The sequence below is a fragment of the Shewanella sp. 1CM18E genome (assembly GCF_023161665.1).
Taxonomy (GTDB): domain Bacteria; phylum Pseudomonadota; class Gammaproteobacteria; order Enterobacterales; family Shewanellaceae; genus Shewanella.
On sequence record NZ_JALNTW010000007.1, the window covers coordinates 189,358 to 241,073 of the forward strand.

General features: G+C 41.5%; 47 protein-coding genes (1 of these 47 running past the window's edge). 24 read left to right on the forward strand and 23 right to left on the reverse strand.

Going from position 1 to position 51,716, the window contains the following annotated elements:
* Nucleotides 1-86 carry the 3' end of a methionine--tRNA ligase gene (gene metG / locus MSG37_RS11660; RefSeq protein ID WP_248470829.1) on the forward strand. The gene continues 1,954 nt to the left of window position 1, outside the view, so only the last 86 of its 2,040 coding nucleotides appear in the window; its start codon lies beyond the left edge, outside the window; it ends in the stop codon at nucleotides 84-86.
* An 89-nt stretch (nucleotides 87-175) separates the two neighbouring features.
* Here the strand turns inward: metG and MSG37_RS11665 are convergent, their stop codons facing one another.
* A complete protein-coding gene (locus tag MSG37_RS11665) occupies nucleotides 176-928 on the reverse strand; it encodes a Nif3-like dinuclear metal center hexameric protein (RefSeq protein WP_248470830.1) in 753 nt (250 codons plus the stop codon).
* 248 nt (nucleotides 929-1,176) lie between these two features.
* On the opposite strand from MSG37_RS11665, the gene MSG37_RS11670 reads away from it, so the two are divergent.
* The gene (locus MSG37_RS11670; RefSeq protein WP_248470831.1) at nucleotides 1,177-1,530 is read left to right on the forward strand and encodes a hypothetical protein; all 354 of its coding nucleotides are present in this window, start codon (nucleotides 1,177-1,179) and stop codon (nucleotides 1,528-1,530) included.
* Nucleotides 1,531-1,767: 237 nt separating this feature from the next.
* Here the strand turns inward: MSG37_RS11670 and MSG37_RS11675 are convergent, their stop codons facing one another.
* Entirely contained in the window at nucleotides 1,768-3,639 is a 1,872-nt protein-coding gene (locus MSG37_RS11675; RefSeq protein ID WP_248470832.1) for a choice-of-anchor I family protein, read from the reverse strand.
* A 471-nt stretch (nucleotides 3,640-4,110) separates the two neighbouring features.
* Between MSG37_RS11675 and MSG37_RS11680 the strand changes: the two genes are divergently transcribed.
* The 3 genes from MSG37_RS11680 (at nucleotide 4,111) to ilvN (ending at nucleotide 8,116) form a co-directional block, all read left to right on the forward strand.
* On the forward strand, nucleotides 4,111-5,343 hold the full coding sequence (locus MSG37_RS11680; RefSeq protein ID WP_248470833.1) for a multidrug effflux MFS transporter: 1,233 nt from the start codon (nucleotides 4,111-4,113) through the stop codon (nucleotides 5,341-5,343).
* A gap of 557 nt (nucleotides 5,344-5,900) precedes the next feature.
* The gene (locus tag MSG37_RS11685) at nucleotides 5,901-7,622 is read left to right on the forward strand and encodes an acetolactate synthase 3 large subunit (protein WP_248470834.1); all 1,722 of its coding nucleotides are present in this window, start codon (nucleotides 5,901-5,903) and stop codon (nucleotides 7,620-7,622) included.
* Entirely contained in the window at nucleotides 7,622-8,116 is a 495-nt protein-coding gene (ilvN, locus tag MSG37_RS11690) for an acetolactate synthase small subunit (protein ID WP_248470835.1), read from the forward strand. Before MSG37_RS11685 ends, ilvN begins: the two co-directional genes overlap by 1 nt.
* A 97-nt stretch (nucleotides 8,117-8,213) precedes the next feature.
* Here ilvN and MSG37_RS11695 read toward each other — a convergent pair whose 3' ends face one another.
* From MSG37_RS11695 to MSG37_RS11720, 6 genes are all read right to left on the reverse strand, one after another.
* Nucleotides 8,214-8,654 (reverse strand): Hsp20 family protein, encoded by a 441-nt coding sequence (locus MSG37_RS11695; RefSeq protein ID WP_248470836.1) that lies wholly within the window; start codon nucleotides 8,652-8,654, stop codon nucleotides 8,214-8,216.
* A gap of 357 nt (nucleotides 8,655-9,011) precedes the next feature.
* Complete coding sequence (gene ushA / locus MSG37_RS11700; protein WP_248470837.1) at nucleotides 9,012-10,805, reverse strand: bifunctional UDP-sugar hydrolase/5'-nucleotidase UshA; 1,794 nt, start codon at nucleotides 10,803-10,805, stop codon at nucleotides 9,012-9,014.
* A 366-nt stretch (nucleotides 10,806-11,171) separates the two neighbouring features.
* The gene (locus tag MSG37_RS11705; RefSeq protein WP_248470838.1) at nucleotides 11,172-11,852 is read right to left on the reverse strand and encodes an alpha/beta hydrolase fold domain-containing protein; all 681 of its coding nucleotides are present in this window, start codon (nucleotides 11,850-11,852) and stop codon (nucleotides 11,172-11,174) included.
* A 104-nt stretch (nucleotides 11,853-11,956) separates the two neighbouring features.
* The gene (locus MSG37_RS11710; RefSeq protein ID WP_248470839.1) at nucleotides 11,957-12,175 is read right to left on the reverse strand and encodes a DUF3389 family protein; all 219 of its coding nucleotides are present in this window, start codon (nucleotides 12,173-12,175) and stop codon (nucleotides 11,957-11,959) included.
* A gap of 71 nt (nucleotides 12,176-12,246) precedes the next feature.
* Nucleotides 12,247-12,729 carry a peptidylprolyl isomerase gene (locus tag MSG37_RS11715; protein WP_248470840.1) on the reverse strand — a complete coding sequence of 161 codons (483 nt, stop codon included), beginning with the start codon at nucleotides 12,727-12,729 and terminating at the stop codon, nucleotides 12,247-12,249.
* A 250-nt stretch (nucleotides 12,730-12,979) separates the two neighbouring features.
* A complete protein-coding gene (locus MSG37_RS11720) occupies nucleotides 12,980-14,167 on the reverse strand; it encodes a lytic murein transglycosylase (RefSeq protein ID WP_248470841.1) in 1,188 nt (395 codons plus the stop codon).
* A 373-nt stretch (nucleotides 14,168-14,540) separates the two neighbouring features.
* On the opposite strand from MSG37_RS11720, the gene MSG37_RS11725 reads away from it, so the two are divergent.
* Together MSG37_RS11725 and MSG37_RS11730 are read left to right on the forward strand one after the other, a co-directional pair.
* Nucleotides 14,541-14,900 (forward strand): DUF2750 domain-containing protein, encoded by a 360-nt coding sequence (locus tag MSG37_RS11725; RefSeq protein WP_248470842.1) that lies wholly within the window; start codon nucleotides 14,541-14,543, stop codon nucleotides 14,898-14,900.
* Nucleotides 14,901-15,010: 110 nt separating this feature from the next.
* On the forward strand, nucleotides 15,011-15,655 hold the full coding sequence (locus tag MSG37_RS11730; RefSeq protein WP_248470843.1) for a hypothetical protein: 645 nt from the start codon (nucleotides 15,011-15,013) through the stop codon (nucleotides 15,653-15,655).
* Nucleotides 15,656-15,770: 115 nt separating this feature from the next.
* Here the strand turns inward: MSG37_RS11730 and MSG37_RS11735 are convergent, their stop codons facing one another.
* A complete protein-coding gene (locus MSG37_RS11735) occupies nucleotides 15,771-16,721 on the reverse strand; it encodes a chemotaxis protein CheV (protein ID WP_248470844.1) in 951 nt (316 codons plus the stop codon).
* A gap of 350 nt (nucleotides 16,722-17,071) precedes the next feature.
* Between MSG37_RS11735 and MSG37_RS11740 the strand changes: the two genes are divergently transcribed.
* From MSG37_RS11740 to MSG37_RS11750, 3 genes are all read left to right on the forward strand, one after another.
* The gene (locus MSG37_RS11740) at nucleotides 17,072-17,623 is read left to right on the forward strand and encodes an LON peptidase substrate-binding domain-containing protein (RefSeq protein WP_248470845.1); all 552 of its coding nucleotides are present in this window, start codon (nucleotides 17,072-17,074) and stop codon (nucleotides 17,621-17,623) included.
* Between the two features lie 342 nt (nucleotides 17,624-17,965).
* The gene (locus tag MSG37_RS11745) at nucleotides 17,966-18,610 is read left to right on the forward strand and encodes a sigma-70 family RNA polymerase sigma factor (RefSeq protein WP_248470846.1); all 645 of its coding nucleotides are present in this window, start codon (nucleotides 17,966-17,968) and stop codon (nucleotides 18,608-18,610) included.
* Nucleotides 18,603-19,328 carry a ChrR family anti-sigma-E factor gene (locus tag MSG37_RS11750; RefSeq protein WP_248470847.1) on the forward strand — a complete coding sequence of 242 codons (726 nt, stop codon included), beginning with the start codon at nucleotides 18,603-18,605 and terminating at the stop codon, nucleotides 19,326-19,328. Before MSG37_RS11745 ends, MSG37_RS11750 begins: the two co-directional genes overlap by 8 nt.
* Before the next feature lie 80 nt (nucleotides 19,329-19,408).
* On the opposite strand, the gene MSG37_RS11755 is transcribed toward MSG37_RS11750, so the two are convergent.
* The gene (locus MSG37_RS11755) at nucleotides 19,409-21,019 is read right to left on the reverse strand and encodes a mechanosensitive ion channel family protein (RefSeq protein ID WP_248470848.1); all 1,611 of its coding nucleotides are present in this window, start codon (nucleotides 21,017-21,019) and stop codon (nucleotides 19,409-19,411) included.
* A gap of 508 nt (nucleotides 21,020-21,527) precedes the next feature.
* On the opposite strand from MSG37_RS11755, the gene MSG37_RS11760 reads away from it, so the two are divergent.
* Entirely contained in the window at nucleotides 21,528-21,701 is a 174-nt protein-coding gene (locus tag MSG37_RS11760) for a hypothetical protein (RefSeq protein ID WP_156925668.1), read from the forward strand.
* A 249-nt stretch (nucleotides 21,702-21,950) separates the two neighbouring features.
* On the opposite strand, the gene MSG37_RS11765 is transcribed toward MSG37_RS11760, so the two are convergent.
* A complete protein-coding gene (locus tag MSG37_RS11765; protein WP_248470849.1) occupies nucleotides 21,951-22,892 on the reverse strand; it encodes a pyridoxal-phosphate dependent enzyme in 942 nt (313 codons plus the stop codon).
* Nucleotides 22,893-23,540: 648 nt separating this feature from the next.
* Between MSG37_RS11765 and MSG37_RS11770 the strand changes: the two genes are divergently transcribed.
* Entirely contained in the window at nucleotides 23,541-23,948 is a 408-nt protein-coding gene (locus MSG37_RS11770; protein WP_248470850.1) for a YccF domain-containing protein, read from the forward strand.
* Between the two features lie 260 nt (nucleotides 23,949-24,208).
* Here MSG37_RS11770 and MSG37_RS11775 read toward each other — a convergent pair whose 3' ends face one another.
* From MSG37_RS11775 to MSG37_RS11785, 3 genes are all read right to left on the reverse strand, one after another.
* Complete coding sequence (locus tag MSG37_RS11775) at nucleotides 24,209-25,105, reverse strand: alpha/beta hydrolase (protein WP_248470851.1); 897 nt, start codon at nucleotides 25,103-25,105, stop codon at nucleotides 24,209-24,211.
* 42 nt (nucleotides 25,106-25,147) lie between these two features.
* Nucleotides 25,148-26,143 carry a M14 family zinc carboxypeptidase gene (locus MSG37_RS11780; protein WP_248470852.1) on the reverse strand — a complete coding sequence of 332 codons (996 nt, stop codon included), beginning with the start codon at nucleotides 26,141-26,143 and terminating at the stop codon, nucleotides 25,148-25,150.
* 77 nt (nucleotides 26,144-26,220) lie between these two features.
* Nucleotides 26,221-26,922, reverse strand: coding sequence for an ABC transporter substrate-binding protein (locus MSG37_RS11785; protein WP_248470853.1), 702 nt, complete (start codon nucleotides 26,920-26,922; stop codon nucleotides 26,221-26,223).
* 383 nt (nucleotides 26,923-27,305) lie between these two features.
* On the opposite strand from MSG37_RS11785, the gene MSG37_RS11790 reads away from it, so the two are divergent.
* Complete coding sequence (locus MSG37_RS11790; protein WP_248470854.1) at nucleotides 27,306-27,536, forward strand: PGPGW domain-containing protein; 231 nt, start codon at nucleotides 27,306-27,308, stop codon at nucleotides 27,534-27,536.
* Nucleotides 27,537-27,822: 286 nt separating this feature from the next.
* Complete coding sequence (locus tag MSG37_RS11795; RefSeq protein WP_248470855.1) at nucleotides 27,823-28,815, forward strand: cytochrome-c peroxidase; 993 nt, start codon at nucleotides 27,823-27,825, stop codon at nucleotides 28,813-28,815.
* A gap of 146 nt (nucleotides 28,816-28,961) precedes the next feature.
* Here the strand turns inward: MSG37_RS11795 and MSG37_RS11800 are convergent, their stop codons facing one another.
* Both MSG37_RS11800 and MSG37_RS11805 read right to left on the reverse strand, forming a co-directional pair.
* A complete protein-coding gene (locus MSG37_RS11800) occupies nucleotides 28,962-29,321 on the reverse strand; it encodes a DUF6508 domain-containing protein (RefSeq protein WP_248470856.1) in 360 nt (119 codons plus the stop codon).
* Nucleotides 29,322-29,726: 405 nt separating this feature from the next.
* Entirely contained in the window at nucleotides 29,727-30,620 is an 894-nt protein-coding gene (locus MSG37_RS11805; protein ID WP_248470857.1) for a LysR family transcriptional regulator, read from the reverse strand.
* Between the two features lie 155 nt (nucleotides 30,621-30,775).
* Between MSG37_RS11805 and MSG37_RS11810 the strand changes: the two genes are divergently transcribed.
* The 4 genes from MSG37_RS11810 to MSG37_RS11825 all read left to right on the forward strand — a co-directional run bounded on the left by MSG37_RS11810 (nucleotide 30,776) and on the right by MSG37_RS11825 (nucleotide 34,346).
* Entirely contained in the window at nucleotides 30,776-31,936 is a 1,161-nt protein-coding gene (locus tag MSG37_RS11810; protein ID WP_248470858.1) for a homogentisate 1,2-dioxygenase, read from the forward strand.
* A gap of 74 nt (nucleotides 31,937-32,010) precedes the next feature.
* Nucleotides 32,011-33,051, forward strand: coding sequence for a 4-hydroxyphenylpyruvate dioxygenase (gene hppD, locus MSG37_RS11815; protein ID WP_248470859.1), 1,041 nt, complete (start codon nucleotides 32,011-32,013; stop codon nucleotides 33,049-33,051).
* A gap of 246 nt (nucleotides 33,052-33,297) precedes the next feature.
* A complete protein-coding gene (locus tag MSG37_RS11820) occupies nucleotides 33,298-33,918 on the forward strand; it encodes a LysE family translocator (protein WP_248470860.1) in 621 nt (206 codons plus the stop codon).
* Between the two features lie 41 nt (nucleotides 33,919-33,959).
* Nucleotides 33,960-34,346, forward strand: coding sequence for a hypothetical protein (locus tag MSG37_RS11825; RefSeq protein WP_248470861.1), 387 nt, complete (start codon nucleotides 33,960-33,962; stop codon nucleotides 34,344-34,346).
* Between the two features lie 94 nt (nucleotides 34,347-34,440).
* Here MSG37_RS11825 and MSG37_RS11830 read toward each other — a convergent pair whose 3' ends face one another.
* Nucleotides 34,441-35,727, reverse strand: coding sequence for a GNAT family N-acetyltransferase (locus MSG37_RS11830; protein WP_282446643.1), 1,287 nt, complete (start codon nucleotides 35,725-35,727; stop codon nucleotides 34,441-34,443).
* A gap of 334 nt (nucleotides 35,728-36,061) precedes the next feature.
* Here MSG37_RS11830 and ggt point away from each other — a divergent pair, with 334 nt between their 5' ends.
* From ggt to MSG37_RS11850, 4 genes are all read left to right on the forward strand, one after another.
* Nucleotides 36,062-37,771, forward strand: a complete 1,710-nt coding sequence (ggt, locus tag MSG37_RS11835; RefSeq protein ID WP_248470878.1) for a gamma-glutamyltransferase — start codon at nucleotides 36,062-36,064, stop codon at nucleotides 37,769-37,771.
* 185 nt (nucleotides 37,772-37,956) lie between these two features.
* The gene (rihA, locus tag MSG37_RS11840; protein ID WP_248470862.1) at nucleotides 37,957-38,916 is read left to right on the forward strand and encodes a pyrimidine-specific ribonucleoside hydrolase RihA; all 960 of its coding nucleotides are present in this window, start codon (nucleotides 37,957-37,959) and stop codon (nucleotides 38,914-38,916) included.
* A gap of 420 nt (nucleotides 38,917-39,336) precedes the next feature.
* A complete protein-coding gene (locus MSG37_RS11845) occupies nucleotides 39,337-40,359 on the forward strand; it encodes a catalase family peroxidase (protein ID WP_248470879.1) in 1,023 nt (340 codons plus the stop codon).
* A 398-nt stretch (nucleotides 40,360-40,757) separates the two neighbouring features.
* On the forward strand, nucleotides 40,758-42,965 hold the full coding sequence (locus tag MSG37_RS11850) for a TonB-dependent receptor (protein WP_248470863.1): 2,208 nt from the start codon (nucleotides 40,758-40,760) through the stop codon (nucleotides 42,963-42,965).
* Between the two features lie 115 nt (nucleotides 42,966-43,080).
* On the opposite strand, the gene MSG37_RS11855 is transcribed toward MSG37_RS11850, so the two are convergent.
* Together MSG37_RS11855 and MSG37_RS11860 are read right to left on the reverse strand one after the other, a co-directional pair.
* Nucleotides 43,081-44,655, reverse strand: coding sequence for a PAS domain-containing methyl-accepting chemotaxis protein (locus tag MSG37_RS11855; protein ID WP_248470864.1), 1,575 nt, complete (start codon nucleotides 44,653-44,655; stop codon nucleotides 43,081-43,083).
* 232 nt (nucleotides 44,656-44,887) lie between these two features.
* Nucleotides 44,888-46,414: a dipeptidase gene (locus MSG37_RS11860; RefSeq protein WP_248470865.1), complete on the reverse strand. Its 1,527-nt coding sequence runs from the start codon at nucleotides 46,412-46,414 to the stop codon at nucleotides 44,888-44,890.
* Nucleotides 46,415-46,625: 211 nt separating this feature from the next.
* Here MSG37_RS11860 and MSG37_RS11865 point away from each other — a divergent pair, with 211 nt between their 5' ends.
* On the forward strand, nucleotides 46,626-48,803 hold the full coding sequence (locus MSG37_RS11865; RefSeq protein WP_248470866.1) for a M3 family metallopeptidase: 2,178 nt from the start codon (nucleotides 46,626-46,628) through the stop codon (nucleotides 48,801-48,803).
* A gap of 67 nt (nucleotides 48,804-48,870) precedes the next feature.
* On the opposite strand, the gene MSG37_RS11870 is transcribed toward MSG37_RS11865, so the two are convergent.
* The 3 genes from MSG37_RS11870 to MSG37_RS11880 all read right to left on the reverse strand — a co-directional run bounded on the left by MSG37_RS11870 (nucleotide 48,871) and on the right by MSG37_RS11880 (nucleotide 49,921).
* Nucleotides 48,871-49,053 carry a hypothetical protein gene (locus MSG37_RS11870; RefSeq protein WP_248470867.1) on the reverse strand — a complete coding sequence of 61 codons (183 nt, stop codon included), beginning with the start codon at nucleotides 49,051-49,053 and terminating at the stop codon, nucleotides 48,871-48,873.
* A 147-nt stretch (nucleotides 49,054-49,200) separates the two neighbouring features.
* Nucleotides 49,201-49,506, reverse strand: a complete 306-nt coding sequence (locus MSG37_RS11875) for a Fis family transcriptional regulator (RefSeq protein WP_248470868.1) — start codon at nucleotides 49,504-49,506, stop codon at nucleotides 49,201-49,203.
* A gap of 49 nt (nucleotides 49,507-49,555) precedes the next feature.
* On the reverse strand, nucleotides 49,556-49,921 hold the full coding sequence (locus MSG37_RS11880; protein WP_248470869.1) for a hypothetical protein: 366 nt from the start codon (nucleotides 49,919-49,921) through the stop codon (nucleotides 49,556-49,558).
* 236 nt (nucleotides 49,922-50,157) lie between these two features.
* Between MSG37_RS11880 and MSG37_RS11885 the strand changes: the two genes are divergently transcribed.
* Entirely contained in the window at nucleotides 50,158-50,772 is a 615-nt protein-coding gene (locus tag MSG37_RS11885) for a DUF938 domain-containing protein (RefSeq protein WP_248470870.1), read from the forward strand.
* Between the two features lie 16 nt (nucleotides 50,773-50,788).
* Here the strand turns inward: MSG37_RS11885 and yjjG are convergent, their stop codons facing one another.
* A complete protein-coding gene (gene yjjG, locus MSG37_RS11890) occupies nucleotides 50,789-51,475 on the reverse strand; it encodes a pyrimidine 5'-nucleotidase (protein WP_248470871.1) in 687 nt (228 codons plus the stop codon).
* Between the last annotated feature and the right edge of the window lie 241 nt (nucleotides 51,476-51,716).

Here is a 51,716-nt window from a genome sequence, read left to right on the forward strand (position 1 = left end):
TGGTGCTAGCTGCAGGCCCTGGCGGAAAAGATCTTTGGATCATGGAGCCACATGAAGGCGCTCAGCCTGGTATGAAAGTTAAATAAGCTTTTATACTTAACCCCTTAACCCAAAAAGCCGCTGAATTAGCGGCTTTTTTATTGGGTAAACCTATTTGGTAATATCAAACAAATCCCTAAACTGGATTCACGATATCAACAAAGTGATGCGTTAAGCCAAATTTATCAGCCAAGTGCTCGCCTAATGCTTGAATACCATATAGCTCAGTGGCGTGATGGCCTGCTGCGTAATATTGGATCCCTTGCTCTACCGCTAAATGATAAGTGCGCTCTGACACCTCACCGCTAATAAAGGCGTCAATCCCCATGCTCGCTGCAATATCAATATAATCTTGCGCTCCACCTGTGCACCAAGCAACAGTCGACACCATAGCGTTGTCGTCACCTAAATGCTGACAACGACGATTTAGTTTTTGCGAAATATGCTCATTAAACCCTTTTGCCGTTAATGGCTGAGCCAATTTCCCTTGCCATATCAAACCTTGCGCCACACCTTCAATCACCTCAGGTTCAACAATTTCAAGCACTTTAGCAAGCTGTGCATTGTTGCCGACGATAGGGTGCGCATCTAGCGGTAAATGATAACCCATCAAATTAATGTCATTAACTAATAACGCTTTAATGCGCTTTTGTTTCATTCCCACAATGATTTCAGGCTCACTTTTCCAGAAAAAACCATGGTGAACTAAAATCGCATCTGCGTTAAGTTCAATCGCTGCATCAATTAATGCCTGACATGCAGTAACGCCTGTCACTATAGTGTTAATGTCAGCTTTACCCTCAACTTGCAGCCCATTTGGTGCATAGTCTTTAAAATTTGAGACTTGTAAATAATCTGCCAAATATTGGCTCAGTTCAATGCGCGTCATAAATCCGCCAAAAATAGCAAAAAATTCATTTTAACCTATTGTTAGTATAAATAAACAGTTAAGCCTTAAGTCGATCTTAGTTTACTGAGCCTAATGAATTGAGCGTTTTTAATGCTGTTTTTAACAAAAAATGCTTAAAACATCATAGAAATACAGCCAAATACGGCTAAAATTGGACTTTACGGTACTTTAAACGATAAAATCAGTACAAACCTTCAAGTACACACAAAAATAAACAGGTTATTATTATGTCTAAACTGACCAAAGAAGAAGTTATCAGCACACTTGAGGCTGCGCTTACTGCGCGTGATGGCCAAGCTGTTAAAATTGAACAGAAAGGTAGCTGGTACAAAATCGATGGCGGTAAATCTTTACGCTTTAGTGATTTAGAAGCGATGTTAGCCGAAGTTGGCGGTGCAAATGCGCCTGTTGAAGCTAAAACTGAAAAGAAAGCAGCAGCTAAACCTGCAGCGAAGAAAACTCCTGCTAAAAAAGCAGTAAAAACAGCAGACAAGCCAGCAGCTAAAAACGGCGGTAAAACCCCTAAAGAGCTATGGCGTGAAAAACTAGCAGGTAAAGGCCAATTACCTCGCGGTTTCTAAGCTCTATTAATGGTGCTTTGTTAAATAGTCTACGCTAAACAAAAGCTCATAAATGTAATCAATAAAAAACTCCGTTACTAACATAACGGAGTTTTTTATTTTTAACCTAGGCTTCCCATTCTAGTAGCCACATATCAAGCTAACGAGTTATACCAATCAGTATAAACATTTAGTCATTCAGCGAGAATTTAGCGCCTCTGGGGCAAGACAATGAGCGGAAACTAAAATGCATAATAGTTAAAGCGCTAAGCCATAAATACTGGTTGTGCCGCTCACTTCATTACCAATGATCAAAATTGGTTCGCCTGTAGGGCTATCCTGCCCTGCAACAAACTTCATTCCCTCAGGGCCTAAATCGCCCGCTAAGCTTGCATCACCAGTGACTCCTCCAGTATCAGTGTTTATTTCAAAATCGGCGCTAAAATCACGATTTACAATGTAATCGACAAAACTCACCGCAAAAGGGTTACTTATATCGTAAATCATAAAGCCACCGTTGCGTTCAAGCCCAATAAACGCATAAGTCACATCACCGATTTTGCCAATAGCTAGCGCCTCTGGTTCACCCGCTTTATCATCACTGCGACTATCACCTTTGTTCTCATCGTTACTATTGTTGAAATCATTACCTAAAATAGCAGCGGTAATGCGTGAAAAGTCAGAAGCCGAATCAAATACTTGATTGCCCTGCCCATCCCATATTGAAAACGAGCGTGCACCGTAGCTAACAATCTGATCAAAATCACCGTCATTGTCAGTATCGCCTAGACTTGTTGTCACCTTTAATCTGCCTAGTTGAGTTTTATCTTGTGCAGCAGCTATTTGAGGGTGCATTGGGTCTAAGGTTAAATCATCAGCACGTGCTTCTTCAGAAAAGCCATCATAATCTCTCGCATCACCTTCGTTAGCAGTAACGATAAAGTTAGCGCCCTGCCACTGATAGCTTTGAATTGTATCTGGTTGATACATGCCATAAACATCGTGATAAGCAACAAAGTTTACCCTGTCGTCTTTATCGCTCGCATCAATTTTATTGTGCTCTAAACCGTAATTTTTAAGCCCAAGTGGCAATAGGGATTCAATATTCTTATCAACTAAATTTATCACTGCGATAGCATTGTTTTCCTGCAGTGACACATACGCTTTAGTGTTATCTTCACTGACAGCTATGTACTCCGGCTCAAGATCTTGCGCCACAGTGGCGCCCGGCCCATTAAGCTTTATCATTGAACTCACTTCATCTTGACGTGCCCCCCCCAGATTGAAGTCCTTAAAATCGAGAGACATTGCCTGCGTCGCTGGGCTCCCATTAGCAATTTCAATAAGGGAAATACTTCCCTCAGGGTCAACATCATAAGCAGAGTTTGGCTCACCTTCATTTGCCACCAATAGCAGAGAACCGTCACGGTTAAACACCACATTATCGGGCAAGACACCCACTTCTACTTGCTGCTCAAGCGTGGCTTCTCCGCTAACATCTAATCGATAAAACGCAATATAACCCGCCCCCTGTTTACTATTACCAGCAGTGTCACCTCGTTCAACAGCAACAGCTAGTAGGTCATCATAGATGCTTAAGCTATTTACGCCGCCTAATCTTTCAAGGGCGAGATCACCGCTAACATCTAGCTCGCTAAGTTTACTCACATTATTTAATGCTAATGCGCCAGCACCTGATACGCCATCATCCACATTTAAACTTGAGCCATCTAATACATCAACTTTTCCGCTTTGAGCATTCACGACAAATATACGCTTTGACTGGCTATGAAAATCGACAATCTCGGCAGCACTCAAGCCATAAATTTCACTTTGAAAACGGCCAATGAGTTCAGCAGTTAGCTTGTTGCTAGATTGATTACAAAAATATTGGATTTGCTCACTATCAATTTCATTATCATCCAAGCTACCGTTGCCATTAATATCTAACCCAGTGGTGACCATTTGACCGCCTAATGGACACTGTTCATCTCCTATAGAAAGCGCTGAAATAGAGACAAGTGAATTACTCCCGTCTTGACCTGCAGCACCATTTTCACCATCGTCAGAGCACGCAGTTAACCAACACGCGCCTACCAACAGAGGAACTACTTTTAATTGCTTTTTCATCGTTATTCCTTTATTCAATGCGGGATTAATATTTTTATCGGCTAAACAGCTACATGTAGGAAGTCAGCCATTTGAGCGCCAACCAACCTATTGCGAATTAACGACATTAAGATGACAGCAACAAGACATTTAGGTGACAAGGGGAGCATGATAAAAGCGCAAAACCAGTTTTAAGCTTTTGCTTACAAATTGGCTAAGATTTGCAGATAAATAAAGCAGATTTGAGATTGAATTTTTTGTTTAAAACGCTACTATAAATGCATCTGACACGCTTATTTGCACTACATTTTGCGTGCTCCTTTCATTGACTAAAATCATTTAGCCTACAATGTAAGCACCACCAGTTCTAACACTGTTAAGCGCCTATTTAGATTTCCCTGCAAGTTCCATTGCTATAAGTCAAAATGCTTCGCTGATAAACATTGAATAACACCTGTACAGCTCCAGTTTAAGAATTATATTGAGGTACCGTTGAACAACTCACCTGTGAACCAAAGCAATCAAAAATATCCATTTGGCGCTAGCTTAGCTTTGCTGATCCCTATGCTATCAGCAATTATTGCGATTACCCCGCTGGCTATTGATATGTACTTGCCAGCAATGGCAACGCTAGCGACAAGCTTTAATACCGATATCACTTTAGTGCAGCAATCTTTAAGCTTGTACTTGGGTGGCTACGCTTTAGGTATGCTCACCTTTGGCCCACTCGCCGATAGGTTTGGCCGTAAAAAACTGGTATTGGTTGGCCTCACAGGTTTTATGTTCTCAAGTCTAGGCCTTGCGTTTGTAACCAGTATTGAAAGCTTTTTAGCTTTACGTTTTATTCAGGCGTTTATCGGCGCTGCTGCAACTGTGGTTGTGCCTGGTTACATAAAAGAGCTTTATGGTAAAAATACCGCAAAAGGCATGTCTTATGTCAGTTTAATCATGATGTTAGCGCCCTTAATTGCGCCAAGTATTGGTAGTTTGATCTTAGAGTTAGGTGATTGGCACTTAATCTTCTTTATTTTGGCTTTTTATGCTTTTGTTTTATTACTTTTGGTCAGCCTTAAACTCAAGATGCCAAGTGATAAAGACAACAGCAACCGCAGCACTCAGTCATTTTTTGGCGCTTATGCCACAGTATTTACCAAGAAAGGCGTCAAACTCAACATTGCCAGCGGTGTATTAACCTCGTTTGCTTTCTTTTGTTATCTTACCGCTTCACCATTTGTATACATGGAAGTGTTCCAATTAGATAAGTCTTTGTTTGCAATACTATTTAGTGCCAACGTTGGTGCATTAATGGCGGCAAATGTGGTCAACAGCCGCATTGTTGGCCGTTATGGTTCAAAGCGTATGCTGAAAGTAGCGACATTTTTTGCAGCGATTTCTGGCGTTGCATTATTAGCGGTTAACCTACTTGAGCTTAACTACGTGTTTACAGTAATGATGTTATTGCCCTTAATGGCTTGTTTAGGTGTTATGTCAGTCAATGCTGATGCAATCGTATTAATGAAGTTTCAAAAAGAAACCGGCACTGCAACCGCTGTAATTGGTACATTACGCTTTGGATTTGGTGCTTTGGCCGGTCCGTTATTAGCACTATTTTATACTGGCACCGCAGTGCCCTTTTCAGCCTTAATGTTATCAGCAGTTCTTCTTGTTGGTTTATGCCAATTTTTGAGTCGTCATGAGCCTGCTGTTACTAACGATGATGAATAACAAATAAAACCTGAAGATTGCCATTAAGCGCGGCAATCTCAGTCTTTTTATTTTGCTTTTACCTATACTGTTATTTAATTCTGAGCTTTGTGTTAATGCTAAATCGGATACAATAGATCCGCAGCACTTAATGCCTGCCGCTACATTGTGTTCCCAAGCTTTCTCCAAGTTAATAACCTCTATAAATACAAAGCCTAACGTTATAGAGCAAGGACGTTAGGCTTCAAGTTTAATTCACTTTCCACTACTGCAAATTTTACACATTTATCAGTCTCTGTTGGTTGCTGCATTCAAAGACTATTTGCTACCCGATAATGAAAATTCTTCATTCAGAACAGTTTTTGTCCTAAATCGCTTGAAATAAGTTTTGGGTTTTATATGATGAAAATACATTCAGTTTGAGTGTTTGCCGAACAATATTTTGTTAAAGATATCTTTTCCTAAGATTATTCTGGCATTTCGTGAGCAAAGATTACCGTCTGAGCTTAATTATTAGAGCGATTACCGTCGCTGTAGCAAGATACTGCATACGTCGCGGTAACTTATGAGGAAATACTATGGAGAAGCTATCAGGCGCCAGTATGGTCGTCCGTTCTCTTATTGATGAAGGTGTAAAACATATTTTCGGTTATCCAGGCGGATCCGTACTGGATATTTATGATGCCCTACATGAAAAATCCAATATTGAACACATTCTAGTTCGCCACGAACAGGCTGCTGTGCACATGGCTGACGGTTATGCCCGCGCAACAGGCGAAGTTGGTGTGGTATTGGTAACCTCAGGCCCAGGAGCCACCAATACCATTACAGGTATTGCAACGGCATATATGGACTCAATCCCGCTAGTTGTTATCTCAGGCCAAGTACCAAGTAATCTTATCGGCAACGATGCCTTTCAAGAGTGCGATATGATTGGTATTTCTCGCCCGGTAGTTAAACACAGCTTCTTGGTGACAGATCCTAAAGATATTCCTGCAATCCTTAAAAAAGCATTTTATATCGCTGCAAGTGGTCGTCCCGGACCAGTGGTAATTGATATTCCTAAAGATTGCATGAACCCTGCTATTTTACATGAATATCAATATCCTGAAGATATCAGTATGCGCTCATATAACCCAACAACCTCTGGCCATAAAGGTCAGATCCGCCGCGGTTTACAAGCGCTATTAAACGCTAAAAAGGCTGTGCTTTATGTTGGTGGTGGCGCAGTGATTTCTGGCTGTGACGCGCAAATTTTAGCGTTGTCAGAAAAGTTACAAATTCCAGTCGTTAGCACGCTAATGGGCCTTGGGGCATTTCCCGGTACTCATAAAAACAGTGTTGGCATGCTAGGTATGCATGGTTGTTATGAAGCCAATATGGCAATGCACAACAGCGATTTAATTTTCGGTATTGGCGTTCGCTTTGATGATCGCACCACCAACAATGTCGAAAAGTACTGTCCAAACGCAAAAATTCTGCATATCGATATTGACCCATCGTCTATTTCTAAAACCATCAGGGTTGATATCCCAATCGTTGGTTCAGCTGAAAAAATTCTCGATGATATGCTCGCGCAAATCGAAGCTAATGATTATGCGATTACCGATCCGGCTGCAAACGATCAATGGTGGAGCGATATTGCCACTTGGCGAGCGGTAGATAGTCTTAAGTACTCAACCAATGATAAGAAAATCAAACCACAACAGGTTATTGAGGCGGTTCATAAACTTACCAATGGCGACGCCTACGTTGCCTCTGATGTAGGCCAGCACCAAATGTTCGCAGCGCTTTATTACCCGTTTAATAAACCGCGCCGCTGGATAAACTCCGGTGGCCTTGGCACCATGGGCTTTGGTTTACCAGCTGCCTTAGGTGTAAAACTTGCCATGCCTGAAGAGACTGTTATTTGTGTAACCGGTGATGGCTCAATTCAAATGAATATTCAGGAGCTTTCAACCGCACTGCAATATGATATCCCGGTGATTATTATCAACCTTAACAATCACTTCTTAGGCATGGTTAAGCAATGGCAAGATATGATTTATGCAGGTCGCCACTCACAATCTTATATGGATTCAGTGCCCGACTTTGCCAAAATATCTGAAGCTTACGGCCATATTGGCATGACGATCAGCAATCCAGCAGAGCTAGAAGAAGGTCTTAAAAAAGCCCTAAGTATGAAAGATAGACTGGTGTTTATGGATATTCATGTTGACGAAACAGAGCATGTTCACCCAATGCAGATCCGCGGCGGTGCAATGAATGAAATGTGGCTGAGCAAAACGGAGAAAAGCTGATGCGTCGTATTATATCGGTATTACTTGAGAACCAACCCGGCGCACTTTCACGAGTTGTAGGCCTATTTTCACAGCGTGGCTATAACATTGAAACGCTAACGGTTGCGCCAACTGAAGATAAGACTCTGTCTCGCTTAACCATTACGGTTAATGCAGACGAATATGTGTTAGAACAAATAGAGAAGCAATTACATAAGCTCATTGATGTACTTAAAGTGTCTAACATTACCGAGTCTGCTCACGTTGAGCGCGAATTAGCACTGATAAAAGTAAAAGCGCAAGGTGAAAACCGTGAAGAGGTAAAACGCTTGGCAGACATCTTCCGCGGTCAAATTGTTGATGTCACCCAAAAGCTCTATACAGTTCAGCTTATTGGTACCAGCGATAAACTCGATGCTTGTATTGCAGCGCTCGCTGATTTTACTAAAGTGGTTGAGATCTCACGCTCTGGTGTAGTCGGCCTTGCCCGCGGTGAGAAATCTATGAAAGCTTAATCTTATTAATAGATTAGCTAAAGTAAAAGGGAGCCATTAGGCTCCCTTTTCAATTCTTATCTATTAATAATTGAATATATTATTAATGATGATGACGTTATTCACCATCAATTAAGCGCGCACTACCAATTTCAATTTTTCTTGGTTTCATCGCCTCAGGGATCTCACGTTTAAGATCGATATTCAATAAACCATTTTCTAGATTAGCGCCGATAACGGTAACATAGTCAGCTAGCTGGAAAGTACGTTCGAAGCCTCGCTCAGCAATACCTTGGTAAAGATATTTACGTTCTTCTTTCTCTTCCGCTTTTGTGCCCTTCACTAATAGCTTATCGCCTTCGCTGGTAATATCGAGCTCTTCCATTGAAAAGCCTGCAACAGCCATCGTAATACGGTAACGATGTTCATTAATTAATTCGATATTGTACGGTGGGTAACCAGAGTTACCTTTATTAGACGCCGCATGTTCTGCAAGTTGTGCTAAACGGTCAAAACCAATTGCGCTGCGGTATAGTGGAGTTAAGTCGTAGTTTCTCATGGGTATATCCTTGTATTAAGCAATATATTAAATGTATTTGGCCGACACACGTCGCACCGATAATGAAGCGTCACTTAACGCTCCGCTCTAAACATTGCCCCGTAGGCGCAGTGATTAGATCTTTTGTTAGGCCCTCATTGAGCGACCTTACTTAATATATGTGGATGGGATAATTGCTTTTCAAGGGATTAAATAAAAAATTATTAAATTTTTTAAAAAAGATTACGTTTGTAGGCTTAGACACAAATAAAAATCCAGTACTTACAAAAGGAAGTACTGGATTTATCGAACTTTATAGTCTTGCTGGCAATTTACTCTTTAAAATAAAGCTAAGCCTTTCAAGATTGTTCAGTATGACTAATCAGCTGCCTTTGCACAGCTCTTAACTTCTGAACCACCGCGGAAGAACTTCGGATGACCGCCATTAGTAGTAGCATAATCCGCCACTTTAATGCTTGGGTTTTTCTCGAAGTATTCGCGCAGTACTGACGCGTCACTGCGCTGTGTATCAATGTAGTTAGCGTGTGCAGTCACTACAGGATAATCATCGCCGCCTTTTGCACTGAAGTTAATCAATGAGAACGTGTAGTTATCATCAAGTTTAAACTCGCGGCCACCAAGTGATGCAATTTGAACTACATCAGCAGATCTAGCATCAGGATTGATTTCAACTGCATCACAAGTCACGTTCATTTCCATTGGATATAACTGAGGCATACCACCACCAGTTTTAACCGCAACGTTTGCTAAATAATCTTGAACTTCAGCACCTGTCATAGTTACAAATGCTACATCGTTCGCAAATGGCTGTACAGTTAATACGTCACGGTAAGAAATTGTACCTTCAGCGATAGAGTCACGAATACCACCTGAGTTCATCACACCAAAGTCAACTGTCGGCTCAAAGTTGGCTGTAACCCAATCAGCATAAGCGCGAGTTAATAACTGACCTAGGTTTGTTTGCTCTGCACGCACTACAGCACGGTCACCTTCAAGCTTACCGTCGGTGCTTGAAATATCCACATCAAGTAGCTCTTGACCTAGATCTTGGTAGTGCTGCAAAGCATCAACAACTAGCTGGTCTTGTTCAATTTCTTCAGTGATGAAAACAAGCTCTTCATTTTCATTTTCTTCTTTAAGGTTGATTGGGATTAACTTATAGCTCGCTAACGATAGCTCACCATTGATGTACTCAAAGTCAGCACGGCCTACATACTTACCCCATTCATGAGCTTGCATGATAAAGGTACCGTTTTGCTCGTCTGGCTTACAATCATCACCTGGTTTGAAGTCTGCATAGCCGTCACCTTCCATACACACTGGATTTTGTGAGTGACCACCGATAATAGCTTGTAACTTACCATCAAACTTTGTTCCCTCTAACGAGCGAGCTAGTTTCACATCACCAGGTGCCTCAGTCCCATGCTGACCATTTGCATAGTGACCCATATGAGTCAGTGCAAACACCATATCAACTTGTTCATTGGCTTCAATTTCAGCCATTACATTTTGCAGTTCAACTTGCGGATCAGTAAAGTGCAAGCTTGCTACGTTGTCAGGGCTCACAACCTTTGGTGTGTCAACAGTCGTAAAGCCAATGATAGCAACCTGTAGGCCATTAATTTCGAACACTCGGTATGGCTCAAAATAGCGCTCTTCAGTCGGATTACCTTCACTGTCTTTTTTATAGATGTTCGCCGCTAACATTGGGAATTTAGCAATATTAGCTTGCATATCAAGCACAGTTAACGGATTGTCAAACTCATGGTTACCTACAGCCATTGCATCATAACCAAGTAGACCCATACCAATAAAATCTGGCACAGCATCTTGCATATCTGATTCTGGAACACCGGTGTTGATATCACCGCCAGAAAGTAGAATAGAGTCACCACCAGCACGCTCTACTTCATCACGAATCGTATCAATTGCGGTTTTACGCGCAGCCATACCATATTCGCCATCTTTATTCTGCCAGAAGCGACCGTGGTTATCGTTGGTATGAATAACAGTGAAGATAGTACAGGCTTCACCTGCATCGGCACAGACTTTAGAAACGTAACTATGGTTATCGTCATTATCACTACCACAGGCCGTTAGTGCGCCCATAACAGCTGTAGCAACGAGTCCTTTCAGTAAAATCTTTTTCATTACAATCAACCCCTTGATTATTTATTTTTGTATTTGTAGTTATCTAACTCAAGCTTGAAAGCTTTAAGCCAACCGACATACTAGCAAAGCTTAGGAGTAAATTGTGTCACATTTATTACATCGCGTGATCTAACCGACTCTTTTATAAACAATTTTTACAGGTTGATGTTCGCTATACAAAACAAGGTGGTGTATTAGAAATGAGAGTGAGGTATGAATTTTCGTTATTATTCTTCATTGCTAATTAAAGGCGCTAAAATCCAACAAGTTAATTACGCCCAAAACAAAATCAGATTGTCGCCCAAAGCGAACAGGCATCATTTAATAGAATGACACCCATTCGATAAGAAAATTAACGAAGTTGAATTACTTTACATGCCCGAGTACGGTTTGTAACCAAACCGAAATATCTCGAAGCTGCTCAGGTAAAACGCTATGGCCCATTGGGTAAGTTTGCCAGCTAGTATTGAAACCAGCGTTAAGTAAAAGCTCATGGGCAATAGAGCCCGCATTTAGCGGAACGACCTCATCATCAACACCATGGTGTTGCAAAATAGGCGTAGATTTATTTATTTCAGAAATTGCCTCTGGTAGCGAATCGCCGCTTGGAAGATAACAAGACAGTGCCATAATACCAGCGAGCTTTTTTTGCAGTCTCAAAGCGGTAAATAGACTCATCACGCCGCCTTGGCTAAATCCTGCTAAGACGATATTTTCACTAGGAATACCGTCGTTAATTTGCTCTTCAATTAATGCCAGTACCTGCTGCTCACTTTGCTTAACACCAGCCATATCCGCGCGATCATGTAGATCCATACTTTTAATGTCATACCAAGCCCGCATCACGTAGCCACCATTAATGGTTACTGCTTGTTCTGGTGCATGAGGAAATACAAAACGAATAGCATGTTCATTGCCAAGGCCTAAAGCTGGCACGACAGGTGCAAAGCCTGCTCCAGAATCCCCTAAGCCATGTAGCCAAATAACACAGGCTTTAGCAGTAACAGTAGGTTCAATTGTAATACGTTCAAGTGTTGTTGCTGACATTCCAATGCTCTTTTTAATTAGTATGTTAATAACTTGCAATAATATCAGCGCTTACGCACTAATCCCACAGTGATATAAATTAAGCCCAGTCTTAATTGCCTTGATTAGCAGATCCCTAGCTCCTGTTTTACATCTTGTAATTGCTCATTGGAATCTAGCTTGATATTCCAGCGCACAGCACCAGCGTCAGCCACTATCATCAATGCGTCATCATGAAACTTAATATCGTCTACCATAGCGTATAACTGACAGCCATTATCCAAGCGAGCTTGCAATTCAAACGGGCTCAGAATCAATTTACCTGCTGAAAATTGAATTATCATCTTCTGCTATTTTCTCTTCACATTAAAAAAGCCCAACATAAGTTGGGCTTAAACAAATCAGTGGTTACAGCTTAGTGCTGGTGACCACCTTTGCCATGAGCATGACCGTGTGCGATTTCTTCACTAGTCGCGTCACGAACGTCCATGACTTCAAGATCGAACGTTAATTCACGGCCAGCTAGTGGATGGTTAATATCCACAGTAGCCATAAACTTACCCACTTTTAGAATAGTGACTTGACGTTGACCTTGATCTGTATTGATCAAAGCGCGCATACCAGGTTTCCATACACTCGCGCCTTGCAAGTGCTTAACTGAAACACGCTGCTCAGCATCTTCGTTACGTTCACCATAAGTTTCGCTTGCAGGTAAAGTCACTGAAAACTTAGCACCAATCTCTTTTCCTTCTAGGGCATCTTCAACACCTGGCATCATATTGCTATGGCCATGAAGATACGCAATAGGATCTAAGCCTTCATTAGTTTCTAAAACTTCACCCTGCTCGTCACGCAATGTGTAATTAAATTGCACAACAGAATCATTTTTAATACTCATGGTATTCCTTAACTCTTATATAGTGGCCGCAGCTTACCAAAAGTGACGAAAAGCCTCTAGTTTTTATCAACAGATCTTAACTCACTTTGTTTATCGCTATTAAATACTTATTAATATTAGTCATCATCTAGGTAGTTAATTAAAACACAACATATCCACTCTAGATCTAAAAAGGACGCAATCTTCATGATTACGCCCTTAATAATTATTATCCTCTAACGCGTCGGCTAACAGCCTTGCAACAGCAAGCCTACTTTACATTGAGTGCTTTAAATGTTGCTTCATCTGGGTAACCGTCGGCAACTAAACCTTGAGAACGTTGATAAGCTTGCAAACCTTTTACTGATTTAGAGCCCAAAATCCCGTCAGGTTTACCAACATCATAACCAAGAGCATTTAGCTGAATTTGTAACTCTTTCACCCGCGCGCGACTTAAGCTTGGCATTTTTGGCGGTGCAACTTTAAGTGCTACTGCGCCATTGATCCTATCTGCAAGGTGGCCTACCGCAATTGCGTAGAAAGTTGAGCGATTCCAACGCATAATCACATCAAAATTATCGTAACCAAGGAAAGCTGGCCCTGTATGGCCCGATGGCAAATATAGTGCTGCTTGCATATCCGGAGTGCTCAATGGAGAGCCGCTGGTTTGGGTAATACCTAGCTCAGCCCAACGAGTTAACGGCTGCGCTTGCGCTTTACCTAGATACTCATAAGAAAAATCTTTTGGTAGCGTGACTTCCCTTCCCCAGCGTTCATTGCGCTTCCAACCTAAGTTTTCAAGAAAGTGTGCTGCTGAGGTTAATGCATCTTCGGTGCTGTTCCATAAATCAGCTTTACCATCACCATCACCATCAACGGCATATTTAGCGTAAGCTGACGGCATAAACTGTGTGTGTCCCATAGCACCAGCCCAAGAACCTACCATATCAGTTTCAGCAAAGTTATAACGTTCTTTTAATTTAAGCGCTTGCATTAATTCTTGAGTGAAATAATTGCTACGTCTTGGATCACACGCTAAAGTCGCCAGCGAATCCAGCACAGGCATTTTACCTTTGTATGAGCCGAAGTTAGTTTCCAGGCCCCAGAATGCCAAAAGGTACTGTGGTGGAACGCCATATTGTTTGGCCAATTTATCTAACAGTACTTTATGTTGTTTATAAAGCTTGCGGCCTTGTTCTACCCGCCAATCGGTTACACGTTTGGTAAAGTAGTTCTCAAATGATTGACTAAATTCAGGTTGTTTATTATCAAGCTCGATGACCCGTGGAACATATTTTACATTGGCCAATGTCGAGTCGATAGTTTGTTGCGATAACCCTTCGGTTTTCGCTTTTTGCTGAAGCTCAGCAACGCAGCTTGCCCAATTTGGCTGCTCAGCAGCAAATGCTGTTGAGCTAGAAAGAATAAGCGCTGTAGCCAGGGGGATTGATTTAAACAATAGAAGACTCCCAAAATGAATGACTGTAACGTATAAAGTGACCGGCTTTAATTAAACCTACCTTAAACTTAATTAACTTTATGGGCACAAAGCGCAGCATAAAAGCTTATGACAGCAGGTAAACTAAAGACCATGTAAAATATCATACAATGATAGCTGCATAATATAGACTAATTTCGCAGAAATATTGCCGCCAAATAACGATTCTGTTGCAATCGAGCAAATTAGCAACAGCAATGCCCTGTTTACCTGCAATTACACTTTGCGCCTTAAGATAAAATAGCTAAATAACTTGCTAAAACGCTAAGCCAACTGCAGACTATTAACCATTAAATATCACCGCTTATATACCTAACCAAACAAGAGATTAATCATGACTGAAATGATTCCTGCATTAGAAAGTTTCATCAATAACGTAAAACAATCCCAAGTTGTTTGGGGTCTGCAAGATGAAACCGGTGAAGGCTGGGTAGTCTGTGATTCTTCAGAATATGAAGCGACAGACGTTATGCCTTTATGGTCTGAAGAAGCTCAAGCTAAGAGCCACTGTACTGAAGAGTGGCAAGATTACACTGCCGTAGCGATTACTTTAGAAGAGTTTCTAGAGTTTTGGGTCAGCGATTTAAATGATGATGGTGTGCTTATTGGTATTGATTGGATTGCCGATCAAGAGTGCCAAGAAGTTGATCCTATCGTTTTAGCAACATCGCTTGTTGATGTTGAAAAAGAGTAAACAGCTCGCTTTAACTTTTTAAAGTCAGTTAAAATCTACCGAAGCGCACAATCTAATCCATTGTGCGCTTTGTTTTTATGTCAGATTGTAGGGAACAAGGAGCATAATCAGTGTTAGATCTCGCGCCATTAATCGATATTCCTTTTGACCGTAGACATACTTGTTGGTTTTGCGGTGAGCCAAGCAATCAACAATTTAGTTATGTCAAAGAAACCCACACGCCGCATCCTTCTCTTAGCGTACCTTGTTGTAAAGAGTGCTTAAAGCTTGCCAAACAGCATAAGTTGACATCCATTTGGGACTGTAAAATGGCGGTAAAAGATGAGCTAATGCTAATTTACGAAAAGCATTTGGCTATCGGGGTTAACTGGACCAAACAAGAACTCGAAGAATCTGAATTTGAAGATAAAGTTTTTGGCGGATTCAAAAAAAGTGCTTGGATGATGTATGAAATTGCTCGCGATAGAGTTAATTACAAAAGCTGGCCACTGAGTTTGAACGGTCTCGTCATTGACGACTACGGCCATGATGCAAGTTTTGATTTTGACGGAGTGAACTATCGTTCTGTTAGCCAAGCTATTAGCTTTTATGCAAAGCAATTTACCCTAGACAAGCGTTTTTTAGAAGATGTCATCGCTATTGTGGGTAAAAACCGTTTTGGTTTTGCAGTCAGAATTGCACAAATAAATATCGCAGCAGTGCCAGAACTTAAAAAACAAGTACTACAGGATTTAGCAGAAGAGCACGCCAACTAAACTGACGTGTCGCAATAGAGATGACCTCTACAATGTGGTCTCTAAAAACCAAGCCCAAGCTTAACTACCTAAAGCTTGGGACTCAAATTTGAAGTTGATGGCTTTAGCTTTAGACCTACGGTTTAGCCATTAGCGCTTCTCTGAGCCTATCTTGCACAACTTCGACTAAGAGATCCGGTTGGAATTTTGAAATGAAACGATTGCATCCGACCTTTTCAACCATAGCATTATTAAAACTGCCACTTAACGATGTATTTAAGGTAATAAATAGATCTGCCATACGCTTATCGTTACGCACTTCATAGGTTAACTTATAACCATCCATTTCTGGCATTTCCGCATCAGTTATCAACATTAAAATGTGATCGGTTATCACTTTACCTTCATCACACCATTTTTTTAATTGATTCAGTGCAAGCAGACCATCTGATACTTCAATAACCTCAAGGCCGAGCTGCTCTAATGTTTCACGAACTTGTCTTCTTGCAGTCGCAGAGTCGTCGGCAATTAACACTTTTCGCCCCTGCATGTGCGGCAGTAATTGCTCATCTAACACACCGTCAGATAAACGAATATCATAATGAATGATTTCCGCTAGCACCTTTTCGACATCAATAATCGAAACCAACTCTTGCTTGTCTTGATATTCGATTCGGGTAATAGCCGTAAGGTAATTGTCACGCCCTACCGTTTTAGGTGGCGGCATGATGTCACCCCAAGTGAGATTAACAATATGCTCGACTTTATCGACCAAAAAGCCTTGCACCGAGCGATTGTACTCGGTCACGATAAGATTACTTTCAGGGTGAATAGCTGACGGTCTAAAGCCAATAGCTTTACGAAGATCTATCACCGGAATGGATAGTCCACGCAAGTTAGCCACACCAATGATACTGCTGTGACTGCCAGGCATAGAGCTTAATGGTGGCACTTTAACCACTTCTTTTACTTTAAAAACATTAATCGCAAAAAGCTGAGTAACACTTATTCGAAACAATAATAACTCTAGACGATTCTCACCAACGAGCTTAGTACGCTGGTCGACACTTGCTAGCATTTGAGTCATTTTGTTCCCTCATGTTTAGACTGCGTATGCCACGATAAAAACCACAGATAAAAATACAGCTTAATTTATCAAGATAAGCTAACTAACGCCCATCATCTAAACCATGGTCGATATAGTCATTTATCAGCAGCATACAAATAGAATTATTTTTATGCCTTTAGGTTATATTTTTTTAACACATAAATCATGTACCTACTGCACAAAACACTCGCTAAAATAATAATTGATTGCCTACTCATGACTCATTCACGTTTTTCTAGAAGCGAGAATTAAATTAATAGCCGAAAAGATGATCGTCATTCAGCTTGCAAACGTACCAATACTCAGTTGATAAACTGTTGTAGAGAATTATGAAATTACCGCTGTTTCCATTACAAATATGTATTCTGCCTCATGGTTATTCTAAATTGAGGATTTTTGAGCCTAGATATCAACGTCTAGTCAAAGAGTCCCTAAAGAATGATTTAGGTTTTGGCGCATGCATGTTAGATGAAGACAATAAAACATTGCTCCCCATAGGCACACGCTGCAATATTGTCGACTTTGAAACGCTAGAGGATGGCCTGCTTGGAGTCACAATTAAAGGTATCGAAAAATTCGAGCTAGGCACTTACACCATCGAAAAAGACGGTCTTAAACGCGGCAATGTTTTTCCTGTGCCATCTTGGCAAGTATTACCAATTGCAGAGCATCAGCAGAAATACACGCAAATCTTACAAGATCTGCTTAACGAATATCCTGAACACTTGAGCCAATATAATCTTGATAACTTTATGGATTTGTCTTGGGTTTGCCAGCGCTGGATTGAAATTTTGCCTATCAGCCCAAGTGAAAAACAACATTGCATGGCAGCGAACGATCCAAAGCCAACACTCGCTATGTTAAACAACGTGCTTAAATAGTTTATTTGCCAAAACAGCTCACAAAAAGGTGCTATTAGCAAAGAACCGTGCTGCTTTAATAAACAAAGCGAATTACTTAACATTTCACCTTGGTCATGCCCCAAAAAAGTTAAGCATCAAAATTTTAGTTCAATGTTTGAATCTGATTACACAATATCTCAGCAAAATTTAGCCCGTATAACACTGATTTGATTCTTAGTATCTACATTAATTGCGCTAACTGTTGGCAGTAATTTACAAAACTTCTATAAAATAAAGTGATCCACTATTTATACAACAGCGTAGTGACTAACAACTCTTAGTGAGCAATGCTCTCTGACTTTTAAAAACAGAGTGAGAATAATGCAAAATATTCAATCACAAAGTCGCCAAAGTGGTTATGATAAGGCTTATATCCGGCAAAATAAGCAGACTATGGACGATTCAAAACAAGATCTGTTACTCGCTCAGCTGACTGAGCACCTAATCAGTGTCGCTAATGCACGTGACAAGCAAGCTTACGCTCAGTTGTTTAGCTACTTCGCTCCCAAAATTCTTAACTTCGGTAATCAGAAGTTAACAAGCCAAGGCTTAGCGATGGATTTAGTTCAGGAAACCATGACCACTGTTTGGACTAAAGCACATCTGTTTAATGCGGACAAAGGCGCTGTAACGACTTGGGTGTTTACCATTATGCGTAACCGTTGCTTCGATATGCTGCGTAAAGTCCAGCACAATAAGGAAGACACATTCGGTGATGATATTTGGCCTGTATTTGAAACACCTGAAACAGAGGAGCAAGAGGATCATATCCTCACAGCCAAGCTACTCAAGCACGTCGACGCTCTGCCACCTTTGCAAAGGCAAGTAGTGAAAGGTATTTATCTACAAGAGCTCAGCCAACAAGAATTATCGACTAAACTCAGCGTACCGCTCGGCACCATAAAATCACGCCTCAGATTAGGCCTTGTGAAGCTTAGAAGCATTTTGGAGAAACATTATGATTAAATTCCATCCAAAAGACGAAATGCTAATGCAGCATGCAAAAGGTCTGTTGCATTTAGGTCTATCAACCGCGGTTTCCGCTCACTGCGAGCTTTGCTCTGTATGCCGCGGCAAGGTCAACGATTTTACAGAACAATTGGCAGAAGAGTGCTTAGGCGAAGACGCACTTAGTTCAAACTCTCCGAAGTTTAGTGCTGTCACATCAACTGCTACTGGCGCCGAGGGTGAGCTTGATAACCCAGAGTATGGCAGCATAGACTTTAGTGCCATGCTTAACCAGATCACCAATTTGGCCCCTGCTGAAGATGAACCAACGTTGCCAGTTAAGCCAATTGTCGAGATAAAGGGTAACGAATATCTGCTGCCTAAAGCTTTTTCTAAACAGGCAAATCTTAGCTGGAGCGGCTTTGGTAAAATTAGCCGTATGCGTTTAGACGCTGACGATGGGCATAGTCGAGCAAGCCTATTGCATATCGATGCTAACGGTGAGATCCCTGAGCATACCCACAACGGCCGTGAAATAACGTTATTGCTCGAAGGTTACTTTGAAGATGAGTTCAGCCAATATGTACCCGGCGACTTTATCGAGCTTGATGGTAACCACCAACATTCACCAAAAACCATGAACGGCTGTCTATGCTATACAGTTGTTGATGCGCCACTGCATTTTACTAAAGGTATAAGTAAAATCCTTAACCCTGTGGGTGAATTGATTTACTAACTTATATCTAATGAAATACTTTAGATAACTGACTTACCAAAATACCATAGGCCGCATTAGCGGCCTTTTTTATTATTCAGTTACGACTGCGCTGCGGCCACTGGAACAACAGGCACAATACGCGAGCCATGTTTAGTTACCACGTTCATAATGCCGAAGTGCAATTCCTCTGACACTAATTGAAATTCGGCAAAATCTGTCGTGCCAATATAAGCAAAAACGTTAAGCTGTAGGCCGTACAAACCAAAGCCTTTAAATGTCACCCTAAGTGGTGACTCTTCGACTTTTTCATGTTGCTCTAGTAAGGCTCTAATATCATTGATGATAGCGTGAATTTGCTCGGTATTAGTCTGATAATCAAGTCGAATATCTGTTTTTAAACGGATTTTTTCGCGCTCTGAAATGTTTTCAATATCCATTTCAGACAAACGCGCATTAGGCACATTTATCACGCTGCGGTCTATAGTGCGAATTCGAGTGCAGCGTAAACCTATCTCCTCTACCGTACCCGTAATCGTGCCAAAGCGGCCTACATTACCCACTTTAATTGGCGCTGAAGAATACAGCGTAAGTGTACCAATAAAATTCTCAATCGATTGTTTTGACGCTAGAGCAACGGCAATACCACCTATGCCAAGGCCTGCAAGAATCGTTGATGCATCAAAGCCTAAGTGTTCAAGCCAGATTAATACCGCTAAGGCAACTAAAATAACTCGAATAAAATTTGCCAGAGGCCGCAGCAGCGATGCACTCTGGCTATCGCCCCTGCTTATCCAGCGTAAACGTAAACTATTTTGAATCACGTCAGTGAGTGACCAGATAAACCACACTACCGCTATTAGCAACAATACGCCGGTATTAACAACCGCAATCACATTCGCCGATAACGTCGTATGCGCCATCCAAGCTCTAACCAGCAATAATGCAACCAATAAACGAGAAGGCCCTACGACTAAGTGCGCTACATCAGCTTTATACTGGTAATCACTACGTAATATCAACTTTTTAGCTATCCAAGTAACGGGGATCACGACCAACATAGCCAATACAAAATAACAGATCAGTAACGCCCATTCCCATAGGTTTAATTTGAACAAGTGTCCTTGAGGAATATGTTTAACAAACCATTCAACTACAGGCCCATACCCAAGTTCGCTGTAAAGCAAAGGCACTTTCGCGACAGTAGCATTTGATACCTTCCAAATTGAGCCAAGCTGTTTATTGGGGACTTTTTGTAATAACAGAGTAATTTCACTGCCTTTAATTTGTACTCGACCAAACGCATCACGATAACTCGGCAGTTGATCCTCAGAAGTCCCATCAGGAGTATCATTAATCTCTTGCATATTGACCCAAATATTTCGCTCAATAATCGCAATTAATTGCTTCGCGTATTCAGGGCCTAACTCTGCGTCCATATCATCGGGTAAATATCTAAGATCTAAATACTTAGCCGCTTTATCATAATTTTGCTCAAATGCTGCTTCGAAAAGCCCAGCCAGTGTACCTCTAGGCGTATCCCTAAAAAGACTATCTTTGTATTCATAAGATGCTTCTTTCACTGCTGCGGCACTAGTGGGGTTGTCTGTTTGCTGAACGTTTTGTGCAACTGACAGCGCGCCAGATGCTGAGGAAGAAAATGAAATAGATAAAAAGAGCAATAGGATAAACGCTTGAACAATTCGTAACATAAAGACTCCATTATTTGGCGAGCACCAGCAGCCCTGCAAGTGCTATTCATTCTAGCAAGCTTTAACCTATTGTTAACCTTTGGGAAGTAAAAATAATCACTAATTAATTTAAGATTCTCTTGACAAAGTATTTAGTCTGCATATAATTCGCCCAGTTTTTAAGATAGACCCTTTTAGATAGAAGTCACCGCCTTTTTGTCAAATCCACGACTCGTCGTTTGATCCCCACATAAGCGTTATCTCAACTGGTTAAATCATCTTTATTGGCAGTCATGCTACTGTCATATGCCTATGTTTTACTGCATAGCAGCTGATATTTGTATTATTTTTGCGACATAGCGAACATATTTACATACATATTTGAATACAAGCTACTTGTATCAGCAATCAAAGATGAGTAGTCTCACATAGAACTTAAAATTCATCTTTCGCAAAAATGCTAAGGATATCTTATTGTTATAAAACACTACCAAATTTAGGTAGCCTAAAATAGAAGGAGTGTGGCCATATGTCATACCTAGTAAATGGACAAGAAATTACCGTCAACTTTCCAGTAGATTCAATTTCAGTCAACAAAACTTCAATTGCTTTTACCGATAGCCAAGGTAAAAACAAACAAACCTTTTCTAAGCGTATTGAAGCGCTGAACTTTATGAAATGGTTAATTTCTAGCAACAAATAAGCTAGTCAAACAAACGCTTTAACTGACTCTTCGATACACCTCCTCTCACTCGTATCGAATGTTTGTCTTCATAGGCAAACGAATAGGACTGAAACATCTACTCAGCTATTTAGTCACATTCATTTGGATTAGGCCATACCCTTAGTCGGTATCTAGCCTAACCAAATGGAATCAACACTTTCCCCTAGCTTCAACTCACTGTTAACTAATGAAACACAAATCTCAACAGCTTAATATTTTTTAGTCATACTAACCGTATTTACGTTTGTAGCGTGGCAGCATAGTCGCATTACCGAGTAACCCACCTTGGTGGATATAAAGTATCGCGGGAGCGGAGCCAACAATCTCTTTTTCAGTTTGGTTTACCCTTTTTTGTAAGATCTTTTCAACGCACATCCAACCTAAAGGGTCATAGAGTAATTCAAACTCGATTCCCGTCGCTAACAGCTTGTTATACATGTCGTAAAATGGCTTATACAGCTTTCCAAAGTGATACTTTTTATCTAAATCGATAATCGTTGGATGCAGATTTTTGTCAGTAACCAGTTCAAAAAACTGTTGCTGTAAATACTCGCTGCCACCAACACAAGCACAGGTGAGTACTTCAATATTATTGGCATGCAGATTAAGGTACTCACTTAAAAATACTGCTGTTGTACCAGTGCCTGATGGCAAGAATACTTGCAACGATGGTAAAGACTGCTTTGTAGCCCAATCAATGATCTCTTGAGCTAATTTATGCACACCCAAACGTGCATATTCACAGCGACCTCCTTCAGGTACAAAAAGCAGCTTGTCGTTTTTGGACAGTACTTTTTGTTGAATATAATCTATCACGCTTAAGTCTTGGCGATCTTCACACATAGATACATCAACAACATTGGCACCATTAGCAATCGCTGCGGCATAATTGCCCTGAGTAGATTGCAAAACTTGCTCAGCAATATGATCAACATAAAAATCTAAGCTAATACCTTTAAGCTTGGCTAATGCCGACATAGAGTAAAGCGAGTTAGCAACCGGTGAACCATGGCCTACTAACCCCGTTTTACCAGGAAAGTTATTTTCTAAGAAATAGGCAAATTTACGGGCTTTATTGCCCGAAAACTCTTCACTCAGCAAATCATCACGCTTAACAAAAACTTGCTGATCGTTAAAGACAATACTTTCTATAGGGGTATCTGCAAACACTTTCGAGCTCACTTCAATTCAACTTCAAATACGTTACCTACTCACTGGCCAACTATCATGTATAGTTTAGCGAGTTTACTAGCATGTAGCGTTTTGATTAATCTGGGACGGATGCATTTATGCATATAAATGTGGCTATTGTAGCCCGAGAGACTCATTTTCGAAATCAACAAGATGTGAACCAAGATCAAATATTCCAATCGAATTTGATTCGCGCGAAATAGCTTTTTGACCTACAAGCACTGATGGACTGAATTAAAACAAGCAGATTAGCCACCTTAAATTATATGGCTAACCATAGTTTTACAAATGGCGCGTAGACGGAGTAATTATAGCGATAATGAACCCGTTTTAGTTGTTACATAAAACAAGTATCTGCCCAATAACAACACCGTCAACAGCTCTATCCAATTTGACTTCAACACTTTCATCTCGATACGGTTTTAAATTGAAAGAAATTAAATCTTAAAAAATAGCCAAAAGCGCTAAATTTTAGTTAAAAAGCTAATCAGGTATATATAGACCGAGATTTATTTAACTCGCAAAAGGCTTACAGCAAGCCAAAGTAGCTCGATATGTCTATTGGCACGAAAATCGCTTATCAGCAATTAAGCTCAAATTAGAGCAAGTACAAATAAGGAGCCATAAATGGCAGTGCTACGTTTAGTGTTTAATATTGCTTGGTTTATTTTAGGTGGTTTTGTAATGGGGCTTGCTTGGTGGTTAGCTGGACTACTTTGCTTTATCAGCATCATCGGGATCCCATTTGGTAGAGCCTGTTTTGTGATTGGTGAAATGGCATTCTGGCCTTTTGGTCAAGATTCTATGAATCGTAAAGCACTGACTGGAAATGAAGATATCGGTACCGGCACATTTGGTATGGTCGGTAATATTATTTGGTTCCTATTTTTTGGGATCTGGCTAGCTATCGGCCACATTGCCCATGCGTTTGCTTGTGCGATTACCATTATCGGTATTCCATTTGCGCTACAACATTTAAAATTAGCGGTTTTAAGTTTAACGCCAATTGGTCAAACAGTGGTAGCAAGAGCCTAATCTATTGTAGAAAAGCTTTTTATTAGAGTTGTTTATTCATTGCTTAGCAAAGAACTAACAATGTCATATTTAGCCCCAGCTTGGGGCTAAATTGTTTTATCCGGTTCTATGCTTTGCCAGCAATCTAACCCCCTACCAGTAAAGCATTATCTTAAAAGACTTGTCTTAAAATCCTAGTCTGAAAAATCTTGTCTTAAAAGCATTTACGACAGCCCACTCCCAACCACTCAACAATTACGCCCTTGTGCTGATTACTTTGATTACGGCAATAATTTCCACGCTTTTATCAAAGCATCACTAAGCTCATCGGCACAATCTAGGCTAAGATCATGACCCGCATGGTCAAATGGGACTAACGGTATTTGGTAATAACGTGCCAACGCTTGACTGCAGGATGGTGCAACTAACTTATCAGCCAAGCTGCTAAATACAATTAGTGGGATATTCACTGGGTTTGCTTTAAACCGGCTGCAAGCATAAATCTGCCGCGTGGCATTGGATAAACTGGTAGTGCGAGCTTTTCTAAACCCACTCCACCGCGCGATAAGCGCAATATTCTGAGTTTGGGTTACCGAGGTTAAAGCAATAACGGTTGCTTCAATTGAGCTTATTTCACTCTTGCCAGCACTAATTTGCTTAGGCTCGACTAAATAGCCAGTTTTGACGCGCTTTCTGAAAGCCAGAAATAGCTGTTTTAACTGAAACCTTTTATACCAAGGAGATAAATTCCCTGCACTTGAATTGATTATCGCCATACCGCAAATATTTTTATGAGTGAACTTGCTTAAGGCGGTTAGCATTGATGCTTCTGTTACTTCATTTAGCCCCTTATATGCTCTTTGAGCTGCCCTTTGCTGCGGATTAATACTGTCATAATTTTTCAACCAAGCACCAAGTTCTAATGCAATCATGCCTCCCATTGATAACCCCGCAATATAGATGTCACTGTCTTCAATCTGTGCCAGTTGCTCTATTATTGAAGGAAGGTACTCTGCTAAATGTAGTGGACTGATTTCACTTATAAACTCACCATTTCCCAGAGTATCAATCATTATTACATTGTGCCGACTACCTAGCTTTGATTGCAGCAGTGACTCAAATTCCCCCCAATGGCGCTTATCGCGCATAAGTCCTCTAAGCAACACCACAGCGGCCATGCAAACCTCACTTTATCTAAACCAAGTTAACCTGATAATTCGTTACTCATACCATAGTTGATAGGCCTGTCTATCGAGCTTGTGTAATTGTTTATCCGTCAAGTTCTCTAGCGTACGGCTAGCTGCAATATCCATTAAGAATTGCATAAAAACCGTATGTTTACGCAAAGTTCGATGGTATCTATGTGTTTTCTGCGGATTAAATAAACCCGCAAAATTAAACAATTGCCGTGGATTTTTTTTAACCCAACTCCATGAGCCCATTTCAAGCGTTAGTGGCACAAATGGTACATCAGGATTTTGCGCCACAAGGTAATCCCAAATATCACCATGGGTCTGGTAAATAAGACTTTGCGGCGAAAATCGGTAATGATTGTGATGGGGAAAGCTCGACTCAAAAGCTTGTTTAAGTTGGTATATTCGCCCTATTTTATCCATTGCGCTTTGACTACTGGCATAAGGAAACCACACATGATCTGACAAACCAAAGCCTGAATGAGCATCTAAGACAATAACACTAGAGCTAGTATTAAGCAGTGAAGTAACATAATCGACTAGCGCGCTAGTTTCTCGCTCCATGCCATTTTTACCGCGATACCAAGGCAGTTTGGCTGATATTTTCTGTCCGCCAACTAGAAATGTAACCTTATCTGCAGAGGTGATAGGCGCATTTCGCATTAAATCGACGCCTTGCCCATTACAACGGGTTCCTCGAATCAAGCCGACAGGGTTAACGATTGGCACAAACGATAACCTTACACGAGTCAGTAAGTGCTGTAACTGAACATCCCACTCAAGCCGAGTTAGCAGACTCGCCATATGCGCTAACTGAACTTGACAACCTATTCGCTCTACACCATGCACCCCGCCAACAAACATCACCGTAGGCACATCAATGTCTGTACTGCCAAGTTCTGCTCGAATAACTGGATACAACTTGCCGTTATACTCAACATCAGCGAGCGTTTTGGCACGTAATTGAGGATGACAAGCAATAAGATGATTTAAGGTCTCTAACTCAAACGGAACACTTTCCATCGGCTAACAAGGTAAAGGTGCGATGCCGTTAGCATACGGCTAAATTGCGTCATATTTTAGACAGAAACGTGACAGGATTAATCAATATGCTCAGCTAATATCGCTTGCACATTGATTTGAGCCAGCCCTTGGTTAAAACGCTCACGCCACAGGTGCCCTTGCTCATTATTTTTAAACGCAACGAACAGCTCTTTGTAGGTTAAGCGCTTCTTATTAAACTGCAGTTTATGTTTAACTTGCTGCATATTTGGCTGTGACAAAATATACCTAAGTACGTGTTCATCAATAATGGCAGCGCCTATTCGGCCTGTGACCACTTTATTAATATTGTGCAGATCTGAAGCAACGACTTCAAATGGCTGGCTACCATTAACCATCATGGCATCGAGCTCTGCGGTATTAACATAGTCTTGCACAACACCAATCGTGTATTGATTTAAATCCTTTTGCTCAATCCAACTAATAGGATGAGATTTACGCTCAACAAGCCCGAGAGCACTGCGCCCCATCGCCTCAGAAAACACAAATTGATCTGTCGGGTAATTGTATTCAGGTAAATAGCCTAAATACTTAGCGTCATTACGAGAAGCCATTCTTACTGCGCGGCTCCAGGGGTAAAAATCGACCACAAGCGAATGACCCACTGCGGCTAATGCTGCTTTTGCTACGGCAATACATGCGCCTTGATGTTTAAGCTGCTCGCCAGAAAATGGCGGCCAATGCAGTGAGGTTAAATACAGTGTGTCTGCTGCGGCAAAATTAATTGGAGAAATGAGCATAATGCAGCAAAACACTCTAAGCGCTTTGTAAAAAGTGCTTGATATAGCTTTATAGCAGCGAGTAAAAAGCGTGAAAATTGCATTGGTTTTTTCTCGCAAACAACTTTGCTTGAAATGCATAACAGCCAACATAACTAAGATAGAACCTATCAAAGATTTTAGTCAAACCTTCTGATAACGCCAAAATGTTGACCCTTTGCAGACGTAAACGCTAAACCGCTAAGAGTGTTTGTTACAATTAATAGCGCCGCAAAATGGTGACTTGCTATACACTGGGTTAAATAATTAGGTTGTTGTGGCGATTGAGATAGCTCGGCAGTCACTGCGCCATTTATAAATGCACCAGTTAAAAATACCTAAAGGAATATAGGGAGATTATTTCAATGATAAAGAAAGCCTTAATCACTATTATTGGCGGATTATTAACGCTAACAGGTGCAGCACTCATTGTATTGCCCGGGCCAGCATGGTTATTATTGCCAATCGGACTTGCGATATTAAGCCTAGAATACACTTGGGCGCGTCACTGGTTGAAGAAGAGCCAAGCTCATTTAAGTAACACCGCTCGCTGGCTCGACAGGCAGATATTATTACGCCGCTTAAACCGCAAATAAGCAATTAACAAAAATTAATTTACCTCAAGTTGGCCAACTCCCCCTGCGATATTCATTTTTCTAATCGCTTCTCATCGGCTAAATCTTGTTTAGTCGCGCTAGCTGTCTAATATTTACACTACCCTACCTATCATTAGGTACAAAGTCTGCGACACAGGTCGCATTTAACTAATCCAAATCCACGATAGTCCTAATCGAAACAAAGCGTTATCTTATTTTCGAGTTCCTCACTATTATCAGCTTATTGATTTAACCCTATAAAATGTAATGTTTAGTTGAGGCTAATATGAATAAGCTTAATGTAATCTCCATTGCTCTGCTTTCTACTTTATCTATTGGTGCAAACGCGTCTAACGAACCGATCGAAATCATTCCAGCAGCCGTTATCACTAACCCAGAAAAGGTTGAGCTTGGTAAGATGCTATTCTTCGAACCAAGATTATCAAAATCAGGCTTTATTTCATGTAACTCTTGCCACAACATTTCAACAGGTGGTGTTGATGCACTGCCTACGTCTATTGGCCATAACTGGCAACAAGGCCCTATTAACTCGCCAACGGTACTCAATGCTGAATATGGTTTAGCACAATTTTGGGACGGTCGAGCGAAAGATCTTAAAGAGCAAGCAGCAGGTCCTATTGCTAACCCGAAAGAAATGGGCTTTACCCATGATCTTGCCGTCGATACCGTTCGCTCTATGCCTGCTTATCAAGCACGCTTTGCCGATGTTTATAACTCAAAAGATATCAACATTGATATGATCACCGATGCTATCGCTGAATTTGAGAAAACCCTAGTCACCCCAAACGCACCGTTTGATCTTTACCTTCAAGGTGACAAGTCTGCTATTTCAGACCAAGCAAAAGCTGGTTATCAACTGTTTAAAGATAAAGGCTGTGTAAGCTGTCACAACGGCCCAGCTGTGGGTGGCACCATGTACATGAAGATGGGCCTAGTTAAACCTTTCCACACCAACAACCCTGCAGAAGGTAGAAAAGGCGTAACAGGTAAAGAAGCAGATAAGTTTGTGTTTAAAGTACCAACACTACGTAATATCGAACTTACCTATCCGTACTTCCACGACGGCAGCGTATGGGATCTTGAAGAAGCGGTTAACACTATGGCTGATATTCAGCTTGGACAAAAGCTGTCTGAGTCTGAAGTTAAAGAGATGGTTGCATTCTTAAACTCGCTAACTGGTGAGCAGCCACAAATTGTATTACCAATTTTACCGCCATCGAATAAGAACACCCCTCGCCCAGTGCCTTTTGCTGACTAAAGTGTAACTAGCAAGAAACGAAAAGAGCTGCTATTGCAGCTCTTTCTATTTAGATAGTTCAGACTATTCGCTGACTAATATATTGATCGTTATAAGTAAGTTGTTGAATTTCAATTCAAACACAGTCTAATACAGCCGAAGCAAACTTAACTAACTTGCTTGAAATGCAGTGTTTGAAAACGCTCAATAATCGCTAACAACACACCTTGGCGACGCATATTAGACAAAACTCCAGGGCTAAACCTGTCTATCCGTGCCATTGCGGTGAGCAATAACTGACACTCATACATGCTTGCATCACCAATGTATTCAGGTCTGTCGAGCATATGGCTGTTTTGATACCACTCGTCCCAGTCAAATTCATCCAGTAACATACCGCACTGGTCTAGATCGGCTACAAACTCTTGCAGACGCATATCTGAGACTATGTGATTGCCTAATTTTAGATCCGCAACATATTTAGCATACAGGCTGTTTGAGTAACCGTTAGTAGTCATATTGTTCATTGTAAGCCTCCTTCACATCAGTACCTGCATGCCGCATCATCATAGTGCAATTAAAAATGGAGCGTTGCATAGCACGTACCAACTCTTGATAGGCTTAGTCTAATAAAGGCAAACTGAACACAAACTTAACGATTAAACTCGTTAACAAGCGCAAATAAAAAAGAAACTATTCAATCTTAAGCCATTGATATATTGTTATTTATATAAAAAGCTAACGGGTAATTAAGTAGGTTGTAGAGTTTAAAGCTAGCAAAATAAAACTGCTGTTAACTTTGCGGCTTAACTTTCATACCGCAAAATAGCCTGCAGCTTTATGGTAATTGATAAAGGTGGCAAACGTGCATTTGTCTTCGCAAATTGCAATGTCTCACTTATAACAACAAAGCCGCAGAAAACGGCTCTATTTTACTGCAGCTCTGCACTGAACTCTTCGATGATAAGGTCAGTAAATAATCGCCCTGCTCGACCAAGCGGGCGCTCCATCGTTGAAACTAATTGCGGAGTAAAACTGTAACGATTGCCTCCGGTAAAATCGACTTCAACAAGATCTCCCCTTTTGAGCTCAGACTCAATTAAAAAGTCCGGCATCCAACCAAAGCCCAGGCCCATTAATAAAGCATTCTTCTTCATTACAAAGCCCGAAAGATAAAACACCTTGTCGCCACCAAATTGCATCTCATCGCGGTAGTGTTTATTTATAGAGGAGTCTTCGATGGTTAGCTCTACATAACGTTGCAGCTCAAATAAACTGAGTTTTTTTTCTGTTGCTAACGGATGAGTAGCGGCGACCACCAGCACACTGGTGATCTCCGGTAAAGCTTGCGGGCGATAACTCGGGCCTGTGCGGTAATCTTTTACTAGCATCAAATCAGCGTTATCACGCTCAAACCTTTCTTGTACACCGCCTAAAAACTCCATATTGAGTTGCACTTTAGTGGGTATTTCCAATTCTGTAAGCCGCTTTAGTGCGCGCATAATGGGTTTCATCGGTAAGGCGTCGTCGATCACTAATTCCAGCTTTGGCTCCCAGCCATCACCAAACTTGCTGGCTAAATGTTCAATGTTTGCAAGGTATTGCAGTAATCTTTGCCCCTCAGCCAAAATAACTTTGCCCTCAGGGGTCAACTCTGCTCGATATTGATCGCGACAAAAAAGGTTTACACCAAGGTGTTGCTCTAGCTTTTTTACTTGATAGCTCACTGCAGACTGAGCCTTATGTAAACGCTCTGCAGCCTTAGCAAAGCTGCCCTCCTCAACTAAAACCTGCAGTACCTTAAATGCATCAACATCAATCCGCATAGTGCTTCCTTAGCGTAAAGCATAAATTACCATCTAATTTTTAGATGAAGACCTAGTAATTATTATTCTTTTTTTTGTTTATTTAAGCAACTAAATTGAAGCTAGATCACATTTACACTGAAATACGTGCAGTAAGCGTAGAAAGGAAAGCGAATATGCCATTTTATGTGAAGCAAGGAAGTATTCCGACAAAGCGACATATCACATTTAAAAAAGACAATGGTGAGCTGTATCGTGAAGAGTTGTTTTCAACTCACGGATTTTCCAATATTTATTCGAATAAGTATCACCACAACATGCCAACCAAAGCGCTAGAGGTTAGCCCATATAGCTTATCTCATGGTGAAGCGTGGCAAGACTCTTTAGTGCAGAACTACAAGCTAGATACTAAAAAGGCTGACTGTAAAGGTAACTTTTTCAATAGCCGTAATAAAATCTTCTTTAATAATGACGTGGCCATGTACACCGCCAACGTTACCGAAGATACCGCAGAGTTCTACCGTAATGCTTATGCCGATGAAGTGGTATTCGTCCATGAAGGCGAAGGCACCCTATACAGTGAATATGGCGCTTTAGCGGTCAAAAAATGGGACTACCTTATCGTCCCTCGTGGCACCACTTATCAGCTTAAGTTTGATGACTACAGCAATGTACGCCTGTTTGTCATTGAATCATCTAGCATGGTTGAAGTGCCCAAGCATTTTCGTAATGAATATGGCCAGATGCTTGAGTCTGCTCCTTACTGCGAGCGAGATATTCGTACACCAGAATTACAAGATGCCGTTGTTGAGCAAGGCGAATTTGCATTGGTGTGTAAGTTTGGCGATAAGTACCAGCAAACCTCACTCGAGTGGCATCCATTTGATTTAGTCGGTTGGGATGGCTGTGTCTACCCTTGGGCTTTTAATATTCAAGAATATGCGCCAAAGGTGGGTAAGATCCATTTACCACCATCAGATCATCTGGTGTTTACAGCGCACAATTTTGTTATTTGTAATTTTGTACCACGCCCTTATGACTTCCACCCACAGTCGATCCCTGCGCCTTACTACCATAACAATATCGATAGTGACGAAGTGCTGTATTACGTTGATGGCGACTTTATGAGCCGTACAGGTATTGAAGCGGGTTACATGACCTTGCATCAAAAAGGCGTGCCTCACGGGCCGCAACCAGGTCGAACAGAAGCTTCTATTGGCAAAACTGAAACCTATGAATATGCCGTAATGGTCGATACTTTCGCACCGTTGCAGCTTACCGAACATGTAAAGCATTGCATGAGTAACGACTACAACCGCTCTTGGATTGAAGATTAACGGATTTTTAATTTAAAGATCAGGTCATCAAAGAATGACTGGTTTGTAGGATCAAATTGACAGAGGATATAACAATGGCAAGCGAACAAAACCCACTAGGCTTACTTGGTATCGAATTTACTGAGTTTGCAACGCCTGAACAAGATTTCATGCATCAGGTATTTATTGATTTCGGTTTTTCATTGCTAAAAAAATCAAAATCTAAAGAGATTTTATATTACAAGCAAAACGATATTAACTTCTTGCTTAATACCGAACGTAAGGGCTTTTCTGCTGAGTTTGCTAAAAGCCATGGCCCAGCGATTTGCTCTATGGGTTGGCGCGTAGAAGACGCCCAGTTTGCATTTGAAGGCGCCGTTGCTCGCGGAGCAAAGCCTGCTGATGATACGGCTAAAGATCTGCCATATCCAGCGATTTACGGCATTGGTGATAGCCTCATTTACTTTATCGACACCTTTGGCGAGACAGATAACATCTACGCTAAAGATTTCAAAGACTTAGATGAGCAAATCATCACTCAAGAAAAAGGCTTTATGGAAGTCGACCATTTAACTAACAATGTCTACAAAGGCACAATGGAGTACTGGTCGAACTTCTATAAAGATATCTTTGGTTTTACTGAAGTGCGTTATTTCGACATTAAAGGCTCACAAACAGCCCTTATCTCTTATGCACTGCGTTCGCCAGATGGAAGCTTCTGTATTCCAATCAACGAAGGTAAAGGTAACGATAAAAACCAGATTGATGAGTATTTACGTGAATATGATGGCCCGGGTGTTCAGCATTTAGCGTTCAGAAGCCGCGATATTGTTGGCTCACTCGATGCAATGGAAGGCTCGTCGATTCAGACATTGGATATTATCCCTGAGTATTACGACACCATTTTTGAAAAACTGCCGCAAGTGACTGAAGATCGTGAACGCATTAAGCATCACCAAATTTTGGTTGATGGTGATGAAGACGGGTACTTGCTACAAATCTTTACTAAAAACCTATTTGGTCCAATTTTCATTGAGATCATTCAACGCAAGAATAATTTGGGTTTTGGTGAAGGTAACTTTACTGCACTATTTGAATCTATCGAGCGTGATCAGCAGCGCCGTGGCGTACTGTAAAACTAAGATTTAGGATTAGGCTTACGTTTTAGTTCTAGCACTCGCTTAGTGCAAGTCTACGATCAAAATTCAAGCATAGACTTGAGCAAACACCAACCTATGCAGTAAACAATAAAACCAGCTTTTTAGCTGGTTTTATTTTATCTATCGCTGAGCCACGTTTTTCTCTACACTGTGCACCTTTATTTAGCCCTTGTTGTTATGCGCTGTAGATCAGCTAAACAACCGAAGTACAGAATCTATACAATGCCTGATTTAGCACTACTTGCCGTGTTTTTACCAACTTTCTTCTTTGTTTCAATTACTCCAGGCATGTGCATGACCCTTGCTATGACACTCGGAATGAGTATTGGCTTTCGCAGAACCTTATGGATGATGCTTGGCGAGCTTGTCGGTGTTGCACTGGTAGCGATTGCCGCCGTTATGGGCGTAGCGAGCATTATGCTTAACTATCCTGAACTATTTGCAATTTTAAAGTGGGTTGGCGGACTTTACTTAGTCTATATTGGCGTCAACATGTGGCGCTCAAAAGGAAAAATGGCCATCATCGAAGGCCAACAAGCCCCTAGTGTTGGCAATTTTGAGCTAATTTCACAGGGCTTTATTACCGCAATAGCTAATCCTAAAGGTTGGGCATTTATGGTGTCTTTACTGCCCCCCTTTATTAATGTTGAGCGTGAAGTGGCGCCGCAACTTTTAGCACTTGTGAGCATCATTTTATTTACTGAATTAATCAGCATGATGGCGTATGCTGCAGGTGGAAAAAGCTTAAGAATATTTTTAAGTCGCGGCGATAATATCAAATGGATGAATCGTATTGCTGGCAGCTTAATGATTTTGGTTGGCGTTTGGCTTGCTGTAGCTTAAGTCAGCAATAAGCACATATTAACAGTATCAAGGTGAATAACATGAAGTCGTTTAAGTTGTTAATACTATTTGTAGCAGGACTATTTCTATCGGGTTGTACATCAACACCTCTTGTAGAATTAAATAAAGAACCTATCCCTACAAATAGTGCACAAACTATTGAGCAAGCAATTATTAAAGGTTGTCAGGCCAAAGGCTGGACGCCTGTTGTTGCCGATAACAATACCATTGATGCCTATATAACCGTTCGCTCTCATAAAGCGCATGTGCAAATCACTTATGACGATAAGTTTTATAATATCAATTATGTCGATAGCACTAATTTAGACTACAACAACGGCAATATTCACCGCAATTACAATAAGTGGATCTACAAACTTTCAGCGTCAATCCAGCAACAATTTGGTACTCGAGCTCAAAGCTACTAAAACTATCCCTGTTAAATGGTATATCAGGCTTTTGCTAACCTGCGCCGTTAATATAATCCCTTGCATTTAATCCCTTGCATTTAATCCCTTATATTTAGATAAGGGATTTATAGGGAAGTTTCAGCTTAAGTTGCTGCATATAGGTTTTAATGTTCTCCGCTTCTTGCAGTGTAAAGCTATGGATCGCTTGTCTAAACTCTTGATGGGCGATCTCGTGATTAGAATATGTCGCTACCGGCTCAAAGCCCCGAGGCACCTTATGTTCCCCCTGCGCCCCAGCATCAAATACCTGTAAACCATGTTTAATGCAGTATTCTATGCCTTGATAATAACAAGCTTCAAAATGTAGCCCATCAACATCAACTAACGCGCCCCAATAACGGCCATATAGATGAGTGTTAGACTTAAAAAACAGCGCTGATGCAATCAACTGTTGTTCGCTATTGCTAACAACGAGCAAAATAACCGCATCCGTTAGAGTTTGACCTAACGTTTCAAAAAAAGCCTGATTAAGGTAGCCATAGTGACCTGAACGTTTAGCATAGGTTTGCTGATAACAGGCATAAAACTGCTGCCACAGTTCAGCTGTGATCTGCGCGCCTTCAATAAATTCAAAACTCAATTGTGCATCATTAACTTTGGCGCGCTCTTTTTTAATATCTTTGCGCTTTCTTGAACTTAGCGATGCTAAAAAGCTATCAAAGTCTTGGTACTGACGATTGAACCAATGAAATTGAGTGCCTAATCGCTGCAAACTCTTAGTGTGAGAAAGTTGCTCAAACTGACCTTTTGGTAAAAACAAACAGTGCCAGCTAGAAAAGTCATACTCTAATAAACAACGATTAAGAGTACCTGCAACGACTTGCCATATACGCTTTTGCTCAGATTCGGTTCTACTTTTATCAATCCCTAAGCGTTTACCTGTTGTAGGTGTAAATGGGATCGCTGATAACAGCTTCGGATAATACGCTAGCTGATGGCGCTCATATGCGTCCGCCCATGCCCAGTCAAACACATACTCACCATATGAATGAGCCTTAATATACAAAGGCATCACAGCAACTATTTCGGCTTTTTCGCCCTGCTGTTTTACTAGCAAATGCAGTGGCGTCCAGCCGGTTTTAGTACAAACACTGCCACTGACTTCAAGGGCCGATAAATACTCATGGCGATTAAACGGATTATCATCAGCCATTAAACGATTCCAACAAGCCGCTGGGATCTTAGTTATCGCATCAACCAGCTCAATCTCATAAGCTGCGTTGCTGATATTGCTCGTACTGAGATCACTAGTACTAACATCGCTAGCATTGCAGTTGCCAGTTCTCATTGATATATCGCTATCTTTTGAAGCTGCTTTTTCACTATTTAATTTTGCCAAATCATCTTCCTTGCAGATCAATTGATAAAAATTGACCTTTAAATATCTCTGTCGTAACAGTGCCATCGCCCTTAGCTAGGCTTGCATTTAGCGCGAATAAACGTCACATTGCGTTTACCTGCAGATAATTACCGTACTAATTGACAATACTATAACGAGTTACCTCAGGTGATAACAATAAAGAAAACGGCTTTTAGCTTGACAACATTTTGACCTAATACCACTGCAAGGACCCAACATGCGCGCCTTTAAAACCCGCTTGCCGAAACCGCTATCATCTCAAGCGCAACCAGTTACATCTTATTCGTTTAAGACACTAGCATTTGCGATTTCAATGGTTATCCCTTTAACCACATTAACCATTACCGCAAGCGCGCCGGCACAAGCTAAAGAGCCATCAATTTATAGTCATATGGCGACCGCACAGCCTGTATGGGCTAAGCATGGCATGGTATCGAGCCAAGAAGCATTAGCCACTCAAGCAGGCGTCGAGATTTTAAAGCAAGGCGGTAATGCAGTTGATGCCGCAGTCGCTGTCGGGTTTGCTCTGGCCGTCACCTTGCCAAGAGCCGGCAATATTGGTGGCGGCGGCTTTATGCTGGTTCACTTAGCCGAACCGAATAAAACCATCGCTATCGATTATCGTGAAATGGCACCACAAAAAGCCCATAAAGAGCTCTTTCTTGATGCAAATGGTGATCCAGTAAAAAAACTAAGCCGTGAACATGGGCTTGCCATCGGTGTACCTGGCACCGTAATGGGCATGGAACTGGCACTGGAAAAATACGGCACCATGACGATGAAACAAGTCACCCAAGCTGCGATTGATATGGCCCAAAATGGCATCGCGGTTACACCCGATCTGCAAACATCACTTTCAGGCCTTAAACGCCGTATCGCCCAGTGGCCAAGCTCGGCAGAAATTTTTTATAAAGCTGATGGCTCAAATTACCAAACCGACGAAATATTAAAACAGCCAGAACTCGCGCACTCACTATCACTAATTGCAAAGTCTGGCAGTAAAGGCTTCTATCAAGGTGAGACCGCTGAAAAAATCGTTGCTGCGATTGATGCTGCTGGCGGGATCATGACTTTAGATGACCTAAAAAACTATAAGGTTATTGAGCGTGAACCTGTTATTGGTGAATATCGTGGTTATCAAGTTGTATCTATGCCGCCCCCCTCTTCAGGTGGTATACACATAATTGAAATGCTCAATATGCTCGAAGAGTATCCCATCGACAAACTCGGCCACAATACAGCTGCTACCCTGCATTTAATGACAGAGTCCATGAAGCGCGCCTATGCTGACCGTAGCGAGTATCTAGGCGATCCTGACTTTTATGATGTACCCGTAAAAGCATTGATCAGTAAAGACTACGCCAAGCAACTTGCTAAGCAAATATCTGCCGATAAAGCTACGCCAAGCAGCGAGATTAAACCCGGTAAGCTCGCTCCATACGAGAGTAACCAGACCACTCACTACTCAGTGGTAGATAAATGGGGTAATGCTGTTTCAAACACCTATACCTTGAACTTTAGTTATGGCTCAGGGCTAGTCGCCAAAGGCACCGGTATTTTACTGAATAATGAAATGGATGATTTCTCAGCTAAACCCGGAACCCCAAATGGTTTTGGCTTAATTGGCGGAGAAGCCAATGCAGTTGAGGCCAACAAGCGCCCGTTAAGCTCTATGAGTCCCACGATAGTGATGAAAGACGGTAAGCCTTATATTGTAACGGGCAGCCCCGGTGGCTCACGTATTATTACCACCACCATGCAGATCATTATGAATGTTATTGATCATGATTTAAATATTGCAGAGGCGACAAACGCACCTCGTATCCATCACCAATGGTTACCCGATCTGTTACGTGTCGAGCATACACTTAATCAAGATACGCAAACGTTACTCAAAGCTAAGGGGCATGAAGTAAAGGTCAATAATGCTATTGGTTCAACCCAATCAATTATGGTTACTGAGCAAGGCATATTTGGTGCGAGCGACCCACGTCGTGCGGGTAGTCAAACACTAGGCTACTAGCTTTATTTCACCGAAACAACCTAAGCCCTTATTAAGTTTAGGGCTTTTTCATATCAGTAGTTAGCGAGTTAGTATATGAGCAATCACATGCTCTCACTCACAAAGCAAACGCTAAGTCACAGTTTTAATGATCATTAAAATCTAGGATGTTCAACAATCTATAAACGCAACTATGCGGAGAAACAATGAGCCCTACAACTATGCCAGCAAAGGCAAAACCAATTATTCTTGATTGCGACCCAGGCCACGATGATGCTATTTCATTGATTTTAGCCATGAGCAGCCAAGCGCTAAAGCCACTTGCAGTGACCACCAGCGCCGGCAATCAAACCCCAGACAAAACCTTAAACAATGCGCTGCGCATTCTAACTCTACTTGAGCGTCATGATATTCCTGTTGCTGCAGGAGCACCTAAGCCGTTAGCACGCGAGTTGATTATTGCCGACAATGTTCACGGTGAAAGTGGCTTAGATGGACCAAAACTGCCAGATCCTGCATTTGAACCACTAGCAATCTCTGGTATTGAGCTAATGGCGCAAAAAGTACGTGAAAGCGATGAGCCTGTAACGCTTGTACCTTCAGGGCCATTAACCAATATCGCACTATTTTTATCAACCTATCCAGAGCTACACAGTAAAGTTGAGCGCATCGTATTAATGGGCGGCGCAGCCGAAGCGGGCAACTGGACACCTGCAGCAGAGTTTAATATTTTTGTTGACCCTGAAGCGGCTGACATGGTGTTCAAATCAGGTATTCCAATTACCATGTGTGGCCTTGATATTACTCATCAAGCACAGATCATGGATGAAGATATCGAACGTATCCGAGTTATTCCAAACCCTGTGGCTAAGTGTGTGGCAGAGCTACTGGATTTCTTTATGATCTACCATAGAGATCCAAAATGGGGCTTTGAAGGCGCACCGCTGCACGATCCATGCACTATCGCGTGGTTATTAAAACCTGAGCTATTTACCTCATACGACTGCTGGGTAGGCGTTGAAACTAAGGGCGAGTACACGCAAGGGATGACTGTGGTTGACCGTTATCAGTTAACCAACAACCCACACAACACTCAAGTGCTTTGTAAATTAGATAGACAAGGTTTTGTGGATTTAATTGTTGAATGTTTAGAAGCATATAACTAACAGCAAATCTACTCACTACACACTTTAAGACACTTTATGATTAGCCTCATCCTTATTGCGGAAGTGGCTTTTCTATATTCGCGTCTGGATTTTATATACTAGCTTAAAGTTACGATGCGACAAGGAGTTCATCATCTAGCCCTTTGCCAAAGCTCATGTATAGCCCCAATCTAGCGAACAAACTCAAATAAGACCAGCACTCTTAACGAATAAGCAGTAAACCTTGTTCACTCATTATGCAGACTCAACACAGCCTCCCCGCCTAGCACTAAAACGAACATCTAAACGAGTCGCTAGCATTAAAGCGGTTAAAACCAGTTTTGAATAAAAAAACTGTCTTTGGCGAAAGATATTTTTAGCTGCTCCGTTCTATATTCCCAACGTATCGATTTTGGGTTTCATATTATGATAATAAACAACATGACTCACAGCACTATCTCGTTAAAAAAGCACTTATCTAACGCGATTAATCCACTCATTCAGGCTGGCATATATACTGGTTTGGCTTTGCTTTCCTCAGCCACTATGGCCGCAGAAAAATCTATTCCAGAACTAGTTGACGCAGTCAATGGCACACCCAATACAGCGAGTCGGGAGGCAGGTAAGAAAGTAAAGCTACGCAACCACGCTAAAGGCTTTTGTACCTCTGGGACGTTTAAGCCATCTGCGCACATTAATAAACAATTCAACATTCCTTTTTTAGAGCAGCAAGAGATAAAGGTCACCGCGCGCTTTTCACTTGGAGGAACCAACCCACATGCATCGGATAAAGGTGCGGGTCGCTTTATGTCGCTAAAAATTGATGGTGATAAGGAAAGCCTTAATTTTGTCACATCGAATGCACAGCTATTTTTCGCCAGTAATCTAGAAGACTTTTTTACTTTTCAAACTAAAGTAAAACAAGGCGCTGAAGGAAAGCAGTGGCTTATCGACAATAAACCTGATGCAAAAGCTTTTTTTGAATATGTTAGTCAACTGCCAAAAAGTAGCAGCTATGCTACTAGCCGCTACTTTGGCGTAAACAGTTTCCTGTTTAATAACTCAGATAACAGCCAGATCGCTGGACGCTGGATTTTCGAACCAGCCGCTGGTCAAGTTGCATTGACACAAGCAGAGCTTGCAACCCGCTCTGATGACTTCCTAAAACAGGAATTGCTCAATCGAATTGAAACCACGCCAGCAGTTTGGAACCTATACGTAAAACTGGCAGATAGTAACGATATAATCACCGACCCTACTGTTCTATGGCCAGAATCACGTCAACGTGTGTTGGTCGGTCAAGTCATCATAGATGGCAAGCAAGACAAGCAAAGTAGTGTTCAACAATGCGATAAAAGCATTTTTAACCCTGTCTTATTGCCTGAAGGCATTGCGCCATCAGCCGATCCTATTTTAAATGCTCGAACACCCGCTTATATCGAATCCTTTATTAGACGTTTGTAAATTTTAATAGTTTGCTCAGTATAAAGTAGCAGTTGGTCGGTCTCAGCAACGGCTACTTTTAATCACTTTCTTTACTCGATATTAGTGGCCTATCCACCATTAACACCATTGCTAGCGCTGCCAATGTTAGCCTGCATTCAAACAGCGACTTGCTCAATTACCCTTGTCACCTTTGTAACATAAGATCTTTATACATAAATCACAAATGACAATCATTATCATCTAGTTATTTTTACTTTATACTCGCCGCCATCTTTTCTTACCAAGAGAATACTCTGGTGCTATCACGTCCTATTAAATTGTTTTCATTATCTTTTATTGCATTATCCATCCAATCTCATGTCTACGCGCAAAGCGAAAATATATCGTTAGTTGAGGAGCCCTCTAAGCAGAAATCAATGACTGAAGCATCTAATAAAGTGCTTGGTGCAGCTAAAGTTGATCCAATTGAAGTCATAAAAGTAACCGGGAGATCCTATCCTCGCGAGCTAAAACTCACCCCGCCAGGCACAGCCATTATTACCATGAAGGAAATTGAAGAGCAGCAGTCGACACAATTTGCTGAACTGGTCGATGAACTGCCTGGCATTAATATTGACGGCGGTACACGAGTCGGCGGTGAGCGAATTAATGTCTGGGGATTTGGTGATGAAGAAGATCTCAATCTTTATTTAGATAATGCGCCACAAGGTTTTGAGCAATATCGTTACGGCTCGTTCTTTATTGAACCCGATCTTATTAAACAAGTTCAGGTCATCAAAGGTGCTCACGATGTTCGTTCTGGAAATGGCGGGTTTGGTGGTTCAATGTATGTGACCAGCAAAAGCGCTGAAGACTTTTTAAAACCAGGCGAGCACTTTGGCGCACGACTAAAAGCTGGTTACAGCGACAATGATGATGAAAAACGAAGCTTAATCAGTGTATACGGTCAAGTTAATCGCCACCTTTCCGCTATTGTTAACTACACCTACCGTGATGCAAACGATACAACATTAGGCAAAGGTATATGGGGAGACAATATCGCCGATGAGGGGCAACCACCCGAGTTTGATACTGGTGACGGAGCTAAACTGCGTTATTCCGGTTATCGCCAAAATAGTCTACTCGCTAAAATTGACTTCGACTATGGAGATCACTTGCTGTCATTGTCGATGACAGACTATAAAGATGAAGGGCAAAAACCTTGGGCAAATCGTCGCGGTCAGATGCCGACAATTAGTGATTACAATATAAAAAAATATGGTGATTATGAAACTGCGCTATACGCAACTACTGCCGCTAACACCTATCAAGATACTAATTACTCACTCAATTATCGCTACACTCCGAGCAATGATTGGATTGATACGCAACTGGTACTATCAACAAGTGATAATCAGCGTCATTGGGTACGCCCAGATATCGCATGGGAGAAAATGTATGTATCAGTGGGTAACTTTGGTCATGAATCTTGGCTTGATTACAAGCGCTCGTTTGTAGATATCAATAATACCAGCTGGTTTGGTGACAATAACCTTATTGTTGGTCTGCAGTATTTGAGTTCCGATCGCGATTCTTTAGTTTATAACAAGACTTATGAAAACAAAGTAGCCAAAAACTTTGGCCTATATACGCCTTATTATCAACCAAGCGGCAAACAGCAGACTTCCAGTGTGTATGCTGAGTTTAATTACCAAATAACCGATGATTTGGCAATCAAACCTTCACTTAGATACGACCATATACGTAGCGAAGGTAAAGGCAACTTAGCATCTGATTATAACGACTTCTCCGCTGGCCATGACTATAGTGCAGTTTCTCACTCAGGTTTATCGCCTCGTTTAGGCATTAACTATCAGTTTAGTGAGCAAACACAAATTAGCTTCGACTACGCTTATACGCTGCAAGCACCGGTTATTGATGATATCTACACAGTGCAATACGCCAAAGCCAGTAAAGCCATCATGTCTAGTCGAGATCTAGAATTAGAACGTTTACATGCTTACAAACTGGGTATGACTCAAGTTAATAACGATTTATTTGCCAATGACGATGTACTCTCAACTCAAATAACTCTTTATTACCACCAAGGTGAAAATGATATCGCCAAACGTTCTGGAGTCCATTCAGTAGAGCAAGCACAGGGTTACAACACTAACCTTGACGGTTATTACAACAAAGGTGCCGATCTCGTGATCAACTATCGGTATCACGATCTGTTTGCTGATTTAGACGCGTCCTACATTACCGGTAAACACAATGGCAGCTTAAAAGATTCAACAGGTGAAGATGAATACCTTGCCGATTTAGCACCAACAAACATTGGTTTAAAGCTGGGTTATTACCTAACTAGTGATTTGATGTTAGCGTGGCGCGGAAAATGGTACGACAGTAAATCTGAAGATAAAATGCCTGTTGCCAGTAGCTTTAGAACTGATCAAGCAACGGATGCTTACTTTATTCAAGACTTCTATATTGCGTTCACAGGTGAGTCAGGTCTGCTAAATAACTGGGAGGCCTATTTAACAGTGAAAAATATAACCAACCAGTATTACAAACCTTACATGGGTGATGGCGTCGCTGCTGCGGGCAGAGACGTAAGAGTTAGCGTTGCTTATAAATTCTAACTCGACGACCAGTGCATATCATTTGCTAATGGCAAATTAAAATTGAAAGCCATTAATTAAAAAAGCGCAGCTTATAAAAGCCGCGCTTTTTCTCAAATCCTAACACTGAATAGCTTTATATCTTACGTTGTACGCTCTGCTCCCAGAACTGCTGAGACAAATGGTTAGTTTTGGCCGATAAACGCAGCACTTGCTCACCGCGCTCAGCAGCATTTTGGGTCTGCTCTAAGCTCTCAAGCGACAGCTCACTAATCACCTGAATGGAGTGGCTAATTTCATTGGCTACCGTGGTTTGCTGCGTCATAGCACAGGCATTTTCATCACTCATTACATTCATCTTTACAATCGATGCTCTAAGGGCTTCAAATGACTCATCCACTTGCTTGGCTAAATCAACTGAAAGCGCTGCTTTTTGCTGCCCCGCTTCCATTGCTTTGGTCGCCATCGCGGTACTATCACGAAACTTGCTGACTATCGCTTCAATATGCGATGTCGACTCGCTAGTACGACTTGAAAGCTGGCGCACTTCGTCAGCAACCACAGCAAAACCACGCCCAGACTCACCCGCTCTAGCGGCTTCAATTGCCGCATTTAAAGCCAACAAATTGGTTTGCTCCGCAATGCCGCGAATAACTTCCAGTACTTTATTAATATCTTGGCTATCTTGCTCAATTGAGGCCACTACAGTAGCAAAATTGCCCACTTCGTCTTTTAGTTGATTAATTGAATCAACTACTCGCTCAAGTAGGTCATGCCCCTGCTGGGCCGAAATATTGCTGACTGACATCTCTTGCGCTGCGCTATGAATGTTTTGGCTCACCTCACTGAAACTGGCGCTCATCTCTTCCATAGCTGTCGCTGCTTGACTGGTTTGCTGACTTTGGCTGTCAGCACGCTGGCGAGTATTGGCAATTGTATCGTTTAAGCTGGCGCTAAGGGTCTCTATTGAACCGGCAGAATCTGCCATACGCCCAACAACACCGCCAGTTTCGGTAAGTAGAAATTGCAAAGCAAAACTCACCTGACCAATTTCATCTTGGCGACCGGTAAATACTCCCGTCGCTAAAGGATCTGTAACAATACCTTGAGCCTGAGTGACAACTTGATTAAATGGTTTCAATATTACACTTAAACCTAACCCTGCAACCAAGCACATTACTAATGCTGCGAACACGGGCGAGTACTGTGCAAGTAAAACTGCAAACAAAACAGATAACATCAACCAAGTGTACAATTTTGCACAAAAGCCTATTATTGGCTTTTTAAGCGCTGCAGGCTGTTTGCCCTCTTTTACTGCTTTATAAATGGTTTGTGCGCGATCAATCTGCTCAGGGGTAGCTTTGCGCCGTACCGATTGATACTCGTGAATTTTGCCATTCTCATACACAGGTGCAATATAGGCATTAACCCAATAATGATCGCCAGATTTTGTACGATTTTTAACGATACCCACCCAAGGTTTACCCTGTTTTACTCTGTCCCAAAGTGAGCTAAAAGTCGCTTCAGGCATATCAGGGTGACGCACTAGATTATGCGGTTGGTTTTGTAACTCACCAAAGCTATAACCACTAACGTTGATAAAGCCCTCATTAGCGTATTTAATATTACCGTTAAGATCTGTTGTCGACAGTAAAATACAGTTGCCGGTTAAGGTTTTTTCAGTTTGCGTTACAGGCTGGTTATTGCGCATACAGGTAGGGTTTCCCGCTTATAAAAATCAGCGGTTATTCTGGCAAATTCATCGTTGCATCGCATTGATTGCTATCACGAAATCATAGGCACATAACACATAAACAAAGCGTTAGATCACAGGGTTAACTAAAACACCTAAGAATATGAAAGCTGCAAATTTTGCCGTTTAAGCAGCATGATTAATAGTAAAATAGCGAGCAAACTATTAATCATGCATATTCTATAAAGTGCTATTTAGCTGCTAACTCAATAAATGCCGCAGTATACATTTTTAGATTTAGCATAAATTGCTCATAAGTAATAAATTCATACTCACTGTGACCGGTATATTCAACGCCCGGCATAGCAGGACCAAAACTCAACGCATTAGGGAATAACTTACTATTGGTCGAGCCACCAATAGCAACAGGTTGCGGGTTTTTAATACCCGTAAAGTGTTCAAAAACATTTAGTAGTGTCGATAAGTGCGGCGCATCTTCCATCACCATCGGCTCGCCCCAATAGGTCTTTAGATTAGTAATTTCAGCGCTATGCTGTGCTTGCCAATGCTTAATTGCAGCTTGTGCTTGCTGCTCAAGTAGCTGCTTATCTTTTCCCTTAGGACGTCTTAGGTTTAAGGTCAGATCTATGCCCTGCTCGCTTTGCTTCACCACGGTTGCAGCAAGAGTCATATGTCCCATGAAGTCATCTTTATAAGCGATTTCCCCAAACTGCTCAGCATACAGGCCTAAACCTACCATTTCGGCAATAAACAACTGCGCCTGTGAAGCGGTTGATTTAGGCCACTGATGAATTGATAAAAGTTCAGCTAAATGAGTCACAGCATTAACGCCATCTTCAGGAGTTGAAGAGTGAGCAGACTTACCATTCGCAAGGATCAGCAAGTTTTCAGCACTCTGCTCAAAATGATATGTCATTGCCATTTGCGTCGCCGCTTTGGCTTTTAAGGCTGTAAGCAACTCATTATTCACATTGCTTATCACAGCACTTGCCTCTTGAGGCACCTGACTTGCAAATGATCCACCGTGAAACTCAATAAGCTGTGACTGCTTACTCAAAGAAGTGTCTGTAGTGATCTCTGGTAAACTAAAAGTTATCTGGCTCCAACCTTTTTCAGCGGTAACCACCGGGTATTCAGCATCAATAGTGATATTAATATCTGCAGGAGTGAAGTCTTTTAAAAACTCCCTAAGCGGCTGCCAATCTGACTCCTCAGCCATATAAACCATTAATTCAATTCGCTTATCTAGCTTGAGTTGCTTGTCTTTTATAGCTTTCATGGCAAACATGGCCGTGACAATTGCGCCTTTGTCGTCTTCAGTGCCACGACCAATTAATTTTCCTGGCTCAGAACTTACATCTAGCTCATAAGGGCTTTTTTGCCAAAATTTAGCATCGGCGGGTTGCACATCACCATGAGTGATCACCCCAAGTTTGTCAGAGCTATCGCCTAGTCCAATCAGTACAACATAGCCATGGTCACTAAAGTCTAAACCCAGTGTTTTGCTCAAGCGCTTTAACTCTTCTTTAAAGCCAATAAACTCAGGATTAGTGTCGGGGGTTAATCCCTGCACGGCTTCAGTATTAAATGCCACTAACTTTGCGAGATTATCAACCATGGGTGTTGAATAGGTCTCTACCGCATAGTTAGCGACAAGCTCTGAACGGGGAGAAACCTCATTAGCTTGGCTAGTAAACGAGCTTGCTAAAAGTGTGGTAAAGGCCAAAGAAGTGCGCAATATGCGAGATAATTTCATAGCTTTCCAATTGTTATTATTATGTTTTAAAAGCGCAGTTTGCCACAAATAAAACCGTAAAACGTGCAAAAAATAGCTAATTGAACGCTTTGTTACAAAGTTTAAGCTTTTACAATAGATCTCACACCTTTAACCGTGATACTTAAAGAAGTTAACGTCTGCGTAATTTAAAAGGCGATTTTTAAAACAAGTTAAAGTCGGGGATATAAATATGAAGGGATTAACCCTCAAACCAGTCGTGTCGGCAGTGGCTCTTGCATTAGCACTTACGGCATGTAGCGCGTCAAACACCACTACAACGACCCAAGAAGCACCTAACGTCGTTGCAGCTCAAATTATTGAAAACAACGCAAGCAATCCATTTTTCAAGCCATACGATACTTACCTCGGGATCCCTGATTTTGATAAAATCAAACCTGAGCATTATCTACCAGCATTTAAAGCTGGTATTGCACAGCACAAAGCAGAAATTCAAGCAATTATTGATAACCCAGCTGCACCTACATTTGCCAACACTATCGAAGCGATGGAGTTTTCTGGCGAGCTAACAACTAAAGTAGCCAGTGTTTTCTATAACCTAACGGGTGCAGATACTAACGAGCAGCTTCAAGCTATTTCAAAACAAGTATCGCCAATGCTGTCTGCTGCAAGTGATGATGTGCTGCTAAATGATGCGTTATTCCAAAAAGTTAAAGCGGTTTATGAGCAGCGTAGCCAGCTTAACCTCAATGTGGCACAAGCTAAGTTACTAGAAGATACGTATAAGTCATTTACTCGCGGCGGCGCTAACTTAAATGATGCTGACAAAACTAAATTGCGTGCTCTTAACGAGCAAATTGGTAAGTTGAGCCTAGAGTTTGGTGACAACCTGTTAGCTGAAACCAATGCATTTGAATTGGTTATCGACAGTGAAGCCCAACTATCAGGTTTACCAGCTGACGTTATTGCGACAGCTGCACAAACGGCAACTAAACGCGGCCATGATGGTAAATGGGTATTTACCACTTCACGCCCATCAATTACACCATTCTTAACGTATGCAGATAACCGCGAGTTACGTGAAAAGCTGTATAAAGGTTATATTGATCGTGGTAACAATGATAACGCCAACGACAACAAAAAAATTCTAGCCAAAATGGCAGCCCTACGTGCAGAGCGCGCACAGTTAATGGGTTACAAAACGCACGCCCACTTTATACTTGAAGAACGCACAGCAAAAACTCCTGAAAATGTTTATACCCTGCTAAACAAAATTTGGCCTGCAGCACTTGCACAAGCCGAAGCAGAAGTTGCAGATATGCAAGCGCTTATCGATGCTGAAGGCGGTGACTTTAAGCTAGCCGGTTGGGACTGGTGGTACTACTCAGATAAAATCCGTGTTGCAAAATACAGCTTTAACGAGCAACAAACACGTCCGTATTTCTCGCTAGAAAATACCCTGCAAGGTGTGTTCTATACGGCTAACCGTTTATTCGGTATTACTGTAAAAGAGCGTACAGATCTACCTAAGTACAACGATGAAGTACGCACTTGGGAAGTGTATGACAAAGACGGTGAGCTCATGGCTATCTTTATGGGCGACTATTTTGTTCGTGATAGTAAGCGCGGTGGTGCTTGGATGAACTCTTACCGTCAGCAGTACAACATGAACGGTGTAGAATCTAAGCCAATTATTGTTAACGTACTTAACTATCCTCGCCCTGCGGGTGATGAGCCAGCGTTGCTAACGTTTGATGAAGCTAGCACGCTATTCCATGAATTTGGCCATGCTCTACACGGTATGATGTCTGATGTTGAATATCGCTCTCAAGCAGGTACGTCTGTGCCACGCGATTATGTTGAGTTCCCATCACAGGTAATGGAAAACTGGATGACCCAACCTGAAGTACTGGCGCAATTTGCTAAGCACTACAAAACAGGTGAAGTGATCCCGCAAGAACTGGTTAAAAAGATCCAAGCTGCAAGTAAGTTTAACCAAGGCTTTGCAACTGTTGAGTACATGGCAGCGACTAAGCTTGATTTAGACTGGCACACAGTGACAGACTTTATGCCAAAAGATGCTGCTAAATTTGAAGCAGAGTCGCTAAACAAAATGGGACTGATTGCTGAAATTGCGCCGCGCTACCGCAGCACATACTTCTCGCATATCTTTGCTGGCGGTTACTCTGCAGGCTACTACAGCTACATCTGGTCTGATATTTTAGGCGCTGATGCATTCGAAGCCTTTAAAGAAAATGGTATTTTCGACAAAGCGACTGCAGATGCCTTTAGAGATAACATCTTGTCTCAAGGTGGTAGTGAAGATCCTATGCAGCTATACAAGCAGTTCCGTGGTAAAGAAGCTGGCATTGAGCCATTACTTCGTAGCCGTGGTCTTTTAGCTAAGTAAGCTTAAAACATACCAACTAAAAAGGTACGTCAATGACGTACCTTTTTTATGTCTTAATCGATTGGTATTATCCCTGAGGAAACATCAATTGGTACACCCAACGTGCCCCATAAAATCCTGCCGGTAAGCCAGCTAAAATCCCAATCACAAAGACAAACAACTTTATACGTTTACGGTTTAGCTCTGATACCAAAGCTGCAAGCTCAGGATCAACATCAGACTCTTTAACTGAAGCCCTATTAGATTCCATATTTAATCGACTCCTTGTCAATGAAAGGGCGAATGATAATGGCTGCATTGTAAACCAGTACAAGTTAAATTCAGGTATACCTTTTGGTGTATAAATGTTTCAGAGTTGAAATTAGGAGGGAATACTGCCACATAACCGCTCTGTTAGTTAGCTATTTGCTTTTACAACTTCAAAACGGCACTGCTTAAGCGCTTGAGTAAGCTTAATGTCGTGTTGCTTCAATATGCGTTCACTCAACAATGCCAGCTGTTGAGTTTGGCCACTTTCAATCGCCTCACTCAATGCAGTTTGTGAGTCGAACATAAAACGAATAATCAAGCTGTCAGAAACTTTGGTAAAATTGACTTGGTGAGTTAACCACAAGAAACCGTTTACATCTTCTTTTGCGCTTTCACACACTAAGGTTAATGCGCGGCTGATTAACTTATCGATTTTCTTTTCTGTTTTGGTCACGCATCTCTCCTTTGACAGACCCACTATAACAATCAGACTACATGTAAGTTTAGCCTTGGTTAATCTGTATCAATTTAGCGATGAAAGCTTTAAGTGCATCTTTACTGTCGAAGCTAAAAGCTAAGCCATAATGTATGCCGTTAACGCTTTTCTGAACCCGCTTAGGAAAACGTGTCATCTCTGAGTAATGGCAATATTGCTCTTTGGCGTTCACTCCTTCTAGTTCTGCAAAATCAGCTTTAAACACCTCATAAGCTGGGCGGATCACTAGTTGTGCTTGCTTACCATCAAGATACAAATAAAAAGGCTCTTTTAACTTAGGTAGCATGTACTCAGTCACTTTCTTAATCGAAAAGTTAGTTCTACATTCAAGCTCGCTAAGTAATGAAACTATCTCGTTGTGTTCTATAGCCAAAATACTCACCTTTTATTCTATCGTTGAGCCTAGAGCTTAACCCTTTTTCTTTTGCCAACCTACGGATAAATACCAATATTTCAAAAGTAGCGAGCTCTTAAGCCAAAACTTAGCTTTTCAACATTCTCAAGCCTAAAATGCATAAAAAACAGCCGTAATTTCCCTCTTCCAAGATTGAATTTAGCCACTAGACACGGTAAAACAATAGCTATCATTTACAAACTAAAGCAGCTACCGTGAGCTCACTTCCCTACTCTCAATCTTGTGAAAACAACAAGGCTGCAATTGCTGCTGTTATCGAGCAATGTTTTAGCCAAGCCAGCCAAGTACTAGAAATTGGCAGCGGCACAGGCCAGCATGCGGTGCACTTTGCTAAGCTAATGCCGCATCTAATTTGGCAAACCAGCGATCAAAGCATCTACCATGATGGTATTAATGCATGGTTACTAGAAGAGCCAAGTATTAATTTACGTCCACCTTTAACGCTTGATGTCACACAAGCATGGCCAATCACTCAGCTAGAAAAACCTGTAATTGATGGGATCTTTACCGCTAATACTTTGCACATCATGGCTAAAGATATGGTTGAAGATTTTTTTAAAGGTGTAGGCAAGCATTTAGCCTTACATGGCCAACTCTGTATCTATGGGCCATTTAACTATAACGGCCAATACAGTAGCGACAGTAATCGAAACTTCGACCTATGGTTACTCGAGCAAAACGCCCAAAGCGCTATTCGAGATATTGAATGGATTATTGAGTTGGCGAATAAGCAGGGCATGGAGTTAATCACTGATCATCCCATGCCTGCTAATAACCGCTTGCTACACTTTGAAAAGCTAAGCAAATAGAGGCGATTGTTGACAATTAAGCACTTTGTTTACAGCTTAAGATCTCACGCAGTTCACACAAAGTGCTTACTTGGTAGTGCGGATTAATACCATGGGGCTTTTCAGCGCCATTGCTATTAAGCCAACAGGTATGAATACCTGCATTAATGCCACCCAAAATATCTGAGTGCGGATTATCGCCCACCATTAGTACTGAGCTTTTATCAGGGTTGCCCATCAAAGAAAGTGCATGATTAAAGATCCCGACATCAGGTTTAGCTATCCCCACTTCTTCTGAGATCACTAATGGCGAAAATCTATCGACTAAACCAACCTTTTGTAAACGCACACTTTGCAATTCAGTAAAACCGTTGGTGATGATCCCCATATTGACTCGACCCGTCAGTGAGTCAATAAGCTCTTGCGCACCAGGAAGCAGCTGACAAGTGTCTGCCATGGCACTTAAAAATCCGCTGTTTAACTCTTGGGTTGAAACCGTGAGTTTCTGCGCCCATTCAGTAAAACGAATATTTTGTAACTCTTGAGCGGTTAATTTGCCATCTTGATAATCGACCCAAAGAGGCTGATTAACCTTTTGGTAGTGGGCAAAATCTTGACGGCTAAAATCTACGTCAAATCTTGAAAACATTAGCTGTAAGCCTTGAAAAGCATCAAAGTGAAACAAGGTCTCATCAGCGTCAAAAAGTACCCATTTATACTGCATGTCTATCCTAATTAAATGAATACAGCCATCGCTGTTTATTGTTGTAAATACTGCCCCGAAAGGCGCACTTGGTAAGGTGCGGCAAGGTTAGCTTAGTTGGCATGGCAAAGTCTAATACCAATCGCTGCTCATTTGAAAAGTAAAAGATCCACCTTCTGAAGAATGTGGCTTTGATATAACTCCCTAAAAGGGAGCTTTCCTACCGTGCGTTAACAAGACGCCGTAAATATATCCCTATAGG

Bases quoted from the DNA above. Each gene is read 5' to 3' on its own strand.
- MSG37_RS11805 (WP_248470857.1), bottom strand. From the start codon at position 30,620: ATGCGGATTGATGTTGATGCATTTAAGGTACTGCAGGTTTTAGTTGAG.
- ushA (WP_248470837.1), bottom strand. From the start codon at position 10,805: ATGAAAAAGATTTTACTGAAAGGACTCGTTGCTACAGCTGTTATGGGC.
- MSG37_RS11870 (WP_248470867.1), bottom strand. From the start codon at position 49,053: ATGGAATCTAATAGGGCTTCAGTTAAAGAGTCTGATGTTGATCCTGAG.
- MSG37_RS11845 (WP_248470879.1), top strand. From the start codon at position 39,337: ATGACTCACAGCACTATCTCGTTAAAAAAGCACTTATCTAACGCGATT.
- MSG37_RS11755 (WP_248470848.1), bottom strand. From the start codon at position 21,019: ATGTTACGAATTGTTCAAGCGTTTATCCTATTGCTCTTTTTATCTATT.
- MSG37_RS11860 (WP_248470865.1), bottom strand. From the start codon at position 46,414: ATGAAATTATCTCGCATATTGCGCACTTCTTTGGCCTTTACCACACTT.
- MSG37_RS11775 (WP_248470851.1), bottom strand. From the start codon at position 25,105: ATGGCCGCTGTGGTGTTGCTTAGAGGACTTATGCGCGATAAGCGCCAT.
- MSG37_RS11770 (WP_248470850.1), top strand. From the start codon at position 23,541: ATGGCAGTGCTACGTTTAGTGTTTAATATTGCTTGGTTTATTTTAGGT.
- MSG37_RS11735 (WP_248470844.1), bottom strand. From the start codon at position 16,721: ATGACTCAAATGCTAGCAAGTGTCGACCAGCGTACTAAGCTCGTTGGT.
- MSG37_RS11760 (WP_156925668.1), top strand. From the start codon at position 21,528: ATGTCATACCTAGTAAATGGACAAGAAATTACCGTCAACTTTCCAGTA.
- yjjG (WP_248470871.1), bottom strand. From the start codon at position 51,475: ATGCAGTATAAATGGGTACTTTTTGACGCTGATGAGACCTTGTTTCAC.
- rihA (WP_248470862.1), top strand. From the start codon at position 37,957: ATGAGCCCTACAACTATGCCAGCAAAGGCAAAACCAATTATTCTTGAT.
- MSG37_RS11810 (WP_248470858.1), top strand. From the start codon at position 30,776: ATGCCATTTTATGTGAAGCAAGGAAGTATTCCGACAAAGCGACATATC.
- MSG37_RS11780 (WP_248470852.1), bottom strand. From the start codon at position 26,143: ATGGAAAGTGTTCCGTTTGAGTTAGAGACCTTAAATCATCTTATTGCT.
- MSG37_RS11665 (WP_248470830.1), bottom strand. From the start codon at position 928: ATGACGCGCATTGAACTGAGCCAATATTTGGCAGATTATTTACAAGTC.
- MSG37_RS11795 (WP_248470855.1), top strand. From the start codon at position 27,823: ATGAATAAGCTTAATGTAATCTCCATTGCTCTGCTTTCTACTTTATCT.
- MSG37_RS11695 (WP_248470836.1), bottom strand. From the start codon at position 8,654: ATGAGAAACTACGACTTAACTCCACTATACCGCAGCGCAATTGGTTTT.
- MSG37_RS11790 (WP_248470854.1), top strand. From the start codon at position 27,306: ATGATAAAGAAAGCCTTAATCACTATTATTGGCGGATTATTAACGCTA.
- MSG37_RS11785 (WP_248470853.1), bottom strand. From the start codon at position 26,922: ATGCTCATTTCTCCAATTAATTTTGCCGCAGCAGACACACTGTATTTA.
- MSG37_RS11825 (WP_248470861.1), top strand. From the start codon at position 33,960: ATGAAGTCGTTTAAGTTGTTAATACTATTTGTAGCAGGACTATTTCTA.
- MSG37_RS11745 (WP_248470846.1), top strand. From the start codon at position 17,966: ATGCAAAATATTCAATCACAAAGTCGCCAAAGTGGTTATGATAAGGCT.
- MSG37_RS11740 (WP_248470845.1), top strand. From the start codon at position 17,072: ATGAAATTACCGCTGTTTCCATTACAAATATGTATTCTGCCTCATGGT.
- hppD (WP_248470859.1), top strand. From the start codon at position 32,011: ATGGCAAGCGAACAAAACCCACTAGGCTTACTTGGTATCGAATTTACT.
- MSG37_RS11670 (WP_248470831.1), top strand. From the start codon at position 1,177: ATGTCTAAACTGACCAAAGAAGAAGTTATCAGCACACTTGAGGCTGCG.
- MSG37_RS11865 (WP_248470866.1), top strand. From the start codon at position 46,626: ATGAAGGGATTAACCCTCAAACCAGTCGTGTCGGCAGTGGCTCTTGCA.
- MSG37_RS11800 (WP_248470856.1), bottom strand. From the start codon at position 29,321: ATGAACAATATGACTACTAACGGTTACTCAAACAGCCTGTATGCTAAA.
- ggt (WP_248470878.1), top strand. From the start codon at position 36,062: ATGGTTATCCCTTTAACCACATTAACCATTACCGCAAGCGCGCCGGCA.
- ilvN (WP_248470835.1), top strand. From the start codon at position 7,622: ATGCGTCGTATTATATCGGTATTACTTGAGAACCAACCCGGCGCACTT.
- MSG37_RS11855 (WP_248470864.1), bottom strand. From the start codon at position 44,655: ATGCGCAATAACCAGCCTGTAACGCAAACTGAAAAAACCTTAACCGGC.
- MSG37_RS11715 (WP_248470840.1), bottom strand. From the start codon at position 12,729: ATGAGTATTAAAAATGATTCTGTTGTGCAATTTAATTACACATTGCGT.
- MSG37_RS11820 (WP_248470860.1), top strand. From the start codon at position 33,298: ATGCCTGATTTAGCACTACTTGCCGTGTTTTTACCAACTTTCTTCTTT.
- MSG37_RS11705 (WP_248470838.1), bottom strand. From the start codon at position 11,852: ATGTCAGCAACAACACTTGAACGTATTACAATTGAACCTACTGTTACT.
- MSG37_RS11725 (WP_248470842.1), top strand. From the start codon at position 14,541: ATGACTGAAATGATTCCTGCATTAGAAAGTTTCATCAATAACGTAAAA.
- MSG37_RS11675 (WP_248470832.1), bottom strand. From the start codon at position 3,639: ATGAAAAAGCAATTAAAAGTAGTTCCTCTGTTGGTAGGCGCGTGTTGG.
- MSG37_RS11710 (WP_248470839.1), bottom strand. From the start codon at position 12,175: ATGATAATTCAATTTTCAGCAGGTAAATTGATTCTGAGCCCGTTTGAA.
- MSG37_RS11850 (WP_248470863.1), top strand. From the start codon at position 40,758: ATGACTGAAGCATCTAATAAAGTGCTTGGTGCAGCTAAAGTTGATCCA.
- MSG37_RS11685 (WP_248470834.1), top strand. From the start codon at position 5,901: ATGGAGAAGCTATCAGGCGCCAGTATGGTCGTCCGTTCTCTTATTGAT.
- MSG37_RS11750 (WP_248470847.1), top strand. From the start codon at position 18,603: ATGATTAAATTCCATCCAAAAGACGAAATGCTAATGCAGCATGCAAAA.